This window comes from Actinoplanes cyaneus (assembly GCF_016862095.1).
Taxonomy (GTDB): Bacteria; Actinomycetota; Actinomycetes; order Mycobacteriales; family Micromonosporaceae; genus Actinoplanes; species Actinoplanes cyaneus.
Genome location: NZ_BOMH01000060.1, coordinates 1 through 49,671, shown reverse-complemented (window position 1 = coordinate 49,671; position 49,671 = coordinate 1). Strand labels below are relative to the sequence as shown.

Annotated in this window: 39 protein-coding genes and 1 pseudogene; 14 read left to right on the top strand and 26 right to left on the bottom strand. The window is 70.7% G+C overall.

What is annotated here, in order from left to right; all coding sequences use genetic code 11:
* Positions 1–79: 79 nt before the first annotated feature.
* Positions 80–751, bottom strand: coding sequence for a VOC family protein (locus tag Acy02nite_RS36025; protein WP_203751707.1), 672 nt, complete (start codon positions 749–751; stop codon positions 80–82).
* 243 nt (positions 752–994) lie between these two features.
* Between Acy02nite_RS36025 and Acy02nite_RS36020 the strand changes: the two genes are divergently transcribed.
* Both Acy02nite_RS36020 and Acy02nite_RS36015 read left to right on the top strand, forming a co-directional pair.
* Positions 995–3,289: an NACHT domain-containing protein gene (locus Acy02nite_RS36020; protein WP_203751704.1), complete on the top strand. Its 2,295-nt coding sequence runs from the start codon at positions 995–997 to the stop codon at positions 3,287–3,289.
* A 282-nt stretch (positions 3,290–3,571) separates the two neighbouring features.
* Complete coding sequence (locus Acy02nite_RS36015; RefSeq protein WP_203751702.1) at positions 3,572–4,282, top strand: SDR family NAD(P)-dependent oxidoreductase; 711 nt, start codon at positions 3,572–3,574, stop codon at positions 4,280–4,282.
* A 147-nt stretch (positions 4,283–4,429) separates the two neighbouring features.
* Here Acy02nite_RS36015 and Acy02nite_RS36010 read toward each other — a convergent pair whose 3' ends face one another.
* The 3 genes from Acy02nite_RS36010 to Acy02nite_RS36000 form a co-directional block, all read right to left on the bottom strand.
* A complete protein-coding gene (locus tag Acy02nite_RS36010) occupies positions 4,430–6,388 on the bottom strand; it encodes a glycoside hydrolase family 3 protein (RefSeq protein ID WP_203751698.1) in 1,959 nt (652 codons plus the stop codon).
* A gap of 85 nt (positions 6,389–6,473) precedes the next feature.
* The gene (locus tag Acy02nite_RS36005) at positions 6,474–7,073 is read right to left on the bottom strand and encodes a TetR/AcrR family transcriptional regulator (RefSeq protein WP_203751695.1); all 600 of its coding nucleotides are present in this window, start codon (positions 7,071–7,073) and stop codon (positions 6,474–6,476) included.
* A gap of 402 nt (positions 7,074–7,475) precedes the next feature.
* Positions 7,476–7,745, bottom strand: coding sequence for a GlsB/YeaQ/YmgE family stress response membrane protein (locus Acy02nite_RS36000; protein WP_203751692.1), 270 nt, complete (start codon positions 7,743–7,745; stop codon positions 7,476–7,478).
* 190 nt (positions 7,746–7,935) lie between these two features.
* Between Acy02nite_RS36000 and Acy02nite_RS47550 the strand changes: the two genes are divergently transcribed.
* From Acy02nite_RS47550 to Acy02nite_RS35985, 4 genes and pseudogenes are all read left to right on the top strand, one after another.
* Positions 7,936–8,199, top strand: a complete 264-nt coding sequence (locus Acy02nite_RS47550; RefSeq protein ID WP_307872304.1) for a cation efflux transmembrane domain-containing protein — start codon at positions 7,936–7,938, stop codon at positions 8,197–8,199.
* A gap of 68 nt (positions 8,200–8,267) precedes the next feature.
* Positions 8,268–8,483 carry a cation diffusion facilitator family transporter gene (locus tag Acy02nite_RS47545; RefSeq protein WP_307872303.1) on the top strand — a complete coding sequence of 72 codons (216 nt, stop codon included), beginning with the start codon at positions 8,268–8,270 and terminating at the stop codon, positions 8,481–8,483.
* A 42-nt stretch (positions 8,484–8,525) separates the two neighbouring features.
* Positions 8,526–8,837, top strand: a pseudogene (locus tag Acy02nite_RS35990) (transporter associated domain-containing protein); the annotation flags it as partial.
* A complete protein-coding gene (locus tag Acy02nite_RS35985; protein ID WP_203751689.1) occupies positions 8,830–10,464 on the top strand; it encodes a methyl-accepting chemotaxis protein in 1,635 nt (544 codons plus the stop codon). The pseudogene Acy02nite_RS35990 and the gene Acy02nite_RS35985, both read left to right, overlap by 8 nt.
* A gap of 187 nt (positions 10,465–10,651) precedes the next feature.
* Here the strand turns inward: Acy02nite_RS35985 and Acy02nite_RS35980 are convergent, their stop codons facing one another.
* Genes Acy02nite_RS35980 through Acy02nite_RS35970 form a run of 3 tightly spaced genes read right to left on the bottom strand, consistent with a single transcriptional unit; the run spans position 10,652 to position 14,100 of the window.
* Positions 10,652–12,910: a heavy metal translocating P-type ATPase gene (locus tag Acy02nite_RS35980; protein WP_203751686.1), complete on the bottom strand. Its 2,259-nt coding sequence runs from the start codon at positions 12,908–12,910 to the stop codon at positions 10,652–10,654.
* Positions 12,911–12,922: 12 nt separating this feature from the next.
* Entirely contained in the window at positions 12,923–13,888 is a 966-nt protein-coding gene (locus tag Acy02nite_RS35975) for a DUF8832 domain-containing protein (RefSeq protein WP_203751684.1), read from the bottom strand.
* Positions 13,885–14,100 carry a heavy-metal-associated domain-containing protein gene (locus Acy02nite_RS35970; RefSeq protein ID WP_203751682.1) on the bottom strand — a complete coding sequence of 72 codons (216 nt, stop codon included), beginning with the start codon at positions 14,098–14,100 and terminating at the stop codon, positions 13,885–13,887. Before Acy02nite_RS35970 ends, Acy02nite_RS35975 begins: the two co-directional genes overlap by 4 nt.
* A gap of 354 nt (positions 14,101–14,454) precedes the next feature.
* Here Acy02nite_RS35970 and Acy02nite_RS35965 point away from each other — a divergent pair, with 354 nt between their 5' ends.
* Positions 14,455–15,495 (top strand): hypothetical protein, encoded by a 1,041-nt coding sequence (locus Acy02nite_RS35965; protein WP_203751680.1) that lies wholly within the window; start codon positions 14,455–14,457, stop codon positions 15,493–15,495.
* Positions 15,496–15,594: 99 nt separating this feature from the next.
* On the opposite strand, the gene Acy02nite_RS35960 is transcribed toward Acy02nite_RS35965, so the two are convergent.
* The 3 genes from Acy02nite_RS35960 to Acy02nite_RS35950 are packed head-to-tail and all read right to left on the bottom strand — an operon-like array spanning position 15,595 to position 22,292.
* The gene (locus Acy02nite_RS35960) at positions 15,595–18,006 is read right to left on the bottom strand and encodes a ricin-type beta-trefoil lectin domain protein (RefSeq protein WP_203751678.1); all 2,412 of its coding nucleotides are present in this window, start codon (positions 18,004–18,006) and stop codon (positions 15,595–15,597) included.
* Positions 18,007–18,038: 32 nt separating this feature from the next.
* Positions 18,039–19,487, bottom strand: coding sequence for an endo-1,4-beta-xylanase (locus Acy02nite_RS35955; RefSeq protein ID WP_203751676.1), 1,449 nt, complete (start codon positions 19,485–19,487; stop codon positions 18,039–18,041).
* A 21-nt stretch (positions 19,488–19,508) separates the two neighbouring features.
* Positions 19,509–22,292 carry a glycosyl hydrolase family 95 catalytic domain-containing protein gene (locus Acy02nite_RS35950; protein WP_203751674.1) on the bottom strand — a complete coding sequence of 928 codons (2,784 nt, stop codon included), beginning with the start codon at positions 22,290–22,292 and terminating at the stop codon, positions 19,509–19,511.
* Between the two features lie 583 nt (positions 22,293–22,875).
* Between Acy02nite_RS35950 and Acy02nite_RS35945 the strand changes: the two genes are divergently transcribed.
* Entirely contained in the window at positions 22,876–25,926 is a 3,051-nt protein-coding gene (locus Acy02nite_RS35945; protein ID WP_203751672.1) for a glycoside hydrolase family 9 protein, read from the top strand.
* An 80-nt stretch (positions 25,927–26,006) separates the two neighbouring features.
* On the opposite strand, the gene Acy02nite_RS35940 is transcribed toward Acy02nite_RS35945, so the two are convergent.
* The 6 genes from Acy02nite_RS35940 to Acy02nite_RS35915 form a co-directional block, all read right to left on the bottom strand.
* Entirely contained in the window at positions 26,007–26,183 is a 177-nt protein-coding gene (locus tag Acy02nite_RS35940; RefSeq protein ID WP_203751671.1) for a hypothetical protein, read from the bottom strand.
* A gap of 313 nt (positions 26,184–26,496) precedes the next feature.
* Entirely contained in the window at positions 26,497–28,056 is a 1,560-nt protein-coding gene (locus Acy02nite_RS35935) for an alkaline phosphatase D family protein (RefSeq protein ID WP_203751670.1), read from the bottom strand.
* A gap of 95 nt (positions 28,057–28,151) precedes the next feature.
* Positions 28,152–28,922 carry a hypothetical protein gene (locus Acy02nite_RS35930; protein ID WP_203751669.1) on the bottom strand — a complete coding sequence of 257 codons (771 nt, stop codon included), beginning with the start codon at positions 28,920–28,922 and terminating at the stop codon, positions 28,152–28,154.
* Complete coding sequence (locus Acy02nite_RS35925; protein ID WP_203751668.1) at positions 28,919–29,416, bottom strand: SigE family RNA polymerase sigma factor; 498 nt, start codon at positions 29,414–29,416, stop codon at positions 28,919–28,921. Before Acy02nite_RS35925 ends, Acy02nite_RS35930 begins: the two co-directional genes overlap by 4 nt.
* A 275-nt stretch (positions 29,417–29,691) precedes the next feature.
* Positions 29,692–30,138: a GlcG/HbpS family heme-binding protein gene (locus Acy02nite_RS35920; protein ID WP_203751667.1), complete on the bottom strand. Its 447-nt coding sequence runs from the start codon at positions 30,136–30,138 to the stop codon at positions 29,692–29,694.
* A gap of 37 nt (positions 30,139–30,175) precedes the next feature.
* Positions 30,176–31,372 (bottom strand): MFS transporter, encoded by a 1,197-nt coding sequence (locus Acy02nite_RS35915; RefSeq protein WP_203751666.1) that lies wholly within the window; start codon positions 31,370–31,372, stop codon positions 30,176–30,178.
* An 86-nt stretch (positions 31,373–31,458) separates the two neighbouring features.
* On the opposite strand from Acy02nite_RS35915, the gene Acy02nite_RS35910 reads away from it, so the two are divergent.
* Entirely contained in the window at positions 31,459–31,896 is a 438-nt protein-coding gene (locus Acy02nite_RS35910) for a MarR family winged helix-turn-helix transcriptional regulator (protein ID WP_203751665.1), read from the top strand.
* Between the two features lie 62 nt (positions 31,897–31,958).
* On the opposite strand, the gene Acy02nite_RS35905 is transcribed toward Acy02nite_RS35910, so the two are convergent.
* Entirely contained in the window at positions 31,959–34,196 is a 2,238-nt protein-coding gene (locus tag Acy02nite_RS35905) for an MMPL family transporter (protein ID WP_203751664.1), read from the bottom strand.
* Between the two features lie 246 nt (positions 34,197–34,442).
* Here Acy02nite_RS35905 and Acy02nite_RS35900 point away from each other — a divergent pair, with 246 nt between their 5' ends.
* Together Acy02nite_RS35900 and Acy02nite_RS35895 are read left to right on the top strand one after the other, a co-directional pair.
* Complete coding sequence (locus tag Acy02nite_RS35900) at positions 34,443–35,942, top strand: alpha/beta fold hydrolase (RefSeq protein ID WP_203751662.1); 1,500 nt, start codon at positions 34,443–34,445, stop codon at positions 35,940–35,942.
* A gap of 15 nt (positions 35,943–35,957) precedes the next feature.
* Positions 35,958–37,148 (top strand): sensor histidine kinase, encoded by a 1,191-nt coding sequence (locus Acy02nite_RS35895; protein WP_203751659.1) that lies wholly within the window; start codon positions 35,958–35,960, stop codon positions 37,146–37,148.
* A 34-nt stretch (positions 37,149–37,182) separates the two neighbouring features.
* Here the strand turns inward: Acy02nite_RS35895 and Acy02nite_RS35890 are convergent, their stop codons facing one another.
* Together Acy02nite_RS35890 and Acy02nite_RS35885 are read right to left on the bottom strand one after the other, a co-directional pair.
* Entirely contained in the window at positions 37,183–37,830 is a 648-nt protein-coding gene (locus Acy02nite_RS35890; protein ID WP_203751656.1) for a response regulator, read from the bottom strand.
* Positions 37,831–37,907: 77 nt separating this feature from the next.
* On the bottom strand, positions 37,908–38,390 hold the full coding sequence (locus tag Acy02nite_RS35885) for a MarR family winged helix-turn-helix transcriptional regulator (RefSeq protein ID WP_203751652.1): 483 nt from the start codon (positions 38,388–38,390) through the stop codon (positions 37,908–37,910).
* Between the two features lie 83 nt (positions 38,391–38,473).
* On the opposite strand from Acy02nite_RS35885, the gene Acy02nite_RS35880 reads away from it, so the two are divergent.
* Positions 38,474–39,577, top strand: coding sequence for an NAD(P)/FAD-dependent oxidoreductase (locus tag Acy02nite_RS35880; protein ID WP_203751649.1), 1,104 nt, complete (start codon positions 38,474–38,476; stop codon positions 39,575–39,577).
* A gap of 172 nt (positions 39,578–39,749) precedes the next feature.
* Entirely contained in the window at positions 39,750–41,378 is a 1,629-nt protein-coding gene (locus Acy02nite_RS35875) for a methyl-accepting chemotaxis protein (protein WP_239175494.1), read from the top strand.
* Between the two features lie 32 nt (positions 41,379–41,410).
* Here the strand turns inward: Acy02nite_RS35875 and Acy02nite_RS35870 are convergent, their stop codons facing one another.
* From Acy02nite_RS35870 to Acy02nite_RS35850, 5 genes are all read right to left on the bottom strand, one after another.
* Positions 41,411–42,892: a phage exclusion protein Lit family protein gene (locus Acy02nite_RS35870; protein WP_203751646.1), complete on the bottom strand. Its 1,482-nt coding sequence runs from the start codon at positions 42,890–42,892 to the stop codon at positions 41,411–41,413.
* The gene (locus Acy02nite_RS35865; protein WP_203751644.1) at positions 42,889–43,245 is read right to left on the bottom strand and encodes a hypothetical protein; all 357 of its coding nucleotides are present in this window, start codon (positions 43,243–43,245) and stop codon (positions 42,889–42,891) included. The genes Acy02nite_RS35870 and Acy02nite_RS35865 overlap by 4 nt, the downstream gene beginning before the upstream one ends.
* A gap of 29 nt (positions 43,246–43,274) precedes the next feature.
* Positions 43,275–43,709, bottom strand: a complete 435-nt coding sequence (locus tag Acy02nite_RS35860; protein ID WP_203751641.1) for a hypothetical protein — start codon at positions 43,707–43,709, stop codon at positions 43,275–43,277.
* A 29-nt stretch (positions 43,710–43,738) separates the two neighbouring features.
* Complete coding sequence (locus Acy02nite_RS35855) at positions 43,739–45,520, bottom strand: hypothetical protein (protein WP_203751638.1); 1,782 nt, start codon at positions 45,518–45,520, stop codon at positions 43,739–43,741.
* 354 nt (positions 45,521–45,874) lie between these two features.
* Positions 45,875–46,648: a hypothetical protein gene (locus Acy02nite_RS35850; RefSeq protein ID WP_203751635.1), complete on the bottom strand. Its 774-nt coding sequence runs from the start codon at positions 46,646–46,648 to the stop codon at positions 45,875–45,877.
* Between the two features lie 292 nt (positions 46,649–46,940).
* Here Acy02nite_RS35850 and Acy02nite_RS35845 point away from each other — a divergent pair, with 292 nt between their 5' ends.
* Positions 46,941–47,381, top strand: coding sequence for a hypothetical protein (locus Acy02nite_RS35845; RefSeq protein ID WP_203751632.1), 441 nt, complete (start codon positions 46,941–46,943; stop codon positions 47,379–47,381).
* Between the two features lie 112 nt (positions 47,382–47,493).
* On the opposite strand, the gene Acy02nite_RS35840 is transcribed toward Acy02nite_RS35845, so the two are convergent.
* Together Acy02nite_RS35840 and Acy02nite_RS35835 are read right to left on the bottom strand one after the other, a co-directional pair.
* Positions 47,494–48,993 (bottom strand): molybdopterin-dependent oxidoreductase, encoded by a 1,500-nt coding sequence (locus tag Acy02nite_RS35840; protein ID WP_203751629.1) that lies wholly within the window; start codon positions 48,991–48,993, stop codon positions 47,494–47,496.
* Positions 48,993–49,640, bottom strand: coding sequence for a fasciclin domain-containing protein (locus Acy02nite_RS35835; RefSeq protein ID WP_203751626.1), 648 nt, complete (start codon positions 49,638–49,640; stop codon positions 48,993–48,995). The genes Acy02nite_RS35840 and Acy02nite_RS35835 overlap by 1 nt, the downstream gene beginning before the upstream one ends.
* Positions 49,641–49,671: the final 31 nt, after the last annotated feature.

Genomic DNA, 49,671 nt, shown 5'->3' with positions numbered 1-49,671 from the left:
CAGCCCACCGGGCCGGGGCACTCCACGACCGGATGACGCCGGGTGCCGTGGCTACGCCCGGCATCATCCAGTGCCGGTGTCACTGCCCGCGGCGCTGCCGATGACGCAGCCAGGGTCCCAACCCGTACGCGTCCTCAGTGGCGATGAAAGCGCTGCGGGCGGTGAGCAACGCTTCATCGGCGTGAGCGCTGCAACCCCACACGGTCTCGCCCCACGGGTCGGCCAGCTTCAACTCGGCCGGCTCCGGGCAGGCGCCGCCGTCCGGCAATCCGATCTGGCAGTTCGCCGGCGCGCCGCCGCGGCGGCTGATGGCCTCGGCCGCCTGTCGGATCAGGGAGGAACGTGCCGCTGCACCGGTCGGCACCACCCTGTTTTCCGTCGTCACAGCGACTCGCTGCCCGATCAGGACGACGTTGCCGTCCGGATCCTTCGTACGAACCTCGCCGCCGGGCGCATGGTCCGGGTATCCGATGAGTTCGTAGTCGACAGCAGCGGCGTCCAACCCGGCGTTCACCACAGCCAGATCTTCCACGTAGAGGTAGATCAGCAGTGGGAGTTCGACCGGGATCAGCGGCGGCTGGACGTAGGCCAGCAACAGGGTGTTCTCACCGCATTGCAGGTACGACCATCGGCTGTCACCGTCACCTCCCGCGCGCACCTGTGTGTAGCCGAACAAGGAGTAGAAGGCACTGCTCGCTTCGATATCGCGGACGTAACACACTGGCACTGCCGCTGACACCCGTGGCTGCATGGTCGGCAAGATACCGGAGGCCGTACCTCGATCGTCGCAGGCACGGCCCGCCGAGACCGCGATGCGTGTTCTCGCCGGTCCCACCTCTCGGATGGTGGCAGCAAGGCGGGCACGAAGCTTCGATTCATGGGAGTCAGCTGTCGCCGCCCGCCCGCCGGCTCCGACCCGAACCGTCACGATCACCGCTGACCGGATCAGTCGTTGATCTTGGTGGTCCGGGTCGGCGACAGAGGGTGGGACGGCGTGGTCGTGTCGCGTCAACGCAGGTGGATCCGGTCGGCGATCGCGACCGGCGGGGCCGGCACGATCGTGACCGGCACGGCCGTGGCGGTTCTGGCCGCCAACGGGCTCAAGGCGGGCGACGTCATCTCACTCTGCTCGCTCGTGCTGGCCGGCACGGTGGCCCTGGTCTCCGTGATGCGCTGGATGCTCGGCCGGGCGCGATCCGTCCCGCGGACCGAGGGCCTGGCCGACCGGCTGAGGCAGGCGGTCCGGGCCCAGTGGGCAGAGGAGGCGAGCGCGCGGCGGATCTCCCGGCCCGAGCCGCTGCGGCTGAGCTGGCGGCCGACCACGCGGCCGGTGGCGGTGGCGTCCACCGGCCGGCACGGGCAGGGCTCGCTGCTGCGCGGACCGGGCGAATCGCGCCCGGCCGCCCACCAACTGGTCACCTTCTTCCGCGATGACCCACGGCGGCAACTGGTGATCCTCGGTGATCCCGGCGCCGGCAAGACCACCACGGCGATCCTGTACGTGCTGGCGTCGGCCGACCTGGCCGACGGGCCCGCGCCGGTGCTGCTGTCGGCCGGCGGCTGGGACCCGGCCGAGCGCGTCGAGGACTGGGCGGCCCGCCGGATCCAGGAGAGCTACCCGGAGTTCGTACGCGGACCAGACGCCGTCCTCAGCCTGATCGAGAGCGGACACATCGAGCTCGTACTGGACGGTCTCGACGAGATGCCGAACCGTCTGCTCCCGGACGGGCTGCAGGACCTGGACCGGGCCGCCTGCTCCGGCGTACGGATGGTCCTCACCTGCCGCGGCGCCGAGTTCGAGGCGGCGGTCGGCGAGGCCGGCCCGCTGTCGCGTGCGGCGGTGGTCGAGATCGAGCCGGTCGAGCCGGCCGACGTGGCCGCGTTCCTCACCCAGCCCGAGGTGGACGGAAGCACCCGGTGGGACACCGTGCTGACCGAGATCCGGCGGGCGCCCGACGGCCCGCTCGCGACGGCACTGCGTACGCCGCTCATGATCGCCCTGGCCCGGCGGGTGTATCACCGTGCCAGCCCGGCCGCACTGACCGAGCTCGCGACCACCGACGACGTGCGGGACCACCTGCTCGACGGCTTCCTGGCCGGGGCGTACCCGAATCCCGGCGACGCGGAGCGGGCCCGGGGATGGCTGGCGTTCCTGGCCCGTCACCTGCGAGACGAGGTTCAGGACCCGAACTACCGGTGGTGGGAACTGCCCCGGGCGGTGCCCCGGACCACGATCGCCGTACTTGTCGCGCTGGCCATCACGATCATCGGCCTGGCCGGAGGCCCGCCGTTGGTGGCGTTCCTGACCGGCGGCAGCGCCTACGACGGCACCGGAGTGGCCATCGGATCGATCTCGGGGCTCGGCGTCGGCGTGCTGTGCGGCCTCAACGTCGCCCGGACGGTGCACAGTCGTGGCGGGCCGACCGTAGCGGCCACCGTTCTCGTGGCCGTTTCCGACGTGCTGGTGGCCGCGCTCGTCGTCGTCCCCCTGGCCGCCGTGGTCACCAAGCTGATGCGTCAGGCCGACCGGCATGCCGGCGAGATGATGTCGAGTGACGCCGACTTCTTCCGAGCCGACGGGCTGTTCCTTGTTCTGGCCTTCGTGGTCGGCGGGCTGTTGATGAGCGCGGTGATCCAGATACTGTCCGCCGGGCGGGACGGCCCGCGCGCCACCACCCCGCGGTTGCGGACGATGCGAGCCGGCCTGAACCAGGGCATCGTCGCCGCGACCATCGTCGGGGTGGCTCTCTACAGCCTCTCCCCCACCGGCGGTGAGCTGTCGATCGCCGGCACCGCCGGGCTGATCACCGGGCTCATCGTGACCGTCGGCCGCGGGCTGGTCGAGCCGGCCACCGACGCCGTCGCGGTCTCGCCCGACTCGCTGCTGCGCAGCGACCGGACCGCGCTGCTGCTGACCACCGGCCTGGTCGCCGCCGGGACAGCCGCGATCGGCTACGTCCTCTGCGGCAACGTCAACGACGCGTGGGTCGTCGTGCCATTCCTGATCATGGGGTGCGCGGCCATCGTCGTCTTCTTCGGCTCGGGTTCGCTGTGGTTCACCTACTCGGTGGCCCGGCTGTGGCTGGCCGCCAACGGCCAGCTGCCGTGGCGCCTCGCCCGCTTCCTGCGCGAGGCCCGCGAGGCGGGCGTGCTCCGCCAGGCGGGCCCGGCCTACCAGTTCCGCCACGACCTGATCAGCGCACACCTGGCCGGGCCGCCCGATCAGGACGGGTATGGGCTCGACTGTTCGCGGACGGCGAGCCAGCCGCCCGGCGCCGATCAGCAGTAGGCGGTTCGTTTGGCCGGCCCGCTGAACGCCCCGACACGCTGCCCGCAGACACCGGCGAACAGGCCCCGCGAACCTTCATCGGCGGGTGGTCGTAGTGCCGGACAGGCCACCGGGACCATCAGCGGCAGTTATGGCCGGCATCGCCGGACCGATCTTCCGCAGCCGCCGTCGCCCCGGCACAGTGGTACGACATCGCCATCTGCCAGGGGAGTTACCGGTGCCCAACCACTCACATCAGGCCACTGCCGGCCGGGCCGCGACCGCGGTGCAGCGGAGCCCTCGATGACGGTTGTCGTGACCGGCGCGGCCTCCGGGATCGGTGCGGCTGTCGCCGCCACCCTGCGGGCAGAAGGCACCGAGGTGCTCGGGCTCGACCTCGAACCCGCGGACAGGATCCGGGCTTTCGACGTACGCGATCCCGCGGCCTGGGCGCAACTGGCCGCCGACCTGGATGGCCGACGGCCGCGCGGGTTGGTCAACTGCGCCGGGGCGACGTGGCGGGCCAGGCTCGGTGAGGTCACGGCTGAGGCGTTCGCGCAGGTGCACGCCGTCAACGTGACCGGGCCGATGCTCGGTATTCAGGCGCTCGCACCGTTGATGGATGCCGGCGCCTCGATCGTCAACGTCGGCTCACTCGCCGCGCTGCAGGGGCACTATCCGGTCGCGTACACCGCCAGCAAGTGGTCGTTGCGCGGCCTGACCCATGCCGCCTGCCTGGAGCTCGGGCGGCGCGGTATCCGGGTCAACATCGTGCACCCCGGTTTCATCGAGACCGCGATGACCGCTTCGGCCGCTCCCGCGTTCCGCACGGCTGCCGTGGCGGAGACTCCGCTGGGCCGCACCGGTACGCCGCAGGAGGTCGCCGCCGTGGTGGCGTTCCTGCTCAGCGACGCGGCAGCGTTCGTGACCGGCGCCGAGATCCCGGTGGACGGCGGTGCCAGTTCGCACGGCGGCGCGAAGTCGATCTCCGATGCGCTACGCGCCGGGGACTGAGTTCGCCGGCAGCTCGGCGCGGATCCGTGAACAGCGGGCGATGGCTCGCGACGTCTTCGGCACGCATCGAACCCGGCCTGGATGGAACGGACCACGTCGCGGATGCCGCCGGCCTGCACTTCCGACGGCATCCGCGACGTGGGCGTCTCAGTGGCGGCCGCGCGGATAGGTGAGTCCGTAGCCCCTCGTGAACAGTGGCGCCATGGAGTCGTCGGGCACGTCGGCTTTCTGCGCCTCGACCGCCCGGGTCGACGACGGCAGCTCGAACGGGAGGCGGCCGCCGGGAGCGCGTTCCCCGAAGATCGTCTCGAGGAGGACCTCGTCGGAGACGCCGTAGTTGGCCAGCACGGCGTCGGCGCGGTCGACGACGTCGGTGAGGATGAGCGGCCGGTTCAGCTTGGGTACGGCCACTGTCGGGACTCCCGCGTCAGCGGCGGCCTGCAGTGCCCGGTAGTCGGGCTCGGCGCCGGTGAAGTCGAGACCGGTCAGATCGGCGCCGCCGCGTGGATCGGTGAGCCGCACGATCGTCAGGTCAGCATCGGCCGGGTTCGTGACCGGGGTCAGGCCGCGATCGCGCAGTGCCACCGGGTCGAGGCCGTACGCGTACACCCGGGTGGTCTTCTTCCTTTTGGCGGGCAGCAAGCCGGCGCGGTTCGTCAGGAGGGTGAGCGACGCGGCCTGGGCCTTGTCGCCGACTGCTTGGAAGTCGGGGTTGCCGGCGATGCGGGTGGCGGCTTCCGGCGAGACGTACGGGTTCTCGAAGAGGCCGAGCTGGAACTTCTGGGTCAGGACCCGGTGTGCGGCCTGGTTCACCCGGGCGGTGCTGAGCAGGCCTTGGCCGACGGCGGCGACGACGTTGGCGGGCACGTCGGAGCCGCCGATCTGGTCGACGCCGGCGTTGATGGACAAGGCGAAACGTTGGACCACGGTCAGATCCTCGGTGCCCCAGGGCATGCCGACACCCCACGGGCCGATGAACGATGAGGGCGGACGGTTGTCGCGGCACTGCTGCGGGCAGTCGCCGGTGATGCCCCAGTCGGAGACGATCACCCCGTCGAAGCCGTAACGGCCCCGCAGCAGGTCCTTCAGCAGGTAGGAGTTGAAGCCCGCGCCGACCTGCGGGACGGTCGTGCCCTTGTAGACGAGGTCCTTGAGGATGGAGTAGGTCGGCATGATTCCGGCGGTGTCCGCGTCGAACGCGCCGAGGTAAGGCACGATGTGGGTGGCGAAGGCGCTGCCCGGGAAGGTCGCGTACCGGCCGTAGTAGTAGTGGCTGTCGTAGCCGTTCTCCTGGGCGCCGTAACCGACCCAGTGCTTGGTAACCGTCGCGACCGAGCGGCTCCCGAGTCCGTCGGAGCCGTTCTGCAATCCTTCGACGTACGCCTGGACCTGCCGTCTCACGTTCTGCGGGTCGGAGCCGAAGGTGCCGTCGATGCGGGTCCACCGTGGTTCGGTGGCCAGGTCGGCCTGCGGTGACAAGCCTTCGGTGATGCCGACGGCCCGGTATTCCTGCCGGACGATGTCAGCCAGTCGCCGCGTGAGTGCGGGGTCGCCGGCGGCGCCCTGACCGATCGCGTCCGGCATGGCGGTGACGCCGACCCGGGACACGGTCTGCCCTTCGGTGACGGAGAAACCGTTGCGCGGGTCGGTGGAGATGACCGCCGGGATGCCGAGCGGTTGCCGCTCGGCGAGTTCCTGCACGCTGTTGTTCGCCGCGGCCAGTTGTGCGGGTCCGGCGGTGAGCCGGGTGATGAAGGTGGTGATGTGCCGGTCGGCCGCCAGTGGGCCGAGCCGGGCCAGGTCGTAGCCGGTTCCGGAGGTCGGCAGGGTGCCGTGCACAAGCAGGCCGGCCTTCTGCTCGAGGCTCATCCGCGACAGCAGGTCGGTGGCGCGGGCCTTCGCGGACAGCCGCCAGTCCTCGTACGGGGTCAGCTTCGCGTTGCGGTCGAGATCGCGGAACGACAGTTTGCCGATCTTCAGAATGGGTGTACTGCGGGATCCGAGCACGGGCTGGTGGGTGCCGTGCGCCGCGGCCGGCAGGGCGTTCAGGCTCATGCCCGCGGCCAGCGCCACGGCGATGCTGATGGAAACGATCGTTCTGGTCATGGTTTCTCCCGGACATGCGTCGCGACGCACATGCGTGCTGGGCATGCGCTTGGAGATTTCGGTTGTCACCGGACCGGGGTGCTGGTCACGCCTCAGGGGACGGGCGCGGCGCGAGCCACGTCTCGAGCAGCAGGTCGAGCCCGGCGACCATGTCCACGTCCTGGTCGTAGAGCCACTGCACCTGCAAGCCGTCCATGACGGCGAGCAGCACCTGAGCGACGACGTCGGGATCGACGTCGGGGCGGATGGTCCCATCCTGTTGTCTGCTTCGGACATCGTTGGCGGTGAGCCGCCGGAGACGCGCATAGCGCTCGGTGAAGTACTCGTGGGCCTGGCTTGCCCGCGAGGTTCCCTCAGCCGACAGTTTGGTGAAGAGCTGGACGATGCCGCGGCGCTCGGCGTTCTGCGCGACCAGGTCGGGCAGTCGTTCGGGCGGGATGACGCCGTCTGCGCCCCATCGGGCCTTGTCGTCTTCCTCGCCGGCGGCGAGGACAGCGGCCAGCAGGGCCGACTTGCCGCCGAAGTGGTGGGCCAGACCGGTCTCGCTCATCCCGACCCGATGGGCGATCTCCCGGAACGACGCGGCCTCGTAGCCACGTTCGGTGAACACTTCCAGAGCGGTACGCAGGATGTCCCGGCGGCGCTGCGCTGTCTTGGCGTAGGACCCTCGCCGCCGAGCCTCCATGACAGGAAAGTTACGCCGCAGTGAAAACCTTGTACATCACCTGGTTTCGCTGCCGGCGCGACAGCGCCCGCAACGGCACAAAAGCGAGCACAGGCCGCTGTGCTCGCCGGGCCAGCCTGCCGCCCGCCGTCCGGCGCTGTGATCAGCGGCAGCACCGTCGCATGCCGAGGGACACTGGACCACACGAACGCAGCGGGTAGGAGTATCGGCCCCGACGGCGCTCGACGTTGCTGAGCCCCGGGCGTTCTCGGCCCAGCATCGCGGGCCGATCTGGCCGCCCCTCAGGATTCCGCCGAGGCGATGCCTATGGTGACGAAAGTGAGACAGAGCCCTTCTACTTACAGTCCCACGCGAGACGACCGCCGGCTGATGGCCGGCGGTCGTCTCGGGAGCGGTGCAGGATCAGTGGCCGCGGCGCCCGCGGGCGCCGGCGACGATGGCGACGCCCACTGCGGCCAGGCCGACCTGAATGGCAAGTTCGATCCAGTCGACGCCGTCGGTCTCATCGACGCCGATAGCGGCCGCGAGGAAGGTGCCGATGAGCGCAGCGACAACACCGATGAGCATGGTCAGCCAGATCGGGATGTTCTGCTTGCCGGGGACGACGAGACGGCCGAGAGCGCCGATGACCAAGCCGATGATGATGGCGGCGAGAATGCCGGTAACTTCCACGGTCCGCTCCTAGTCAAGCTTTCGGGTGGCTGCCGGATCAGGGATTCCCAGGTGTGGGCGAATGCCAAACGTGATTGATCGAGGATCTGCGATCCGGTGGCGGATACCGGCACGAAAGTCAGGATTCCGACCTCTGTGCGCCATCGGACATGCTGAGTTCGTCGCGGCCGCGATCACCGGGTCGGCGTCGATGCTGGCCGAGGGGGTGCACTCGGTCGCCGACTCGACCAACCAGGTGCTGCTGCTGGTCGGCGGACGACGGGCGAAACGGCCGGCGTCGGCGTTGCATCCATTCGGATACGCCCGGGAACGGTACGTCTACGCGTTCCTGGTCGCGATCATCCTGTTCACCCTCGGCGGCCTGTACGCAGCTGGCTCGGCTTCATCAAACGCACCCGCAACCCCGAACTGCCGGTCATTCTGCTGGAGGACAGCGGTGCCCTGGTCGGCCTGATCATCGGCGAGTCCGCCGTACCGGAACAGCTCACCGCCATCGAGAAAGCCCTGCTCGCCTCCCCCGGCGTGCAACGGGTCATCCACCTGCGCACCATGCACCTGGGCCCGGACGAGCTGCTGCTGGCCGCGAAGATCGGCGTCGACGCCGACGACGAGGCCCGCGACATCGCGGCGACCATCGACGACGCCGAAGCCCGCGTACGCGCCGCGGTCCCCACCGCGAAGATCATCTACCTCGAGCCGGACATCTACCGCCCGGACACGGTCGCTTCGCCGAGCTGACAGCAGCCAGCCGTCGAGGTCAACGAGCAGGACGAGGGCGACTACACCACGGTCGCCGGTCTGGTCCTGGCCCACCTCGGCCACATCCCCACCGCCCCGGGCGAGATCGTGACCGTCGACGGGCACACCGCCGAGGTCGTCGAGGTCACCGGCCGCGCCACTACCCAGCTGCGGCTGCGCGCCCTGCCTGCCGCGGACGCGGCGATGGAACACATCACGCTGAGCTTCGGCCGGCGACCTGCGCGGCGCAACGCTCAGCGGCCGGCCGACATTGCCGATTCTCCCGTTGGGGAGCACTCCAGGAATACGGGCGCGAAGAGCCGTCCGCCGGCGGAAGGGACCCGTGATGGATAGATCGGACAGCGGCACCGCGACGCCGACCGGCCGTTCTTCCCGCCGGCATTTCGCCGACCTCAGCGTCAAGACGAGATTTCTGGGCGTCGTCATGATCGCCGCTGTGGTCGCCGTGGTCGTCTCGATCCTGAGCTTGCGGGCGTTGCAGCACGCCGACGCCATCGCACAGAAGATCTACCGCGAGAATCTGGCGAGTGTCGCCGCCCTCGGCGACCTGCGGGCATCGATTCTGCAGACCCGGCTGACCATCGCCAACCATGCGATCTCGCAGGACAAGACCACCAAAGCCAAGTACCTGCGGACTCTGGCCGACAACGAGCAGACCGCCGAAGCGGCTTTCGCCGACTACCGCGCCAGCGGTCCCGCCGTCGAGCCGGCCGCGGTGGACGAGTTGTACGCCGATTTCCGGACCCTCGCGCAGACCGCGCAGAACGAGTTGATCCCGGCCAGCCTGCGCAACGACATCGACGCCTGGCAGCGGATCCGGGACGAGAAGATCGCCCCGCTGATGAACGAGGCGATGCAGGACATCACCAACATGACCCGGACCGAGTCCGGCGAGGCCGAACGGATCGCCGGCTCCGCTAACGCGGCCTACCGCTCGAACCTGACGACGTCCATCGTCATGCTCGTCGTAGGACTTCTACTGGCTCTGACCATGGCCGTCCTCACCGCTCGCGGCATCGTCCGCTCGCTGAACCGGGTCAAAGCCGTCTGCGACAGCCTCGCCGCCGGTGACCTCACCCGAACCACCGAGCTCACCAGCGCCGACGAGCCCGGCCAGATGGGCCGTGCCCTGGACACCGCGGTGGTCAGCCTGCGCGGCACGCTCACCACGATCAGCGGCTCGGCCGGCACGCTGGCCGGCGCCTCGCAGGACCTGTCCACGGTCAGCGCCCGGTTGCAGTCCGGCGCCGCCGAGGCCGCAGCCAAGGCGAGCGCGGCGTCGCACGGCTCGGAGCAGGTCAACGCCGGCGTGCAGTCGATCGCCGCCGGAGCCGAGCAGATGAGCGCCTCGATCACCGAGATCGCCACCAACGCCGGGCAGGCCGCTCAGGTCGCTCAGCAAGCCATGACGGTCGCCCGGCGCACCACCGAGCAGGTCGCGCAACTCGGCACGGCCAGCGCGGAGATCGGCGACGTGGTCAGACTCATCACCACCATCGCCGAGCAGACCAACCTGCTCGCTCTCAACGCCACCATCGAAGCCGCCCGCGCCGGTGAGCTCGGCAAAGGCTTCGCCGTCGTCGCCGGTGAGGTCAAAGAGCTCGCTCAGCAGACCGCCCGGGCGACCGACGAGATCACCACCCGGATCGCGGCCATCCAGTCCTCCAGCGGCACCGCAGCCGAGGCCATCGGCGAGATCACCGGCGTCATCCAGCAGATCAGCGACTACACGACCACGATCGCCTCGGCTGTCGAGGAGCAGACCGCCACCACCGCCGAGATGAGCCGCTCGGTCGCCGACACCGCCACCACCAGCGGCGAGGTGGCCGCGACTGTTTCCGGCGTCGCCGAGGTCGCCGACGCCACCGCGGCCGGCGCCCACACCACGCAGGAGGCCGCCGCGGGGCTGGCAAGCCTGTCGGACGACCTCACTCGCCTCGTCAGCCGGTTCCGGCACTGACACGGTGCTGCCCGTCGCGCAGACCCGGCTGCGGAGTTCCGCTGATTGCCCGTACCGGCAGCACCGGCGCACCTGCGGTCAGGGGCAGGAGGGGATGTGCTCGTCGACCGCCGCGATCGCCCGGCTCGTCAGATGACGACAGCCGATGGCCGCGGATCTTGCGGTCACCGGCTGTCGTCATGCGTCCTTATCCGACGACAGAGGTGAAGCGGCGCAGTCGCAGGCTGTTGCCGACGACGAACACCGATGAGAACGCCATCGCCGCGCCGGCGATCATCGGGTTGAGCAGGCCGGCTGCCGCGAGCGGCAGGGCGGCGACGTTGTAGGCGAACGCCCAGAACAGGTTGCTCTTGATGATTCGCAGGGTGCGCCGGGACAGGCGGATCGCGTCCACGGCGGCCATCAGGTCACCGCGGACCAGGGTCAGATCCGACGCTTCGATCGCGACGTCGGTGCCCGTCCCCATCGCCAGACCGAGGTTCGCCTGAGCCAGGGCGGCGGCGTCGTTGACGCCGTCACCGGCCATCGCCACGACCTTGCCCCGCTCCTGCAGCCGTTTGACCACGTCGACCTTGTCGGCCGGCAGCACGTCGGCGATCACCTCCTCGATGCCGACCTCGGCGGCGACGGCGCGGGCGACGGTGGCGTTGTCGCCGGTCAGCAGGACCGGCGTCAGGCCGAGCCGGCGCAGCGCGGTGATCGCCTCGCGACTGGTCGGCTTCACCGCGTCGGCGACGGCCAGCATCCCGCGTACCTGACCGTCCCAGCCCGCGACCACCGCGGTCCGTCCGGCCTGCTGCGCGCTCTCGACCGCCCGCTCGATCTCGCCGGTGAGCTCGTAGCCGCGCTCGCGCAGCAGTTGCGGGCGACCGACCAGCACGTCACGGCCGTCGACGGTGCCGGTGACGCCGAGACCTTCCAGGTTCTGGAAGCCGGTCACCTGCGGCAGGACGGTGTGCTCGGCGCCGGCCCGGGCGATGGCCTGCGCGATCGGGTGTTCGGAGGCGACCTCCACCGCGGCGGTGAGCCGCAGCAGTTCGTCCCGGTCCTGGCCGTCGGTCGCGACGGTGTCGACGAGGGCCATCCGGCCGGTGGTCACCGTGCCGGTCTTGTCCAGCACGATCGTGTCCACGGTCCGGGTCGACTCGAGGACTTCGGGGCCTTTGATCAGGATACCGAGCTGGGCGCCGCGGCCGGTGCCGACCAGCAGCGCGGTCGGGGTGGCCAGGCCGAGCGCGCACGGGCAGGCGATGATCAGGACGGCGACGGCGGCGGTGAACGCGGCGGTCCAGCCGCTGCCGGTGCCGACCCACCAGCCGAGCGTGCCGGCGGCCAGCGCGATCACGATCGGCACGAACACCCCAGAGATCCGGTCGGCGAGACGCTGCGCGGCGGCCTTGCCGGTCTGCGCCTGCTCGACCAGCTTCGCCATCTGCGCCAGCTGGGTGTCCGACCCGACCCGGGTCGCGCGGACGATCAGCCGCCCACCGGCGTTGACGGTCGCGCCGGCCACCGTGTCGCCCGGGCCCACCTCGACGGGCACCGACTCGCCGGTCAGCATGCTGGCGTCGACCGCCGACGTGCCGTCCTCGATCACCCCGTCGGTGGCGACTTTCTCCCCCGGCCGGACCACGAACCGGTCCCCCACCGCGAGTTGCCCGACCGGGATCCGGACCTCGGTGCCACCGTGCAGCACGGTGACGTCCTTGGCGCCCATCTCGAGCAGGGCACGCAGGGCCGCCCCGGCCCGGCGCTTGGACCGGGCCTCGAAGTACCGGCCGGCAAGGATGAACGTGGTCACCCCCGCAGCGGCCTCGAGGTAGATGTTGCCGGCCCCGTCAGTACGGCCGATGTCGAAGCTGAACGGGTGCGTCATGCCCGGCTCCCCGGCCGTGCCGACGAACAGCGCCCACAGCGACCAGCCGAACGCCGCCAGGGTGCCCAGCGAGACGAGGGTGTCCATGGTGGCGGCGCCGTGCCGCAGGTTGGTCCATGCCGCCTTGTGGAACGGCAGCCCGCCGTAGACGACGACCGGCGCGGCCAGGGTCAGCGACGCCCACTGCCAGTAGGTGAACTGCCAGGCCGGCACCATGGCGAGCAGGATCACCGGGACGCTGAGCGCGATCGAGACGAGCAGCCGGACCCGTACGGCGTGCAGCTCGTCGGCCGGCTGGGCGTGCTCCGCCGGGTCGTCGGCGGTTGCCGGTGGCGGCGGCAGGGCCGCGGTGTAGCCGGTCTTCTCGACCGTGGTGATCAGGTCGTCGGTGCTGACATCCTCCGCGTACGTCACGGAGGCTTTCTCGGTGGCGTAGTTGACGGTGGCGGTGACGCCGTCCATCCGGTTGAGCTTCTTCTCGATCCGCGACGCGCAGGAGGCGCAGGTCATGCCGCCGATCGCCAACTCGATCCGGTTCGGGGCCGTTTCCGGCGGCCGCGTGATCGCCATGAGCGCTTCTCCTTACTGGTGGGTGTGACCGTCGGCGTCGTGCCCGCTCGGGGCCGGCGCCGGCGTGGTGGCCGACGGGACCGGCTCGGCGGCCGGTGCCGGGGTGCCGGCGACCGCGGTGAACTCGGCGGTGCGCACCGTGCCGGCGTGCCGGAAGTCCAGGTAGAGCCGGTAGTTGCCGGCGGACGGCACTTCGGCGTGGAACACCACGTCCGGGCCGGCCTGGGTACGGCCGTCGCCGGGCTCGCCGTCCGGGTGCACGTGCAGGTAGGCCAGGTCGCCCTCGCGCAGGGCGACGAGGTGCCCGTAAGCGCCGAGATAGGGCTGCAGGTCGGTGACCGGCGTGCCGTCCTTGCTGACGGCGAGGGTCAGCTTCGACGAGCCGCCCGGTGTGAGGTCGCCGGTGAGGGTGACGGTGTAACCGTCCACGGTCGTCTCGCGCTGGACGGTGGGCAGTGGCCGGGGCCGGTAGTCGCCGGGTGCCGGGACGTCCACGCCGAGGACGAGGCCGCCGGTGTGCCCGGCGGGCTGGAAGTCGGCGAACACCCGGTACTGCCCGGGCGCGGCGACCGCCAGAGGGATGGACCAGGTGCCGTCGGCGGCGAGGGTGGGATGCACGTGCTGGAAGCCGGCCAGGTCGCGCCGCACCACGATCAGGTGCAGGTCCTTGTCGTGGCTGGTGGTGTAGCCGGTGACCGGCGCGCCGTCCGGTTCGAGGATTCGGAACCGGAACGGCTGCGGTGCCCCGGTGCCCAGCTCGGCGCTGATCGGCTGCAGCCGGTAGCCGTCCTGGGTGACTTGCAGTCCGGCCGGCAATCCGACGGCTACAGCCGCCTGACCGGTGGGTTCGTCGTGCTGATCATGGGCAGCGGCCGGGGCTGCGGGGGCCGGGCCGGCGACCCGGCCCAGACCGAGGGCGACGGTGAAGACCACCGCGAGTCCCAGACCGAAGGCGCCGAGCTTGGTGGGGGTGTTCATGGCTGCCTCGCCAGTTCGTATCCGGCCTCGTCGACGGCCGCGGCGACCGCGGAGTCGTCGAGAGGGGCTTCGCTGCTGACGGTGACGGCGCCGCTGGACAGGTCGACCTGGACGTCGCTGACGCCGGGGAGCTGCTCGATCTCGGCGCTGACCGAGGTGACGCAGTGCGAGCAGGTCATGCCGGTGACGGTGTAGGTCTGTGTGGCTGCCATGACGGTCCTTCCGAACGAGTGGCCGGACGGCCATGTGGCCGCCCGCCCACCACGATACCCGTACCCCCCAGGGGTACCAACGACCGGGTGCGCTCGACGTCATGTAACCGGCGACACCGACACCGCGGGAGCACGCTCGCCAAGGGGAAGCCATGCATGGTGGTGATCTCGCCTGCTGTTCAGCGACGACCTTCCGGGCCGGGGCCTTCAAGATCAGGCTGATCGGATGACACCCTCCCGCGATCTGTCACGTCCCGCCGGCCGGACGCCGCTGAGGGCAGACTTGGGCGCCGTCGGGGCAAGGGTTGCCGTTAACCGTCCGGTCGTCTGCTGGTCATCGGGCATAGTGGCCGGATGCATCAGCATGTGGGCAGCCAGGAGACCAGGACCGACCGCCCGTCCCGCTCCCGGCGCACCACCGCGACCGCCGCCCCGGCCCTGAACGATGCCGCCTCGGTGCTGGCCCTGCAGCGGAGCGTCGGCAACGCCGCCGTCGGCCGCCTGCTCACCGTCCAGCGGGTGCAGCAGGACCAGACCACGGCACAGCCGCCCGCGCCGATCACCGCCGACGAGGCCCAGGAGATCCGGAACTACCGGGACACCACCACCAACGCGGACGTGCAGCGCCTGCTCGACCAGCTCATTCCGCACCTGGACCGGGTCTCCACCTGGAGCCGGATGCCGAACATGACCGGTGGTGGCAGCACCCAGATCGACCCGGAGGCCACCGCCGCGGCCGGCAGCAACCGGTATGCCATCAGCTATGCCGGTGACGGCACGGTCCAGGAGCAGGTCGCCATCCTGGTGCACGAGCTCACCCACATCCTGGTCAACGAGTCCTACGGCTCGGACATGCTCAACTACCCGGTGGCCCCGCTCCCCGCCACCTCCACGGCGACCGCGGAGGGGCAGCGGCAGTCGGAGCGGACCGCGGCCACCGACCCGGAACAGATCCGGCAGTTCAACGACTACGTCACCAGCACCGCCGCGGACCTCATGCACCTGCTGCCGCATGCCGGTTTCAGCCCGGCCCGCGTCTCCGAGATCGCCCAGAAGCTGAGCGGCCACACCGCGTCGAAGCCGCTGTTCGAGTACGACGCGGTGCTCAGCCACCTGCTTGCCTGGTCCGAGCAGGACGGTATTCCCGTCACCTCCGAGTTCTACGTGCGCCTGAAGATCGCCGTCGACGAGACCCGCTCCTGGCGCCAGAGCGGCACGGTCACCCCGGGCAGCGCCGCACCTGGCAACGGCGAGCTCGACCGCCTCGGCGCGGCCTGGCCCGCCATCAACGCCATAACGCGCCCGCCCGCGCCGCCCGCACCGCCTCGCCGCCGCATGCGTGACCGCATCCGTGACCGCATCATCGCCATCCTCGCCAAGCTGAAGCGGCGGTAGTTTCTCGCCGCTCAGGACAGCAGCGCCGCCGACCAGCAGGGGACGGCGGCGCTGCCTGGGTTCACGGGGGCTGACGGCGGTCCCCGTCCGGTGGTCCGGTCATGACCTGATCCATCGCTGGTTGCTTCCGCCGTTGCACGTCCACAGTCCGACCGCGGTGCCGTTGGCCGTCGCCGCGCCGGTCACGTCCAGGCACAGACCGGACTGGACGGCGGTGACGGTGCCGTCGGCGTTGAGCCGCCATTGCTGATTGGCCGCGCCGGTGCAGGACCAGATCCGGACCCGGGCGCCGGAGGAGGTGCTCGGGGCGTCGAGGCACTTGTTGCCGTACACGGTCAGCTGGTTGCTCGACGTCGCCGTCCAGGTCTGGTTGGCGCCGCCGTTGCAGTCCCAGATCTGCACGACCGTCCCGTCGGCCTGGCTCTGCCCGTTGACGTCCAGGCACCGGTTCGATCCGGCCCCGCGGATCGTGCCGGTCTGGCTGGGGCCGCCGCCGAGCGGGGTGATGGTCAGGTTGTCGAACTGGGCGGTCACGCCCTGGCCGGTGGCGTAACCGATCTGGCCGGCGACCCAGGTGGAATCCGAGACGCTGCCCAGCGTGGTCCCGTCGAGGGTGGCGGTCAGGGTGCTGCCGTTGAGGGTGAGGGCCAGCTTGTGCCAGCGCCCGGTGCCCAGGGCCGTCGTGGTGCCACTGGCCAGGGTCCGCTGGTTGCCGCTGGTGCTATTGCTGCGGATCGACCACGAGCCGTTGTCGGAGACCCGCAGGTAGTAGGCGTTGAGGTTGTGCGGGTTGTCGTGGTTGTAGTTGCCGGCCCGGCCGACGAGCTGGGCGTAGCCGCTCTTCTCCAGCAGGACGTCGGACGAGACGGTGTAGTTGCGCCAGTTGACGTCGCCGAGCAGCGTGAACGGCTCGGCATGGCCGGAGGTCCAGAAGATCGGGGCCTGTTCCGACATCTGGCGTACGCACTGACCGGTGCGGCCGCCACCGCACGGCGCCACCTCGAAGGAGCCCTGGTGGTCCGACAGGTACTTCGCCTCGCGGCCGGTCGGGTAGCCGTCGAAGTCGTCGCTGTAGGGCAACGTCAGGGCGCCCTGGGTGGGGCTGGCCGCGCCGCCTTTGCCCTGTCCGGTGGTCGTGGTGATGCTGTAGACGTAGCCGGGCTGGACGGTCAGCGAGAACGTTCCGTTGGACGGGGTGATGTCGTTGCGCCGGACGAACTGGTCGGCCGGGTTTCCCGAGCGGACGTTGGTGGACCATACGTGCACGGTCCCGGTCGACAGCCCTCCGGTGACGGTGAACTGGAGGTCCTGGGCGGAGCCGGCGTCCATCGTCTCGATGATGGTGCTGTAGTCGCTGCTCGTCGGGGACTTCAGCGAGACGTAGCTGCCGTTGTTGCGGTTGCCGCCGAGGTAGCCCGTGGAGCTGTCGAGATACCGCCATCCCGGCGCGGTGAACTGGGTGGTGTGGCCCATGACCCAGGCGCTCGTGCCGATCGAGTAGTAGCCGGACCACGGTTGTGGCGCCACGGCCACACCGGTCGTGGCCCAGGGGATGTTGGGGGTGATCGCGGCGATGACCGGCCAGTTGAGGTAGGCGGTCATCTTCCCGTCGATGTAGTCACGGTTGATGCCGCGGGCCAGGGCCGGCGCGCCCCCGTTGTAGTCGTCGGAGCCGTTCTCGCTGGCCCACAGCGTCTTGCCCGAGTTGACCGCGTTCGCCGAGCTGGGGCAGTTGGTCTGGGCGCTGCGGTAGCCGCAGACGTAGTGGCTGCCGACCACCGAGATGGCGGAGCCGAACGCGGGGTCACGCAGCGCGTCGTCCGCCGAGCCCCAGCCGAAGTCGTCCGAGGCCACGATCTTGACGTTCGGGTAGCCGCGCGAGTTCAGCGCCGAGCGCAGGTTCTTGTACCAGTTCAGATCCCGGCCGCGTTCGTTCCAGCCGCCGAGGTAGTCGATGGTCAGCCCGTGGGAGGTGGCACACCCGAGCCAGTTGATCAGGTAGTCGATCGAGTCGCTGGACCAGAAGTTGCCGTTGCCGATCCAGCCGGGGGCGCCCCAGGACAACCCGACCAGCTTGATGCCGGGATTACGGGCCTTCGCCTGGCCCATCAGCCACCATTCGTACCCGCGGTCGCAGTTCACCTGGCCGCGGGTGTGCTCGTGGCTGGGTTCCGCGCCGGAGGTCGAGTTGGTGTCACCGCCGATCTCCACTTTCATGATCTGCATGGCCGCGCCGTACCCCGGCTTGAACAGGTAGTCGAGGATGTCGCCGCGTTGCGGTTCCGGGTAGTCGATCAGCAGGCGGGTGTTGCCGCCACCGCCGCTGATGGCCCCGACGCCGTCGAACGTGCGCCCGCCGGACGCGCCGTTGATGGTGATCGCCGTGGCGGCCTGCGCCGGCGCAGGGTTCGCGACCAGCGCTGCCGACACTGCCAGCAGCAGACCGGTGGCCGCGGCCCAGCCGCGGGACGGCCGCCGGCGGGTCGGCTCTTGGTCCTTACGTGATGTCATCTGCATGCCGTTCCTTTCCGGGCAGGCGCGGGTCAGGGGCTGGTGCAGGAGACGGGGACGGGTGCCGTGCTGCTGCTGCCGTTGGCCAGGAAGCCGAAACTGGTCGAGGCGTTCGCGCCGAGGGTGCCGTTGTAGTCGGCGTTGCGGACGCTGACCGTGCCGCTGGTGCCGGTGTTGACGCCGTTCCAGACGTTCGCGATGGTCTGCCCGCCGGCCAGGGTCAGCCGCACGGTCCAGCCGCTGAGGGGGGCCGAGCCGTTGTTGGCGACGGTGACCTCGCCCTGGAAGCCGCCGTTCCAGCTGTTGGTCAGGTGATAGGTCGCGGTGCAGGCGCCCGGCGATCCGGTGCTCGGCGACGCGCTGCCCGGAGAGCTCGGTGACGCGCTGCCCGGAGCACTCGGTGACACGCTGCCCGGAGCGCTCGGCGACGGGATGCTCGTACCGGGCACCGTGGTGGAGGCGGCGTTGAGGGCGTTGAGGACGGACGTGTACGCGGCCTTCGGGTTGCTGTTGCGATCGAACAGCAGCGGATTCTCGTTGCCCCGCCAGGAGTCGCTGTCCCGGATGCCCCACGTCGTGATGCCGACGCAGCGGGGGACGTTCGAGCAGGCCTGGGTCAGTCCTGCGTACTGCGTGGCGGAGGCGTTGGTGACGTCGGCCTCGGTCAGGGCCACGTCCACCCCGAGCGCGGCGAAGCTCTGCAGCGTGGTCTGGAAGTTGCCCGGCAGCGAGCTGCCCCCGGTGAAGTGGGTCTGCAGGCCGACGCAGTCGACCGGGACGCCACGGGACTTGAAGTCCCGGATCATGTTGTAGACGCCCTGTGTCTTGGCGTACGTCCAGTTCTCGATGTTGTAGTCGTTGTAGCAGAGCTTGACCGTCGGGTCGGCGGCCCGGGCGGTCCGGAACGCGACCTCGATCCAGTCGTTGCCGGTGGACTGCAGGTTGGAGCTGCGGCGGCTGCCGTTCTCGGCGAAGGCCTCGTTGACCACGTCCCAGGCGTAGAGCTTGCCCCGGTAGTGGGCCATGACGCCGTTGATGTGGTCGATCATCGCGGTGCGCAGGGCGCTGCCGCTGAGGCTTCCCCAGAATCGCGGTTGCTGCGCGTGCCAGGCCAGGGTGTGTCCGCGGACCCGCATGCCGTGCTGGGTGGCCCAGTTGTAGATCGCGTCGCCGGCCCGGAAGTCGAACTGGCCGCGGTTGGGCTCGGTCGCGTCGGGCTTCATCTCGTTGACGGCCGTCATCATGTCGAACTCGCGGTTCGCGATGGTGAGGAAGCCCTGGTCGCTGAGGCGGTCCCCGCCCATGGCGGCGCCGAAGTACCGCCCGCTGCGCTCGGCGGCCGCTTTGAGGGTGGTGCCGGGCGGGCCGGTGAGATCGGCGCGGGCCACGGTGGCCACGGCCACCGAGGACACGGCGATCAGCACGGCGCAGGCGCCGCCGAGGAGGAGTCTGGCGCGACCACCGGTACGGCGTTCGGTCATCTCTGTACTTCCTTCCGAGGTTCAGCTGGTGGTGACGGTGATGGAGGTGGGCGGTTCGTTGGCGCCGGTCACCGAGGCGATCAGTCCGAAGCTGGTGGCGGCGCCGGGGGCGAGGGCACCGTTGTACGCGGCGTTGGTCACCGTCACGTTCGGTCCGCTCTGGGTGTGGGTGCCGTTCCAGACCTGGCTGATGGCCTGGCCACCGGGGAAGGTCCAGGAGACGGTCCATCCCCTGATCGCCGTGGCCCCCGCGGTCACCGTCACCTCGGCCTGGAAGCCGCCGGACCACGAACTCGTCACCGCGTACGCCGCTCGCGCGCCCGCCGACGACGGGGACGGCGAAGCGGAAGCCGAAGGTGACGACGACGCGGAAGGGGACGGGGACACCCCGGGCCGGGCCGCCCGGTAGGTGTGGCCGGCGCGAGCGGAGAGCTGCACGGAGTCGGCCTCGAGGCGAGTGACGGCGGTGGTGGCGCCGTCGGTGAGGTCGACGACGGTGAAGGCCCCCGTGAACAGCTGGGCGCGCAGCTTGACGGCACCGTCACGATCGGCCGTGATCAGCAGCTCGTCGGCGTGACCGGCGCTCCAGCTCAGCCCCACCGTGTATCCGCCCCTCCCCCGCAGACCGGTCACCCGGCCGGTGGGCCAGGCGGCCGGCAACGCCGGCAGCAGGTGCAGTTCGCCGTTGTGGCTCTGCAGCAGCATCTCGGCGATGCCGGAGGTGGCGCCGAAGTTGCCGTCGATCTGGAACGGCGGATGCAGGTCGAACATGTTGGGCGCGAGGCGGTCCGTGCGCACGAGGTCGCCCAGCAGTTTGCGCGCCCGGGCGCCGTCCTCCAGCCGCGCCCAGTAGTTGATCTTCCAGGCGAGCGACCAGCCGGTGCCGTCGTCGCCGCGCAACTCCAGGGTCCGGCGCGCGGCCTGGTGGAGCTGGGGAGTGCCGCGCTTGGTGATCTGGTTGCTGGGGTGCAGGCCGTACAGGTGGGAGACGTGCCGGTGGTTCGGCTCGGTCTCCACCCAGTCGGCCAGCCACTCCTGGATGTTGCCGCGGGAGCCGACGCGCATCGGTGGCAGCCGGTCCCTCGCCGCCCGTACGCGGGTCCGGAATTCCTGGTCGGCGCCGAGGAGGTCACCGGCCTGGTCCACCGCGTCGAACAGGTCGCGCAGGATCTGGTTGTCCATGGTGGGACCGGCGCACACGCTGGCGTTCGCGTGGTGGGGCAGTTCCGGCGAGTTCGACGGGTTGGTGACCAGGTAGCCGCGCGCCGGGTCGGTGACCAGCGTGTCCAGGAAGAACTGCGCGGCGCCCTTCATGGCCGGGTAGTGGGCGCGCAGGAAGCCGAGGTCACCGGTGAAGCGGTAGTGGTCCCAGATCAGGGTGGCGAGCCACGCGCCACCGGTCTGCCACATGCCCCACAGCGCGCCGTCGACCACCGAGGTGCCCCGCCAGGCGTCGGTGTTGTGATGAGTGACCCAGCCGCCGGCGCCGTACTGCACCTGCGCCGTCCGGGCGCCGCTCACCGCCAGCTCCTTGATCATGGCGAAGACCGGCTGGTAGCACTCCGCCAGGTTGGTGGAGTCGGCCGGCCAGTAGTTCATCGGCAGGTTCGCGTTGAGGGTGTACTTCGAGTCCCACTGGGGACTGGGCGAGTCGTTCCAGATGCCCTGCAGGTTGGCCGGCTGGGTGCCCGGCCGCGACGAGGAGATCAGCAGGTACCGGCCGAACTGGAACAGCAGCGCGGAGAACTGCGGGTCGTTCACGGTGGCGTGCTGCGCGATCCGCACGTCGGTCGGCTGGTCGGCGGCGGCGGTGCGGCCGAGCTCGATCGTCACCCGGCCGAACAACGCCTGGTAGTCGGCGACGTGCCGGCTGCGCAGCTGGTCGTAGGCGATGGCGCGGGCGGCCGTCAACCGGCTGCGCGCGATGCCCTGGTAGTCGCCGTTGACGGTGCGGTAGTCGACGTAGCTCGAGCCGATCGACACCAGCAGCGTCACGCTGGTGGCTCCGGACACCCGCAGCGTGCCGCCGGAGCTGGCGACCGACCCCCCGGTGACGACGGCCTCGGCCAGGGCGAGGAAGCGGACGGATCCGGTGACGCCCTCCATGGTGCCGGAGATCCCGTCGAGGGCGATCGTGGCGCCCCCAGGGCTGGACGTCGTGGTGCGTAGCGGGCCGGCGAGGGTGCCGCTGAACGAGATCGCGCCGGCCCGGTCCGCCGTCAACCGGACGACGATCACCTGGTCCGGCGCGCTCGCGAACACCTCACGCTGGTGACGCACCCCATTCAGCACGTACGTCGTGGTGGCGATCGCGGTCGTCAGGTCGAGGGTCCGGTGGTACTGCGTCGCGCCGGAAGCGGAACCGAAGGCCAGCCGCAGGTCACCGACGGTCTGGTACGCCAGCTGCCCGCCGGGCGTACCCATCATGGTCTGGTTGATCAGATCCTGCGCCGACGTCCACTGGTCGGCGAAGACCCGCCGCCGGATCTCGGGCAGGGCCGCCGCTCCCCGGGTGTTGCTGGAGTCGTAGGGGCCACCGGCCCAGACGGTGTCCTCGTTGAGCTGGAGCCGTTCGGTGTCGACGTTGCCGAACACCATCGCGCCGAGGCGTCCGTTGCCGATCGGCAGCGCCCGCAGCCATTCCGTGCCGGCCGGCTCGTCGTACCAGAGGGCGAGGTCGCCGGCCGCACGCACCTCGGCGGGCGCTGCCGAGCCGGCCCGTGCGACCGCCGTCCAGCCCAGTGGCAGCAGCGCCGCCCCGGCCGCGCCTCCGACGAGCAGGCGTCTCCGTGTCACCTCGGGCATGGCTGTCCCTCCGAGCGAAGTTGAGTCGAGTGCCTGACCGGCGTGGAAGCGCTCCCAGATTGCCAGATTGTTTCCGACGCATCAAGCGAATCGCATCAATGTCCTGCCGTTTTCAGGGAGCCGCCGATATAACACTTTCCGTTCGACCACTTTTGAACAATGGCGAAAAGCCGACCGTCGATGACCGGCGCGGCCAACCTCTACCGAAGGGCACGGAGCTGCACTAACCGGCTCGGCGCAGCGCCGGTGGCGACCCGCCGGGCCGCTTCTTGTCGCGCAGCAGTTCAGTCGGCGCAGCGCATGAATGGTCGACCGGACACTGGCGCCTTTGAATGCGTACGCGGATCCGATGTGCCTTGCTTCGAAGCCCGGAACCACGAGATGCCTTATCGATAACCAGTCGGCGTCCCCGGTCGCGCCCGACGGGTGACCCGCGACGCCGCGCCTGCCCCCGCATCGCCGCCCGGGCCGGAGTTATCCAAGCCAGTCGATTGACTCGCCGTAACTCCGTGGCAACAATGGCCGATGTGGGAGCGCTCCCAGTGTTCGGTCGCTCCGCCCTGCCAAGTTTGGAAGGAACTCCGTGACTTCATCCCTGCGTAGGCGGGTCACCCTGCTGACCGCGGTCGCGGCGGCGGCCACGCTGGCGCTGACGTCCTTGACGGTTCAACCGGCCTCGGCCGAACCGACCCAGCACATTGCCAACGGCGACTTCACGGCGGGGACGACCGGCTGGTGGTCCACCGACAACGCGCCTCTCTCCGCCACCGGCGGGGAACTCTGCGCCGAGATTGCCGGCGGCACCACCAACGCCTGGGACGTCAGCCTCGGCCACAACGACATCCCGCTGGTCGACGGCGCCCCCTACGAGCTGAGCTTCCGCGCCCACGCCAGCGTGCCGGTGAGTGTCCGGGTGAACGTTCAGCTCAACGAGGCGCCGTACACCACGGCGCTGTCCCGGGCAGCCACGCTGACCACCGAGGCGCAGACCTTCGAGTACGCCTTCACCTCCGGCCTGGACTCGGCCGGCGGCACACTGACGTTCCAGCTCGGCGGGAACGCCGACACGTTCACCTTCTGCCTGGACGACGTCTCGCTGACCAGTGACGCCGCCACCCCGCCGACCGGCCCGGAACAGCTGGAGAACGGCGACTTCACCGACGGCACCGCGGGCTGGTACTCCTACGGCACCACCGCGACCGGCGTCGACGACGGACAGCTGTGCGCCACCGTGCCCACCGGGCTCGCCAACCCCTGGGACGCCGGCATCGGGCAGAACAACGTCGCGCTGAAGGCCGGATCGTCCTACACGCTGTCGTTCGACGCCACTGCCACCCCGGGCGCCACCGTGCGGGCCGCCGTCCAGCTCGGCGCCGAGCCGTACACCTCGTACTTGACCCGCGACGTCGCGCTGACCCCCACCCGACAGCACCTGGAGTACACGTTCACCTCACCCGAGGACACCACCGCGGGCCAGGTCGCCTTCCAGGTCGGCGGCGCGGCCGCGGAGTACCGGCTGTGCCTGGACAACGTGTCGCTGGCCGGCGGCGAGGCGGAACCGCCGTACGTGCCGGAGACCGGTCCCCGGGTCCGGGTCAACCAGGTGGGTTACCTGCCGAACGGCCCGAAGAACGCGACCCTGGTCACCGACGCCACCGAGGCACTGACCTGGCAGCTCAAGAACGCCGCCGGTGACGTGGCCGAGTCGGGCCGGACCAGGCCGCGCGGGGTGGACGGCGCGTCCGGTCAGAACGTCCACACCATCGACTTCACCGCCTACACCCGAGCGGGGACCGGCTACACGCTCGTCGCCGACGGGCAAACCAGCCACCCGTTCGACATCTCCGGCACCGTCTACCAGCAGCTGCGCTCGGATGCCCTGCAGTTCTTCTACATCCAGCGCAGCGGCATCGCGATCGACGGCGACCTGGTCGGTGACCAGTACGCCCGCCCGGCCGGCCACCTCGGCGTGGCCCCGAACAAGGGCGACACCGACGTGCCGTGCCGGGCCAACTCCTGCGACTACCGGCTGGACGTGCGAGGCGGCTGGTACGACGCCGGCGACCAGGGCAAGTACGTGGTCAACGGCGGGATCGCCGTACAGCAGCTGATGAGCAGCTTCGAACGCACCAAGACCGCGGTCACCGCCGCGCACGGCGCCGGGCTGGCCGACAGCACGCTGCGGGTGCCCGAGCGGGGCAACCAGGTTCCCGACATCCTCGACGAGGCACGCTGGGAGCTCGAGTTCCTGATGCGCATGCAGGTGCCGGCCGGCAAGCCGCTCGCCGGGATGGCCCACCACAAGATGCACGACGCCAACTGGACCGGCATTCCGATGCAGCCCCAGAACGACCCCGAGCAGCGCGAGCTGCAACCGCCGTCGACAGCGGCCACGCTGAACCTGGCGGCCACCGCGGCCCAGTGCGCGCGGCTGTTCGCGCCCTACGACGCGGCATTCTCGGCCAAGTGCCTCACCGCCGCCCGCACCGCGTACGCCGCGGCCAAGGCCAACCCGGCGATGACCGCGCGGGACCTGGGCGGCGGCGGTGGCGGGTACGGCGACGACGACGTCTCCGACGAGTTCTACTGGGCCGCCGCCGAGCTGTACCTGACCACCGGCGAGGCCGCGTTCCTCACCGACGTCACCGCGTCCAAGCACCACACGGGCGACACCTTCGCCGCCACCGGCTTCGGCTGGGGCAGCACCGCGGCACTGGGCCGGCTCGACCTGGCCACGGTGCCCAGCGCACTGCCGGCCGCCGACCGGCAGCGGGTTCGCCAGTCGGTGGTGACCGCCGCGGACGGCTATCTCGCGACCCTCGGCGCCCAGGCGTACGGGCTGCCGATGCCGGGCAACGCGGGCAGCTACTTCTGGGGCGGCAACAGCAACATCCTCAACAACGTCCAAGTGCTGGCGACCGCGTTCGACCTGACCGGTGCGGCGAAGTACCGCGACGGAGCGGTGCAGGGCGTCGACTACATCTTCGGCCGCAACGCGCTGAACCAGTCGTACGTCACCGGCTGGGGCGAGAAGGCGTCACAGAACCAGCACACCCGAATCTACGCCCACCAGAAGGATGCCGGGCTGCCGCACCCGCCAGCCGGATCGCTGGCCGGCGGCGCGAACGCCGGACTGGACGACCCGTACGCGAAGAAGCTGCTCGCCGGTTGCAAGCCGATGTTCTGCTACGTCGACGACATCGAGTCGTACGCGACCAACGAGATCGCCATCAACTGGAACTCATCCTTGGCCTGGGTCGCGTCCTTCCTCGCCGATCAGGAGAAGGGTCAGCCGGCCCCGGCGGCGTCGTGCCGGGCCAGCTACACCAACTACGGCGAGTGGGCGGACAAGAGCGGGTTCACCGCGCAACTGGCGGTCACCAACACCGGCACCACGGCCATCGACGGCTGGACGGTACGCTTCGCCTTCCTCGGTGGCCAGCGCCTCCGCGAGGCGTGGTCGGCCGACGCGGCACAGTCCGGCGCCACGGTGACGGCCCGCCCCACCACCACGAACCGGCGCATCCAGCCCGGGGCAACGGTGTACTTCGGCTTCAACGCCACCACGCCGGGCGGACCGAACCCGGCGCCGGAGCTGATCACCCTCAACGGCGCAGCCTGCGACCGATCCTGACGTCGTCCGCTTCGAACACGGTGCCGGCCCGTTTGCTCGCAAGCGGGTCGGCACCCGGGGGAAGCAAACCTCGGCCGCGGTTACGGCCCGGTCACGAAGGTGACCGCGACTGCGACAGCTCCGGCCACGCCGCACAACAGCAGGCCGATGGTGGTCAGGCGGCGGTTCAGCTCCGGGTCGGACGCGACCGGCTGCTCCAGCGCAAGCCAGGTCGTGCCACCGAGAAGAACCATCGCGGCCACTACGAGAACGATCATGACTGAACCTGTCGTCGGCGATGTTTCGACAGTCATCCTTTGCCCGTGACAACAGCCGCCACCGGGTCCGGCGTTTGAACAATCGGCGAACATCGTGACGCGAGTCGATGCCAGGTGGTCGCCGCGCCCGGACGCTGGACGACCACAAGCCCTGCGAACCAGTGGGCTGATCACGCTGATCGACGCGGCGGGGCTGGATGGCCTTCGAGCGGCCGAGGACCCGGACGAGACGTCCGAGCGCATCCCGACTGCCGGATCGGCTGTTCGGCAAGCGCCGCACAGCCGATCCGGCAGTCGGGTTCTTCGGGGTGGTTCAGCTCTTCACGAGCGTCGACGTTCCGGATTCCACGGTGTACGAGGCGGTGGTGCTGACCGGAGCCTCGCGTACGGCGATCGTTTCGACAGTGCGGGCGTCGGTGCGCCACTCGTGGCTGGTCACCGTGCAGCGCAGATATCCGCGGCGGGAGCCGTCGAAGAAGCGTACGTGCGGATTGAGGGTCGGGTTGAGTGCCTTGATCGGCGCGTCGTAAGCGGCCGGGAAGTCCGAGCTCACGGACGTCGCGGTGAACTCGACGGCCACCGACGCCTGCTCCGGCCGGTCGAAGTCGAGCTTCAGCTCGCTGAACCAGCTCGAGTGGATGTCGCCGGCGAGCACCACCGGGTTGGCGACCTTCGCATCGTGCAGGTGCTGCAGCAGGCGGGTGCGCTGCGGCGCGTAGCCGTCCCACTGGTCGAGGTTGGCCAGGGTGGCGGGCACCGTGCCGGCCGGGTTCGGGAACTTGATGCGGCTCATCATCACCTGCTGGGCGATGACGTTCCAGCGGGCGGGACTGTGGTCGAGGCCGTGCAGCAGCCACCGCTCCTGGTCCTCGCCGGTGAGCGTGCCGGCCGTGTTGGCCAGACCGGCCTCGGCGAGTCCGAAGTCGCCGGAGAAGCCACCCGGCTGGTCGGTGCGGTACTGCCGGGTGTCGAGCACGTTGAACCGCACCAGGCGCCCGTAGTCGAAACGGCGGAAGATCCGCAGGTCGGCGCGGCCGGGGCGCAGGTCGGCACGGATCGGCATGTGCTCGTAGTACGCCTGGTAGGCGGCCGCCCGCTGCTTGGCGAACTGCGCGGGGGTCTGCTTCTTGGCACCGGTGTCGTCGGTTCCGTCGACCAGACCGGCGTAGTTGTTCTCGGTCTCGTGGTCGTCCCAGGTGACGATCCAGGGGAAGGCCGCGTGCGCCGCTTGCAACGCCGGGTCGCTCTTGTACTGGGCGTGCCGTGCCCGGTAGTCGTCGAGCGTGACGAGCTGGTCCAGGCCCAGGGTCTGCGGGGCGGTGTGCTTGCGATCGGCGTAGGCGCTGGCCGGGTCGTACTCGTAGATGTAGTCGCCCAGGTGCAGGACGACGTCGAGGTCCTCGGCCGCCAGGCCCCAGTAGGCGGGCCAGTATCCGTTCTGGAAGTCCTGGCAGTTGACGATGCCGAAGCGAAGTGCCCGCGACGCAGAGGCGGTTCTGGTACGGCCGGTGGGGCTGATCCGGCCCTGTGCCCGGAAGCGGTAGAAGTACTCGTGGCCGGCGTCCAGGCCGCGGGCGTCGACGTGCACCGAGTGGGCCAGCTCCGGCCGCGCGTACGTGCGACCGGAGCGGACCACTCGCCTGAAGTGCTCGTCCCGGGCGATCTGCCAGTCGACCTCGATGGCCCGGCCGGGCAGGCCACCGTCCTTGACGAGCCGAGTCCAGAGGATCACGCGGTCGGGCAGCGGGTCACCACTGGCCACACCGAGCGGGAAGAGGTCGGCCGGCGCGGACGCGTACGCTGCGCCACCCGGCAGGGCGATGGCGCCCGCGGTGAGCGCGGCTCCGGAGAGAAGCTGACGACGAGTAGGCATGCCGATCACCCAAGCCCTCACCTGTGAAGTGCGGGTGACGCCTGGGTGGACGCTGCCCTACCCGTTGACGGCGTACCCCGCTCCGACCGGCGTCGCTACTGGCTCAGGTCCGCGGCCACGGTGGCGGCGATCCGGTCGAGCTCGTCCCGGGTGAACACCGGGACCGGCGCGACCGCCGGGCTGCCGTCCCCGCCGAAGTAGTTCACCGCGGACATCCGCAGGGCGTGCTTTCCGTCGGGGAGCAGCACGTCGGCGCCGTAGAAGACCCAGCCGTTGCCGGGCTTGTCCACGTAGTGCACCAGCTCGAGCCCGTCCGCTGTGGTCGTGATCTCGCAGACCGGCACGGTGCCGTCGCACTCGTACAGGGGCGCGACGCGCAGCGACAGGTAGAAGCCGCCCTTGCGTCCGTTGCGGGTCACCCCCGAGCGGCCCTCGAACGACGCGGGATCCTTGTTCTCCCACACCTTCAGGTGTCCGTCCGGGTCGCGCTTCTCCCCCGGCACGTCCGGCATGTAGATCCACCTCGTCCCGGGAGCCTGTTCGGCGGTCGCCTCCTCGACCGCCGCCCGCAGGCGAGCCGGCGTCAGTCTCTGCCCCGCCGTGACACTCGGCGACGGCGAAGACGAAGGCAAAGGCGAAGGCGAAGGCGAAGGCGAAGGCGGCGACTGTACGGCGACCGTCCGCTGCTCGTTCCCGTTCAGGCTCACCCCGGCCACCGCCACCGCGAGGACCGCGACGGCGGCCGATCCGCTCGCCGCGATCCGGCGCATCCGCTGCCCGCGGCGCGTACGGCGGATCACCGCGTCGAGGTCGACCGTCGACGGCGGTGCCGCACCGATGAGCCGATCCAACATCTCCTGGGTCATCGCGGGCTCTCCCTCGCATAGGAAAGGGCGCGCAGCAACTCCAGCGCACGCGCCGACTGACTCTTGACCGTCCCCGGGGAGATGCCGAGCATCTCCGCGGTCTCCTCGACCGACCTGTCGAAGTAGAAGCGCAGCACGACCACCGCGCGCTGCCGCCGCCCGAGTTGCCGCAGCAACGCCACCAGCTGTTCCCGGTCACCGGCCCGGTCCGGCGGCGTCCACCCCCGATCGGGAAGCGCCTCGGTGGCCTGCTCCCGCCGCCACGGCCGGCGGAGTTCGTCGACCCAGGCGGTGGTCAAGATCCGCTGGGCGTACGCGTCGGGATTGTCCGCCGTGGAAACCCGCCGCCAGTGCTGATACAGCTTGCCGATGACGGTGGCCACCAGATCGTCGGCCAGATGCCAGTCGTGACACAGCAGGTAGGCGGCACGTCGCCAGCGTTCCGTGCGGGCGCCGGCGAACACCCGGAACTCGTCCTCCTCGGACCTGTCCACCCATCCTCCGATCGGTCCCCCGGCACATCTCTTCTCGGCACGACGGAAACCTCCGGCAGCGGGGTTGCATCCCGGTCCACGTTTGTTCGCGCGTCGCCTCTCGCAGCACGATGACGCCGGTCGATCAAGGTCGGAGCGTTCTGACGATCGAGAGAGCGTTGTTGAGGACCGGGTTGGCACCGAGGTGCCGGGTTCGGCCAACCACAACTGCGGCACCCCTGCGGCGCCTTCCTCACTTGGCGACGGCCCATAGATAGCACGTCACCGAGAGAAACCTATCGATTCTGACTCATGGCCGAGTCGGTGATTGCGGCGAGTCCCGCTGATGCGATCCGTACGTCGTCGCTCCAGTGACCGCCGCTGACTCCGATGCCGCCGACGGTCTGCTGGCCTGCCGTGATGGGGAGCCCGCCGCCGAAGGTGACGATCCGCTCGATCTGGGCGGGCACGCCGAGCGCCAGTGGCGCGTCGCGCTCCAGCATCTCGTGCCAGGCCGCGGTGGGCAGACCGAAACCGGCTGCGGTGTACGCCTTGTCGGTCGCGACCTGCACGGTGATGACGGGCGCGCCGTCCATGCGGGCGAACGCGGTCAGATGCCCGCCGGCGTCGACGACAGCGATCGACGACGGGATGCCGCTGTGTTCGGCAGCGGCCAGAGCGGCGTCGAGCACAGCGCGGGCGGCGTGCGCGGTCAGGGCGGGAACGGTGCGGAAGGGGCTCATGGGATCTCCAGGGTCTACAGCGGGAAACGGATGAAGGTCAGGCGCGGGATACGGCCGGCGTGCCGGGGCTCTCCGGTTGACGCCTGCCGGGGCGTGGTTCCACCGGGATGATGGCGGCGGCCAGCAGTGGGAAGATCAGGATCGTCGCGAAGGCCGGCCCGTACCCGATCGCGCCGATCACCGCGCCGATGGTCGGCGGTGTGGCCGTGCCGACCACGTTCTGCGCCGTGTTCTGGATGCCGAGCGCCCGGCCCGCCCAGGCCTGCCCCGCGTACTCGGCGACGGCGGTGAACGCCAGGCCGTTGGGACTGACCGTGAGGACGGCGGCGGCGAGCAGCACGGCGACCGAGATCCCGGTCGGTGCGGTGGCGGCCAGCAGGGCGACGACGGCGACGATTGCCAGCGCGACGGTACGCATCGGACGCAGCCGGGAACCCGTCCGGTCGGACCACCAGCCCGCGGCGAGACGGGCGACCGCGCCGCCGACCTGCCCCGCGGCCAGCACGCGTCCGGCCGCGGTGGCCGTGAAGTGGTGCTGGTCGACCAGGAAGACCAGCGCGAACATGGCGACGGTGAACTGCGGGACGATCAGCAGCGCGCTGGCGGCGTGCACGCGCCACAGCACCGGCGTGCGGTAGGGCGAGTCGGTTCGAGCGTTGTCCCCGGTGGTCGTGCGGGCCGGGTCGCGGATCAGGACGGCGACCAGGACGGACGATGCCAGGCTCAGTGCGGCGAGCAGCCCGATCGCCGGCGCCGGACCGGAGGCGGACAGCGCCGGTAGCGCGACGGCGGCGACCGCGACGCCTGCGGGCTGGGCAGTCTGGCGCAGGCCCATGGCCAGTCCGCGCTCGCCGGCGCGGAACCAGCCCATGATCAGCCGCCCGCTGGAGGCGTGCACGGCGGCGCCCGCCGCGCCGGCCAGCAGGAAGCACACCCCGAGCCGCACCGGGTCCTGCACGCGGGTGGCGACCAGCAGGATCGCGCCGGAGGCGGCCAGCCCGGCCGAGAGCACGAGACGCTCGCCCCAGCGGTCGGCGGCGGCACCCCAGGCGATCAGCGTGGTGAGCAGCCCGGCGGTGGGTGCGGCGGCGAGCAGTCCGGCGGTGGCCAGTGACAGGCCGTCGGCGCGCAGGGCGGGAATCAGGTAGGCGAGGCCGAACTGGAAGGCGCAGCCGCTGGTCATGGCGATCATGCCGATCGCCAGGACCAGCCAGCGCCGGGGTGAAGGGTGCACGAGACTCTCCGCATGCCGAAGTCCATCAGATATCGAACAGCCAACAGCATGCTGATAGGAATGCGCAACCTGTTAAGGTGGGTGACGTGCACTACTCCGAGCGGTTGCTGGGCTACGTCAAACGCGCCGAGCAGACGACCCAGGCGGCCAAAGAGCGGGTGCTGCGCGAGTTCGCGATGACGCCGGCCCAGCAGAGCGCGCTCGCCGTTCTGTCCGACCACGACGGCATCACCGCCGCCGAGCTGGCGCGGCGATGCGCGGTCACCCCGCAGACGATGAACAGCACGCTCGGGCGCCTGGAACAGCGCGGCCTGATCGAGCGGCGCCCGCACCCCCTGCACGGCACCCTCATCGAGATCCGGCTGACCGCCGAGGGCGCCGAGCTGTTCGCCCGCGCCGACGCGCGCGTCGCCCACCTCGACGAGCGCTTGGCGCGGCCCCTGTCCGCTCAGGAAGTGGCCACCCTCAAGACGCTGCTCGACAAGGTCGCCGAGGCGGCGCGCTCCGAGCCGGAAGGCTCCTGACCGGGCAAGGTCTTCCGCCGGCAGGGGCACTGGATCATCGCGCGAGCAGTGACGGCGAGCCTTCAGTTCTGGTGCCGCACACCGCCGTTGGGGCAGCCGTCAAGAGTGGATCCGGTGGGCATCATGGTGGCGTCGATGAGGGTGGGCGACTCCCCCTCGACGAGCTGCTGCGGCGCGGGGGTCCCCGCGGGCGAATGTGGTTGCGGACGCGACGGCCACCAGGTCCGCGGGCCGAGCATGGTCAGCGCCGCCGGCAGCACGAGTGCCCGGATGACGAGCGCGTCGATCAGGACGGCGCTGGAAAGTCCCACGCCGAGCTGCTGGAACTCGATGCCGTTGCCGAGGATGAAAACGCTGAAGACGGCAACCATGACCGCGGCGGCGCTGGTGACCGTGCCGGCGGATTCGGTGATGCCGCGGGCGACTGCCTGCCGGGTCGGCAGCCCCTCGGTGACCAGCTCCCGGATCCGGGTCAGTACGAAGACGTGGTAGTCCATGGAGAGTCCGGAAAGGACCGCGAAGGCGAACAACGGGACGAAGCTGACGATCTTCCCGCCGCCGATGTGCTGGAAGACCAGTGTGATGACGCCGAACGCCGCCCCCACCGACAGCAGGTTGCTGACCGCGGTCACCAGGGCGAGCACCAGCGATCGGAACGCCACAACGATGATCATGGCGGTGGCCAGGATGACGAAGCCGACGACCCAGGGCAGCGCGCGATCGAGGTTGGCCGTGTAGTCCATCGAACTCGCGGTGTCGCCGCCGACCGCCCAGGTCGCGTCGATACCCCGCAGGGTCTCCGGAAGGCGTTCACGCAGGCTCTCCACCTGGTCGTGCGCCTGGGCCGACTCCGCATCGGCGTCCGTGTCCAGGATCAGCTCGTGCACCCGGCGGTCGGACGACGCTCGCAGACTGGTGCCTCCGACGTCGCCCCTGAGCGTCCGCAACCGTTGTTCGACCTGATCCGCTTGCGTGGCCGGGGCGGTGACCACGACCTTGTGGCGGGCCTGCTCGTCCGGGAACGCCTTGGTCAACTCGCGGAGGGTGGCCACCTCGGGCACGGCTCGGGGCAGCGCGTCGATGTCGGGCTGGCTGAGCGTCATGCTCAGGGCGGGAACGGTCAGCGCGAGCATGCCCAGGACAGCGGCCGCCAGCGTCCAGGACGGGCGGCGCAGCGACGGGCGCAGCAGGAAGGGCCAGAGCCGGGGCTCCCGCGTACGGGTCGCCAGGCGCCACAGCACCGGCACCCTCGGGCGGTCCAGGACGCGCCCCAGACCGGCCAGCAACGCCGGCAGGACGGTCAGCGAGCCGAGCATGGCGACCGTGACGACCATGACCGAGGAGGCGGCCAGTGAGGAGAACGTCACGTCCTGGACGAAGAACAGGCCCAGCATCGCCACGATGACGGCGATGCCCGAGACCAGGACCGAGTGGCCGGAGGTCTGCACCGCGATCCGGACGGCGTCGAGGTGCTCATGGGAGCGGGCCCGCTCGTCCCGATAGCGCTTGACGTAGAAGAGGGAGTAGTCGACACCGACGGCCATGCCCATCAGCAGGATCATGGCCGAGGTCGTGCCGGTGCTCGGCAGCAGGTGCGACATGAGCGACGACAGGCCGAAGGCGGCCGCCACCGCGGACAGCCCGAGCAGCAGGGGCACGCCTGCCGCGAGCAGAGCGCCGAACACCACGAGCAGAATCACCAGCGTCAGCGGAAGACTGACCGCGCCGGCCGCGTCGAGGTCCTTCGTGCTCTGCTCGGCCAGTCCCTCGGTGAGTGACGCGTTGCCGGTCTGGGCCACCCGCAGGGCGGGGAACTGTGCGGCCACCGTGTCCGTGGCGGCGTGCACCGCGGCGATGCGGTCGACCGCGGTGTCCGGGTCGCCGCGCAGGACGACCGGCAGCAGCACCGCGTCCTTGCCCTCGGCGGTGACCGGGATGCCGATCTGCGCCACCTCGGGCAGGTTGCTCAGCCGGGAGTTCACGGCGGCCGCCGCGGCCTGTGCGGCGTTCACGTCGAGCCGGCCGCTGCGGGCCGTGATGAGGATGTTCTCCGACGCGGGATCGGCCAGACCGGCCGCACGCAGCATCCTTTCGGCCTGGGCGGCCTGCCCGACGGTGCTTTCGACGCTGGTCGCCGTCCGGGCCGGGACGGCCGAGCCGATCGCGAGGCATGCGGCGACGAAGGCGATCCACAGTCCCACGGCCGTCCACGGATGGCGGATGCTCCATCCGGCGATGGCGTGGGTCGGCGAGCGGCGGGTGGCGGGAGGTTCCGGGTCAACCGGTCGGGACGGGTTCACCGGCTCAGCCTGTCGATCACGGCGCCCGGAATCGTCACCCGCCGGTTGGCTTTCGTCTCCCTCTCCCGAGGGAGAAGCCCTGTGCGGTACGGGTGAGCCGGCCCAGCCGGTGCCCGGCGCTCCGGTCCGCCACGGCCGGGACGTCGCACCTCCGGTGACGTGGTCTCCCCCGGTAGAGGGAGATCCGTCTCCCGCTGATGACTGACGATCCGGCGCCCGCAACTTCCTATCGTCGGTGAAATGATCATGTCGAAAGCTCGACTCGTAGCGGCGCTGGCCGCGGTGGCCGCGGTCGCGGCCGGTTGTGCCGGCACTCCCGTCGGCTCCGCGGGCGCCGAGCCCGGACCGACCGTCACCGCCGACACCCTCGCGGCCCTGGTCGAATGCCCGCAGTTGCCCAGCCTGCCGACTGCGCGATGCGGGCAGATCACCGTGCCGCGCCATCGCGGCCGTCCCGCGGCCGGCACGATCGACATCGCCTTCGCGCTCGTCCCGCACACCGACACCACCAGGCCGGGGCTCGGCACGGTGGTCCCCAACCCGGGCGGTCCGGGCACGTCGGCCATCGACGTGTCGGGCGGGGCGTTCGCCGAAGCGCTCGGCCCGCTGCTCGACCGCCGGGACCTGCTGCTGATCGACCCGCGCGGGGTCGGCCGGTCCACGCCGCTGAGCTGTCCCGCCCTGAACGGGCCGACCCGTGTCTTCGTCCCGCTGCGGCGCCAGCGCGAGCTCATCGGGGAATGCGGCAGGCAGCTCGGCGACCGGATGGACGAGTACGCCACCACCGCGGTGGCCGACGACATCGACGCGGTCCGGGCGACGCTGAGCCTGGACCGCCTCGACCTGCTCGGTGTCTCCTACGGCACCTACCTCATGCCGGCCTACGCCCAGCGCTACCCGCGGCACGTGCGCTCCGTCACGCTCTCCGGGGCGTACGCCGTCAACGTGGACACCACCGGCGTGGTCGGGGCCGCCGCGTTCCGCCGGGCCATGGGTCTGGTGTGCCGGCGTACCGGCCGGTGCTCGGGCGAACAGGTGCTGACCGACCTCGGCACCCTGTTGCGGCGGCTGCGGGAACACCCGGAGAACCTCGACATCACCTATCGCGGTACGAGACACCGGGTCGTCCTGGACGAGTGGCAGATGACCTCGGTTGCCGGGCGGCTGTTCTCGAGCCGCCCCGACACCCGGGCTCAGCTCGAGCTCGCCGCCGCCGTGGCCGCGGCACGCAAGGGCGACCGGGGGCCGGTACGCGACCTCGTACGTGGCAGCCTTCTCGCGGCGGCGGACACCTATTCGTACGGTCCGGCAGCCCTCTCCGACGCGCAGCAGTGGGCGACCAGCTGCCATGACTACCTGCGGGACTTCGATTACGCCGATACCGTTCCCGCGCGCATCCGGGACTACGACTCGGCTCTGGCGAAGGAGAACGACGCGGACTTCACGCCGTTCTCGGCCGAGGCCTGGACGTCCCGAGCCGACTTCGACGCCGGTGCGTGCCTGAACTGGCCCGGCGACCCGAGCGCCCGGCCACCCTTCGGGCCCGGCGCGACGATGCCAGACGTGCCGGTGCTGGTGCTCAACGGCGACCTGGACGCCAACACGCCGATCGCCTCCGGCAAGGCCGCGGCCGCCCAGTTCCCCCGGGCGCGCTTCGTCGAGGTCGCCGGCGCCGGGCACACGCCCGCCTCGACTCCGGCCGGAGCGGCCGCGATGGTCGAGTTCATCCGCGACCCGCGCGCCTGACGGGAGACTGTGCGGATGGGTGAAGATCGCGTCCCGCGCGACGAGAACCGGACGCTACGCCGGCAGTCGCTGCTGATCGCGCTGGGCTGCGTCATCGGCGACGGGGCGCCGTTCCTGCTGCACGCGACGGTGGACCATCCCGGCCACCCGGCCATCTGGCTGGCCGGGCTGGTGATTCTCGCCGTCGATCTGGCGCTTGCCCTGCCGGCGCGCACCGCCGGGCCGGTCGCCGTCGCCCACGCGGTGGTCCGGGTCGGCGTGGCGGTCGTCCTGCTGGTCGTCACCGGGGAGCGGGAGAACGGCATCGGCAACGCCACCGGCCTGGTGGTGGCGGGCTACCGGGCCGGCGCCTGGATCAAGGGACGGGGCACCTGGGTCGCGCTGGGCGCGCTGATCGCCGGGATGACGGTGACCCAGGTGGTGCAGGGCTATCAGGCCGCCGCCGACAACATCCTGCTCACCCTCACCAACACGCTCATCCCGTTCCTGCTGGGCCGCTACACCACCGGGCGCAGCGGATACATCGCCGAGATCCGGCGCAAGGCAGACGACGAGCGCCGGGAGACGGCCGAGGCGATGTCCGCGGCGGTGGAGGCCGAACGGGTGGCGATCGCCCGGGATCTGCACGACACCATCTCGCATCACGTCAGTGCGGTCGGGGTCATCGCGGCCGCGGCACGCCTGTCACTCGGGCCGTCCGGGACGGATCGGACCCGGGGATTCCTGGAGCAGATCGAGGTGTCCGGGCGGGCCGCCATGTCGGACCTGCGGCGCATGCTCGACCTGTTGCACGGCAACGACTCCGACGGCGTACGCCAACCGGGTCTGAATGCTCTCGACGAGCTGGTGCAGGGCACTCGCCGGGCGGGCCTGAACGTCGAGCTCCGGCGGGAGGACCTGCAGCCGGACCGCCTGCCGGACTCGCTCAACCTGGCGACCTATCGCATCATCCAGGAGATTCTGACCAACGCGCTGCGCTACGGCGACGGCGACCTCGACCTCGTGGTGACCCAGACCGCGACCGAGCTGCGGGTCTCGTCCGCGAATCGCATCGCGGGCGTCCCCGGCCGGGGAACCGGCCGTGGGCTCGACGGCATGCGCCACCGGGTCTCGCTGTTCGGTGGGTCGGTCACCTCGGGCCCCGCCCCGGACCGGCCGGCCACGTGGCGGACCAGCCTTGTCCTGCCGCTCGAGGAATCGGGGTGACCGGCGCGGCCCGGGCCCACGGCTGCCACGCCTTCTACAGCAGGGCGTTCTCGTACGCGTAGATGACCGCCTGCACCCGGTCCCGCAGGCCGAGCTTGGTCAGGACGTGCGACACGTGGGTCTTGACGGTCTGCTCGCCCACGTAGAGGCGCGCGGCGATCTCCGCGTTGGAATGGCCGCGAGCCACTTCGAGCAGGATCTCCCGTTCCCGCGTCGTCAGCCGGGCGAGCGCCTGCGCCGGCGCGGGCGCCGGGGCCATCCCGGCGGCGAGCCGGGTGACAAGCCTGCGGGTCACTGACGGATCGATGAGGGCGTCACCGCGCGCGGCCACCCGGATCGCGCCGAGCAGTTCCTCGGTGGGCATGCTCTTCAGGCAGAAGCCGCTGGCGCCGACGTGCAGCGCCCGGTAGATGTAGCTGTCGTCGTCGAACGTGGTGAGCAGCAGGACCTTCACCCCGGTGTCCCCCGACAGAACGGCCTCGGCCGCGGCCAGCCCGTCCATCCTCGGCATCCGGATGTCGAGCACGGCGACGTCCGGGCGCAACCGCTCGATCGCGGCCACCGCGGCCCGGCCGTCGCCCACGTCCGCGACGCATTCCAGATCCGGTTGGGTGTCCATCGCACTGCGGAAACCGGCGCGGAAGAACTCGTGGTCGTCGGCGAGCAGGACGCGGATGGTCACTCGGGCTCCTGTGGTCGGATTTCTGGCCGTCGATTCGTGGGAAGCCGCGTCGAACCGTCGTTCTCCGCGGTCATGGGTCACCCGTCGTTCGCCGGCTCCGGCCCGGTAGCTTGATCGCGGTCGATCGTCTGGCGGCTCCACGCGTGGATGGCCGCGGCCTGGTCGGAGGTCAGCGCGTCGAAGAAGTGGCGACGGATGTTGGCTCCGTGGCTCACGATGGCATTCTCGGCCGCGCTCCGGCCCTTGGCGGTCAGCCTGATGCTGACGCGGCGGCCGTTGGACTCGTGGTCGGTCCGGTCCACCAGCTCACGGTTCTCCATCCGGGTCAGCTGATGTGCGACGCGGCTCTTCTCCCAGCCGAGTGACTCCGCCAGCTCACCGACCCGCATCGCTCCCCCACGGGCCTCGTGCAAGGTCACCAGCACGCTGAACTCGGCCTTGGAGATGCCGTGGTCGCGTTGCAGATCGCGGTCCAGTTCGCGCTGGAGCAGGCGGTGGGCCTGCATCCAGGAGTGCCACAGCTCCCACTGCTCCGGAGTGAGAGCGCGCCGGTCAGCCATGGCGGAGATCGTACCGGCACAAGGAGTTGACGCGACAACTGGGGCGGCTACAGTTGTCGCGTCAACTCTAGGAGGACCGGGACATGGAACGAACAGTCGTGATCATCGGCGGAGGCTACGGCGGCACCCTGGTGGCCAAGGAACTCGACGCCGACGCGAACGTCATCCTCATCGACCCGCGGGAAGGCTTCGTCAACGCGGCCGCGTCGCTGCGGGCACTGACTCGCCCCGCGTGGGCACCCAACGCGTTCTTCCCGTACGGGACCCTGCTCGAGCGGGGGCTGGTCATCCGCGATCGGGCGGTGTCGGTGGATCCCCAGGGCGTGACCCTCGCCTCCGGTGAGCGGGTCCGAGCCGACCACCTGGTTCTGGCCACCGGCTCCGATTACTCGTACCCGGCCAAACCTCGCCCGGGCGCAACGGCGATAGCCGAGCAGCTGGACGACCTCCGCGAGACGCACAAGGAGCTGTCCGGCGCCACCCGGGTGCTGATCCTCGGCGCGGGCCCCGTCGGCCTGGAACTGGCCGGCGAGATCAAGGACGTCTGGCCGGACAAGGGCGTGATCATCGTGGACCGGACCGCCGAGCTGCTTCTCGGATTTCTTCCCGAGGTACGCGACAGCCTGCACGGCCAGCTGACGGAACGCGGCATCGAGCTGCGGCTCGGTACCAGCCTGACCGCGCCGCCGCCGGTCCCCGCCGGCAGGATCGCCCGTTTCGCGGTCACGACCGACAGCGGTGAGCAGATCGCCGCCGACATCTGGTTCCGCGCGTTCGGCCTCCAGATCAATACCGGCTATCTTGCGGACGGACGCCTCACCCCGCTGACCGGCCACGGCATGATCCCGGTGACGGACCACCTGAACGTCCGGGGCTACGACCATGTCTACGCCATCGGCGACGTCGCGGACCTCCCCGATCCGAAAATGGCCTCCTACGCCATGGAACACGCCGTCATCGTGGCCGACAACATCCGAGCGCAACTCGCCGGCGAAATGCCCGGAGCCATCCATGCCCCGACCTCCGACCGGCGGATCCTGCTGCCCCTGGGGGTCCACGGGGGCGTCGGCCAGCTCCCCACCGCCGACGGCCCCGCCGCGGCCACCGTCGAGACAGTGCACCAGCGCAAAGGCGCCGACCTGTTCACCGCACGATTCGCCGCCCGCTTCGACCGGAATCCCGGATGACCCCGTCCGAGACAAGCGGGCGCCGGTGGCCCGGCTCCTGCGTTCGTGTCCTGCGGCACCGAAACGGCGGTTTCGTACCTGTCCGAGCGTTGTTCCTCAGCGGGAGCCGGACGCAGCCGAACGGGAGGACGTGCTCTGCGTTTGACGCGGTGACCCTTAGCTGAGGAGCCTGATGAACGAGCTCGGTACGCCACGGGCACCGTGGCGCAAGCTGAACAACCTGCGGGTCGGGACGAAGATCGTGACAGCGGTGGCCGTCGTCGCGATCGTCGCCGTGGTCACGGCCGGTGTCGCGTGGTCCCGGATGGAGTCGCTGGACGACCACGTCCAGCGATTGCAGAACGGCAACATCAGCCGGCTCGACGCGCTGGTCACGCTCCAGGACGGCATGGCCGACATGTATCGCGGCCTCTTCCTGTACCAGGGCGCACAGAACGCCACCGACAAGGCGGACTACGAGAAGCAGGCCAAACAAGCGCAGCAGGCGGTGGACGACGCGGGCACCCGGTATGTTGCCGTCCCCGACGCCGCGGCGATGTGGAAGACCCAGGTCAAGGCCTTCGGGGCGGCGTGGGCGCAGTACAAGGCGCTCGTCAACCTGCTGCTGTTCGGCGACCCGGCACCGGCCGGCGTCGAGCTGCCCACGACGCTCGCCGATCAGTACGCCCTGTGGGGACAGGCCGAGACGACCATGAACACCGCTGTCGAACAACTCATGACGCTGGAGCGGTCACGGGCCGCGGAGGCCGGAGCCGAGGCACACGAGCAGGCCGGCAACGCCCAGCGGCTGATCATGGTGCTGGTCGGCGCCGGGGTGCTGCTCGCGCTCGGCCTGGCTCTGGTCATCGGCCGTAGCGTGTCCAGGCGGCTCACCGGCGTACGTACCGTGCTCGACGCTGTCGCCGGCGGTGACCTCACCCACGCCGCCCAGGCCACCGGCACCGACGAGGTCGGTCAGATGGCGCAGGCCGTCAACCGGGCCACCGAGTCGATCCGGACGACCGTGAGCGCACTCGCCGACTCGTCGCGGGTACTGGCCGAGTCCTCGCAGGAGCTGTCCGCCTCGGCCGAGGAGATCGCCGGCACCGCGCACGACACCTCGAATCAGACCCGGCTGCTGGCCACCGCCTCCGAGGACGTCTCGCACAGCGTGCGGACCGTCGCCGCGGGCGCCGACGAGATGGGTTCGGCGATCCTGGAGATCTCCCAGTCGGCCAGCAATGCCGCCGGTGTGGCCGCGCAGGCGGTCACCGCGGCTGCCACCGCTCAGCACACCGTCGCCAAGCTGGGTGACTCCTCCGCGGAGATCGGCAACGTGGTCAAGGTGATCACCTCCATCGCCGAGCAGACGAACCTGCTGGCGCTCAACGCCACCATCGAGGCGGCCCGCGCCGGTGAGACCGGCAAAGGCTTCGCCGTCGTCGCGGGTGAGGTGAAGGAACTGGCCCAGGAGACCGCGAAAGCCACCGAGGACATCTCCCGCCGGGTCGAGGCCATCCAGGCCGACACGACCAACGCGGTGGCCGCCATCACCGAGATCTCCACGATCATCTCGCAGATCAACGACCACCAGATGACCATCGCCTCAGCGGTGGAGGAGCAGACCGCGACCACCGCCGAGATGACCCGGTCGATCACCGAGGCGTCGCAGGGCAGCAGCAGCATCAGCGACAACATCGCCAGTGTCGCCGCGGCCGCGCAGACCACCACCGCCACGGTGAGCCGGACCCAGCAGTCCGCTCAACAGCTGGCCCGGATGTCCGCCGAGCTGCGGACCATCGTGTCCCAGTTCCGCGTCTGACCACCGAGAGGTGCCGCGAGCCGGGCGGCACGTCAGATCCCGGCAGGTGGGTGCTCACCTCGGCTCAACAGCGGGGCCAGCAGTTGGGCACCGGCCAGACTGCCCGCGAGCAGGGCCTTCTCGGGTACGCCCCGCGCCGCGAACGCCACCCGCAACCTGGCGACCAGCGTGGAGAACTCCAGCGCCCGGTGCTCGGCACAGAGCTCGTCGGTCGTGGCCTCCGGCACACCCCAGCCGAGCAGGGCGCCCCGGGCATCACCGGCCAGGCCCGCGTGGGCGCCGGCGGCCGGCGAGAACGGGGAGATCTCGCCGATGCCGACGAGCACCGCGGCATGATCTGCCCGGGTACGGCACTGGAACCGGTCCAGGATCGAGACGTTCTGCAGGTTCTGCAGCGGCAGCGGCGTGCTGACCTGGGGCTGTGCATGAAACCAGGCCGGGTCGAACGAACGGCCCGAGGCCGAGAAGTCGGCGGCGTCCCGGGTGGCCCGCAGCAGGTCGGCCTGGAACGGCTCGGCGAACCGGCGGACCCGGTCGCTGAACTCGTCCAGGAGCCGGGCGGCCCGGGCCGGAGCGGGCGGATGGCTGCGCCCGCGCCGGATGAACAGTCCCTGTTCGGTCACGTGGATGGCCAGCATCCCGATCAGCGCGCCCAGCGCCGCACCGATCTCGGGAAGGTCGGCGCCGACGCCGGCGCCGGCCGGCATCCGGGCGACGTCGCGCCGGCCGACGTGGACGGCCGCCCGGTAACCGAGCAGATCCGCCTCGAACTCCTGCTGCTCGCTCAGCGGGCAAGCCGACAGGTCGTCGGCGGGCGGGGAGTCGCTGGCGGCGGGACGGTGGTCGAGCACGTGGTGGGCGATCTCGTGACCCAGCACGAACGTCACGGCCTGGGCGGTGAGCCAGACGCCGAGAGGCTCGGCCGATGGCGTCAGGCGGTGACTCAGCTTGGCCGCGAGTGCGTAGATCCGCTGGTTGACGAGGTAGTACCGCAGCAAACCGCCGAGCAGCGCCGGGTCGGCTCCCAGCCGCTGGTGATCGCGGACCGACTTCGCCACCCGCCACAGGTCGCGCAGGCGCCCTCCCGAATAGAGACCGGTCAGGCCCTCGGCCGCGCAGCCGGCGTAGAGCTGGCAGAGGGTGAGCGTCGCGTCGGAGAAGTAGACGAGCGCGGAGCCGTCGGCCAGTTGCCGCAGGCGAGCCGCCACACTCTCCTGCTTGAGGGTGACCACGAAGACCCGGGCGAGCCGCTCGGGCCGGTCGGTCAGGTCGGCCATCGCGGCCATCACGTCGGCGATCAGCTCCGCGATCAGCCCGTCGACCGGGTTGTCGTGCCGGGCGCTCCACTCGCTCTGCCGCCAGCCGCGGGTGTTCTCGTCGAGCTGGGCGAGGTCGTCGGCGGCGTCCAGCTCGGTCAGCCGCTGGATCATTTCCTCCAGCTGATCCTCACGGTCGCTCCTGATCCTGGTGGCCAGGATCTCGGCCATGGAGCGGGCGCCCGGGCCGGTGCTCATCGGGGCTGAGGCGCGTTGCGGCAGAACTCGCCGAGGCCGACCCGGGCGATCAGTACGGCGACCAGGCCGACCGTCGGCAGCGACGCGTCGTCGAGCAGCCGCAGTGTCTCGGCCACGGTGACCGCGTCGACGAGCCGGTCCGAGCCGGTCGTGCCGAGCAACGGCTGGATCCGCTCGTCGTGGCACACCTTGCGCTGCAGCTCCCGGTGCTTGTTGCTGAACCACTCCTTGCCGAAGCGCCGATGGCTCTCGTCGTCCTCCGGTGACAGGCCGACACCCTCACCGAGGAGTTCGGCGCCCAGCAGGGCGTACAACTCGTCGTCGGTCTTGGTCCAGTACTGCTCTACCGTCATCGGTCGCCTTTCGTGGAGGGTGATCGTCACTACAGTGCTGTCGTCCCGCCGATGGGCGGCGTCAGGGAGCGGAACCGCTGGATCTCGTGCAGCGCCGCGGCGTGCAGCAGCCGCACCGCGCGGGGCATCGCGGGACCGTGCGCCGCCTCGGGCGGGACCTGGGCCCGCAGGAAGATGTGGATGTCCCCGTTCGGGCCGCCGATCACCACGAAGGAGCCGTAGCCGAGGTTGTTGCTGAGCACGCAGATCAGCTCGTACAGGACGGCCGAGGGGGCCGGCACGTCGAACAGGACCGGCGCTTCGAGGTTGACCGTCAGCGAGCCGTCGGCCAGGCGAGCGGTCTTGCAGCCGATCGGATTGTCCGGCATCGGGACCATGATCGTCCCGCTCTCGGTGAGGCTGACGCCGGTGAACGCCTCGTCGAGGCTCTTCCGGACCGTGCGCCGCAGTTCGTCCTCGTCCATGTGTCGCTGCTCGGGTCGCGTCGGGAGGGTCAGAAGGTGACGTGCTGCAACCGGTCCAGCGCCGTTTTCGCCAGATCGTGCGCGCCGGCCCCGGCGCCGGCCGCGGCTTGGTTCAGGATCGGCAGCAGAAAACCTCTCAGCGCGGCCAGCGACCGGACCACCCGGCTCCGGTTCGGCGCCGTCGAGGAAACCTCGGCCAAAATCTCGCCGGCGCTGTCCCGCGCGCCCTCCGCCTCTTCGGCGGGCAGGCCGAGCCGCGGCAGCTGGGCGAGAACCTCGGCGACGACCTCCGCGACGCTCTCGTAGCCCGCGGCGACCGGTGACCCGCCGACCTGATTGTTGTTCGCGGTGCCGTTCTGCCAGATGAACTGCGATCCCTGCACGTTCCCCTGGATCATCGGGCCGTAGTTGTTCTGTGAGGTCATGTGCACCACCGTCCTCGAATTGCTGAGCAGGTAACCCGCGAGCGAGCTGTCGTGGGCCAGGGCCTTGTCCTCGCCCCGGGCGGTGAGTCGCGGCCTCGTCCAGCCGCCGGAGTCACCGGCCGCGTCCACGTAGGCCTGCTGGTAGAGGTATGCCGCCTGCCGGCGGACCTCGTCGAGGCCCAGCGGTTCGCGGTTCAAGAACCTCAAGGACGACGATCCCGTACGGACGAAGCCCGTCCAGTCCTCGGGCGCGTCGCCCGCCCGGTGCCGGTCGTAGAGCCACCGGACCATCGCGGTACGCAGCGCCGGGGTGCGCACGGCCGGGTCGAGTTCCTGTTCGGCCTGGTGGCGGGTGCTCACCCCGGAGGGCGGCAGCCGGTCGGACACCGACGCGTACGCGCCGACGATCGAGGCCGCCACCGTGTCGTCAGTGGCTCGGAACCGGGCTGGTACCCACACGGTCGTTGCCGTGTTGCGGTCGGTCACACCGGCGTACGGGCGTCCGGCACGGCCGAGCACGTAGTCACCCCGGAGCAGGTGACTGTCGTTCCACCAGGCCGGGGCCCCGGGCGGGCGGGCACCGTCCACGAGCCGGGCGTACCCCGGCGCCGGGCCGTCCACCAGACGCGTCAGGGACGCCATGGACGGATGCATCACCACCAGGACCGAGACACCCAGCCGTCCCCCGGACTCGGTGACCCGTCCGAGTTGCTCGGCGCCGGCCGCGGTGAACCCGTGCGGATATCCCGAGACGACCACCACGTGACGGGCCTCGGCCAGCGGCCCGGCCTGCCGGTTGTAGTCGTCCAGGTCCGAGTGCCGGCCCAGCAGGCAGTGCTGTTCGATCTGCGCCATCCGCTCGCTGACCCGGCGCAGCGCCTGCTCGATGTCGTCGGCCTGGGTCCACACCTGCCCGTCGATCACTCGGTCGTTGGTGGTCACCAGGTCCAGGAGCGGCCCGGCGCCCTTACCGTGCTGAAGCGTGTCGATCCAGGTCAGCCGCAGCAGATTCGGTGCGGCGCGCGACATCTGGTCGATCACGATGCTCCGCACCGCCCGGGCCGCGGACGCCACTGTCAGGTCGCGGTCGTCAGTCTGGAAGACGACGCTCCGCTCGCCCCGGTCGATGCGGGGAACGACCGCCCACGGCCGGTCGGGCAGCACGTCCAGTTCCATCAGCCACCGGCTCGGCCCGGTGGCACCGGGCCGGCCGTCCCCGATCCAGGCGTCCTGCGGGAAGACGTACGGGGGCAGCGCCGAGCCCGGTCCGGGGCGGATCTGCGCCATGACCGGTTCCAGCGCGTCGAGTCCGGCCGGCAGCGCCTGAGCCGCGTGCCGCGCGGCCTGCGCCGCCTCCTGAACCGCCTGCCGCCAGGCCCGGGCCAAGTTGTCGAACTCGGCCTCCAGCGCGCCGGTGGTTCCCGTCCGGTCGTGCGCGGCACGGTGACTTCGGCGTATCTCATTCTGGAGAAGCTCGAAGACCCGGTCGGTGCCGATCCGCGCCAGCCGGAGATGACGGGCCGTCGTCGAGCCGAGTATGCCGGACGACAGGTCGGACAGGACGGCGCTGTCGGCGCGCAGGAGGTCGCCGGCCCGCCCGGCGGCCGCGGCGAGTGTCCGTACCAGATCGAGGTTTCGTTCGACGGCGAGCGCGGCGAGCGCGTCGCACCGGAACGCGGCGTCGGCCGCGGCCCGGGTGTCGTCGATGTCCGAAGTGATGATCGCGGCCCCCTGGCGGTTCTACTGACGCGGTTGCGCCAGACGGCGGTGAAGGTCCAGGGCCGACTGCTGGAGAGCCTCGGCGGTCGGTTCGAGCGACCGCCACGCGGCGAGCGGGGCCAGAGCCCGAATGGAAAGGATCTTCGCTTCGACTTCGCCCGGTCCGGACGCCCAGTTCTGGATGTAGGGCGACACGCCGTCCAGGCTGACCAGCAGCGAAATGGCGGTCGCGCCGGTCAGGGCGACGTCCGTCCGGGCGGCCAGACAAGCCTCGAGGATCGTCGACGCGGCGGCGTCGGCCACGGCGGCACCCGCCGACTCGACGCGGACCCGGTCGGACGCACTCCGGGCGGCGGCCGCCGCGGCCTCGTCGTACAGATTGTCCTTGTACGGGGCGATCGTCTTCTCGGCCTGGGCCGACGTGCTCTCCAGCACGCCGACGAAGTGTCCCGCGGCCTCGGCCGAAGCGAGATCGGTGATCGGTGGCAGCTCCTGGAGCTTGGCCGCCAGATCCTCGCCGACACCGGGGACCATCGCCGTCCAGGCCGGGGTCCAGACGCGGACCAGCCAGTCGAGCGCCACGAAGGCACGCCGGGTCTCGGCGTCCGCCGAGGCGTCGACCGGGTTTTCGAGCACGGACCAGATCTGCGACTGCCGCTCGTCCGGCAGGGCTTTCTCCAGCCCGGCCGCAAGAACGTTTAGAAGTACCGACGCCGACTCGGGGCGGCGGGGTGCGGGTGGTGGGGTGAGCGGGCGGTTGGTGGGTTGAGCGTTTCGTCTTCTGAAGAACGACACGTCTGCCTCCTAGGTCCGGCGCCGGGGATCGTACGCACCCGGTCCATCGTGGAACTGTCGGATTGCCGACGCTCGCGGCGATCTCGACCGAGACGTCGGCGCACCCGGCTCGGTGGCACGGCAAGAGCAACCATTCGGGGGAGCGGCTGGCCGGTGATCGACGTGCGACGATCTACGGCTTGCGGCGATGGACGGCATTGCGGCACGGCGGGATCGACCCGTCACTCCCGGATACGTGCCAGTCACTCATGGTCATCGGGTAGGTGGGGGTGCTCGGAGCACTGTCGTCCACATGAACAGACCCGCAGGTATCACTACCGCCCTCGCGGTAGCCGGCATGGCCGCGCTCGCACCCGCCACGGTCGCCGCAGCCCACACCTCCGCCAACGGCACATGCACGCCGGCACGACCCGGCACCGGCTTCTACGCGGGCGGCCGCATCGCCTCCGCCCCGGTGACCGTGCCGAAGTCGGCGTGCACCACCATCGCGGTCTCCCACATCCGGGACATCCGCCACCCCGACGACAACTGCCAGACGTTCCTGCTGGCCTACCTACGACCCGACGGCGGCGACCCCACCTACAGCGAGCCGGTGCGGGCGTGCTCCACGCCGCCGGGCCACCGCACGGTGCTGGCCACCGACGTGCCCGACGGCACGGTCTTCCGTGTCCTGTACCAGGTCGACTACATCGAGCCCGAGATCCAGACCGTTCGCTTCACCGTGTGGCGCTGACGGCACCAGCCGGTGTCGCACCCCGCGCAGCCTCCTGAGGCCGGCACCGCCGGACGGGCACCGGGTCGTCGATCAGCCGGCCCGGTGAGTCCAGAGTCGCACCGCCCGGGGCTCAGCCCACGGTGACGCTGATCGTGTGCCAGCCGGTCGCACCGTCCGGGAACGGGGTGGCCCGGGTCTCGGGCTGCACCGCACCACTCTTGTCGGTGGCGCGCACCGCCAGCGAGTGCGGCCCGGCGCTCGCCTTCCAACTGAACCGCCACTGCGTCCAGGTATCAATCGACGCTGTGGGCAGCAGTTCCGCCTTCGTCCACGGGCCGCCGTCGACGCTGATCTCGACGGCGGCGACACCACGGCGCTGGGCCCAGGCGACGCCGGCCACGGTGACCGTCCCGGCGGCCATCCGGGCGAACGGCTTCGGCTTGTCGATCCGCGACGCAGTCTTGACCGTCCCCTGGCTGCCCCAGCCACGCTCGACCCAGTACGCGTCGAAGCGATCAAAAGTGGTCAGCTCCAGCTCGGTCACCCACTTGCAGGCACCGGCGTAGCCGTACAGCCCGGGCGTCAGCATCCGCACCGGGAAACCGTGGTCGAGCGGCAGGGGTTCACCGTTCATGCCGACCGCGAGCATCGTGTCGCGCCCGTCGAGCGCGGTCGTGACCGGCGTGCCGATGGTCATCCCCTCGACCGAGCGGGCCACGATCTGGTCGGCGCCGCTCTGCACCCCAGCTTCTCCCAGCAGCGCCGCGAGGGGCACGCCAAGCCACCGTGCGGTGCCGATGTAAGGGCCTCCCACCTCGTTGGACACGCAGTTGAGAGTGATGTCGCGCTCGATCAGCGGTCGCTGCAGCAGGTCCGCGAACGACAGCTCGATCTCCCGGTCGACCATCCCGTGGATCCTCAGCCGCCACGTCGAGGGATCGATGCGGGGCACGGTCAGGGCGGTGTCGACGCGGTAGAAGTTCGCGTTCGGTGTGGTGAAGTCCGCTGCGATCCCGTTCGGCAGCGGTTTCGCCGGATCGGCCGGCGCGGGAAGCGCGATCGCTTCCCGGGACTTGCCGGCCGCGTTCTCCCGCCGACCGGAAACGGCCAGACCAGCGACCTCTGCCGCACCGGCGCCGGCCGCCAGCAGCGACAGGCGAAGAACCAACCGCCGATCAACCCCCTTGTCCCGTACGGCGTCAGTAGCCCCCTGCCGGTCGCGCAGCAGCCACCACAGCGCCAGGCCGGCCAGAGCCGCCCCGAACACGGCCGGGACCGCGTCCAGCACGGTCCCGGCCGGTCGGGACAGTGCGGCGGCCGCCCCCGCCGCACCGAGCAGTGCCGTGCCCACCGGGATCGCGGCCCGCCACGTCGTCGCCGCGATCCCGGTGGCCGCGGCGAGCAGGATCAGCACGACGCCGATCACGCCGAGCAGCACGGGCTTGTCGTGGGTGCCCAGTTCCCGTACCGCAAACTCCTTGATGGGGGTGGGGGTGGCGTCGATGACCGCGCCACCCACCGCGACCAGGGGACCCGCACCGGGCCGGACCGCGGCGGCGAGGAGTTCCGCGGCCGCGATCCCGGTGCCCGCCGCGACGATCCCGCTGATCGCCCCGCGCAGCCGGCTCATCAGCTCTTCGGCATCAGGACGGAGTCGATGATGTAGACGGTCGCGTTGGCGGTCTGCACGTTGCCGCACACCACCGACGCGTTGTCCGCACCGACCTTGAAGTCTTCGCCACTGCCGGTCACGGTCACGTCGTCGCCCTGCAGCGTCTTGTGGGTGCCGGCCAGGTCTGCCGGGGTCAGCTTGCCGGGCACGACGTGGTAGGTGAGGATGCTGGTCAGTGTCTTCTTGTCGGCAAGGACCTTGTCCAGGGTCGCCTTCGGGATCTTGGCGAACGCGTCGTTGGTCGGCGCGAAGACCGTGATCCCGTCGGCCGAGTTCAGCGAGTCGACCAGGCCGGCCTTCTTCACCGCGGTGACCAGGGTGGACAGCAGCGGGTTACCGGAGGCTGCGGTGGCCACCGGCACCTTGCCCATCGCCTCGAAACTGCCGGCGTTCGCCGGGTCGGCCGGCACCGCCGCACAGCCCGGGCCGAAGTTCACCATGTCGGTGCTCATGCTCGGGGCCATGCTGGGCGCCGCCGAGGTCATCGTCGGCGCCGCGGCCGCCGTCCCGCCGCTGTTGCCGTCGTCGGAGTCACTGCCGCAGGCGGACAGCGAGATCGCGAAGACGGTCGCGGCGGCCAGGGCGGTGAGCTTCGTTGCACGCATTGGTTTGCTCCTCTTTATCGGGACTTACACC

Excerpts from the sequence above, each read along its gene's own strand:
- Acy02nite_RS36025 (WP_203751707.1), bottom strand. The coding sequence starts at position 751 with ATGCAGCCACGGGTGTCAGCGGCAGTGCCAGTGTGTTACGTCCGCGAT.
- Acy02nite_RS36015 (WP_203751702.1), top strand. The coding sequence starts at position 3,572 with ATGACGGTTGTCGTGACCGGCGCGGCCTCCGGGATCGGTGCGGCTGTC.
- Acy02nite_RS36010 (WP_203751698.1), bottom strand. The coding sequence starts at position 6,388 with ATGACCAGAACGATCGTTTCCATCAGCATCGCCGTGGCGCTGGCCGCG.
- Acy02nite_RS36005 (WP_203751695.1), bottom strand. The coding sequence starts at position 7,073 with ATGGAGGCTCGGCGGCGAGGGTCCTACGCCAAGACAGCGCAGCGCCGC.
- Acy02nite_RS47550 (WP_307872304.1), top strand. The coding sequence starts at position 7,936 with ATGCTGGCCGAGGGGGTGCACTCGGTCGCCGACTCGACCAACCAGGTG.
- Acy02nite_RS35985 (WP_203751689.1), top strand. The coding sequence starts at position 8,830 with ATGGATAGATCGGACAGCGGCACCGCGACGCCGACCGGCCGTTCTTCC.
- Acy02nite_RS35980 (WP_203751686.1), bottom strand. The coding sequence starts at position 12,910 with ATGGCGATCACGCGGCCGCCGGAAACGGCCCCGAACCGGATCGAGTTG.
- Acy02nite_RS35975 (WP_203751684.1), bottom strand. The coding sequence starts at position 13,888 with ATGAACACCCCCACCAAGCTCGGCGCCTTCGGTCTGGGACTCGCGGTG.
- Acy02nite_RS35970 (WP_203751682.1), bottom strand. The coding sequence starts at position 14,100 with ATGGCAGCCACACAGACCTACACCGTCACCGGCATGACCTGCTCGCAC.
- Acy02nite_RS35965 (WP_203751680.1), top strand. The coding sequence starts at position 14,455 with ATGCATCAGCATGTGGGCAGCCAGGAGACCAGGACCGACCGCCCGTCC.
- Acy02nite_RS35960 (WP_203751678.1), bottom strand. The coding sequence starts at position 18,006 with ATGACATCACGTAAGGACCAAGAGCCGACCCGCCGGCGGCCGTCCCGC.
- Acy02nite_RS35955 (WP_203751676.1), bottom strand. The coding sequence starts at position 19,487 with ATGACCGAACGCCGTACCGGTGGTCGCGCCAGACTCCTCCTCGGCGGC.
- Acy02nite_RS35950 (WP_203751674.1), bottom strand. The coding sequence starts at position 22,292 with ATGCCCGAGGTGACACGGAGACGCCTGCTCGTCGGAGGCGCGGCCGGG.
- Acy02nite_RS35940 (WP_203751671.1), bottom strand. The coding sequence starts at position 26,183 with ATGATCGTTCTCGTAGTGGCCGCGATGGTTCTTCTCGGTGGCACGACC.
- Acy02nite_RS35935 (WP_203751670.1), bottom strand. The coding sequence starts at position 28,056 with ATGCCTACTCGTCGTCAGCTTCTCTCCGGAGCCGCGCTCACCGCGGGC.
- Acy02nite_RS35930 (WP_203751669.1), bottom strand. The coding sequence starts at position 28,922 with ATGACCCAGGAGATGTTGGATCGGCTCATCGGTGCGGCACCGCCGTCG.
- Acy02nite_RS35920 (WP_203751667.1), bottom strand. The coding sequence starts at position 30,138 with ATGAGCCCCTTCCGCACCGTTCCCGCCCTGACCGCGCACGCCGCCCGC.
- Acy02nite_RS35900 (WP_203751662.1), top strand. The coding sequence starts at position 34,443 with ATGTCGAAAGCTCGACTCGTAGCGGCGCTGGCCGCGGTGGCCGCGGTC.
- Acy02nite_RS35895 (WP_203751659.1), top strand. The coding sequence starts at position 35,958 with ATGGGTGAAGATCGCGTCCCGCGCGACGAGAACCGGACGCTACGCCGG.
- Acy02nite_RS35885 (WP_203751652.1), bottom strand. The coding sequence starts at position 38,390 with ATGGCTGACCGGCGCGCTCTCACTCCGGAGCAGTGGGAGCTGTGGCAC.
- Acy02nite_RS35880 (WP_203751649.1), top strand. The coding sequence starts at position 38,474 with ATGGAACGAACAGTCGTGATCATCGGCGGAGGCTACGGCGGCACCCTG.
- Acy02nite_RS35875 (WP_239175494.1), top strand. The coding sequence starts at position 39,750 with ATGAACGAGCTCGGTACGCCACGGGCACCGTGGCGCAAGCTGAACAAC.
- Acy02nite_RS35870 (WP_203751646.1), bottom strand. The coding sequence starts at position 42,892 with ATGAGCACCGGCCCGGGCGCCCGCTCCATGGCCGAGATCCTGGCCACC.
- Acy02nite_RS35865 (WP_203751644.1), bottom strand. The coding sequence starts at position 43,245 with ATGACGGTAGAGCAGTACTGGACCAAGACCGACGACGAGTTGTACGCC.
- Acy02nite_RS35860 (WP_203751641.1), bottom strand. The coding sequence starts at position 43,709 with ATGGACGAGGACGAACTGCGGCGCACGGTCCGGAAGAGCCTCGACGAG.
- Acy02nite_RS35845 (WP_203751632.1), top strand. The coding sequence starts at position 46,941 with ATGAACAGACCCGCAGGTATCACTACCGCCCTCGCGGTAGCCGGCATG.
- Acy02nite_RS35840 (WP_203751629.1), bottom strand. The coding sequence starts at position 48,993 with ATGAGCCGGCTGCGCGGGGCGATCAGCGGGATCGTCGCGGCGGGCACC.
- Acy02nite_RS35835 (WP_203751626.1), bottom strand. The coding sequence starts at position 49,640 with ATGCGTGCAACGAAGCTCACCGCCCTGGCCGCCGCGACCGTCTTCGCG.